Annotated in this window: 52 protein-coding genes (2 of these 52 only partly in view); 14 read left to right on the plus strand and 38 right to left on the minus strand. The window is 68.7% G+C overall.

What is annotated here, in order from left to right; all coding sequences use genetic code 11:
- Both ACWPN7_RS27475 and ACWPN7_RS27480 read left to right on the plus strand, forming a co-directional pair.
- A protein-coding gene (locus tag ACWPN7_RS27475; protein ID WP_459196289.1) for a phosphotransferase crosses the window boundary here: on the plus strand, positions 1-813 show its 3' portion. The gene continues 237 nt to the left of window position 1, outside the view; only the last 813 of its 1,050 coding nucleotides appear in the window; its start codon lies beyond the left edge, outside the window; its stop codon occupies positions 811-813.
- Positions 814-819: 6 nt separating this feature from the next.
- Positions 820-2,136, plus strand: a complete 1,317-nt coding sequence (locus ACWPN7_RS27480; protein WP_459196290.1) for an aspartate aminotransferase family protein — start codon at positions 820-822, stop codon at positions 2,134-2,136.
- A 119-nt stretch (positions 2,137-2,255) separates the two neighbouring features.
- Here the strand turns inward: ACWPN7_RS27480 and ACWPN7_RS27485 are convergent, their stop codons facing one another.
- Positions 2,256-2,876 (minus strand): pentapeptide repeat-containing protein, encoded by a 621-nt coding sequence (locus ACWPN7_RS27485; protein WP_459196291.1) that lies wholly within the window; start codon positions 2,874-2,876, stop codon positions 2,256-2,258.
- A gap of 99 nt (positions 2,877-2,975) precedes the next feature.
- The gene (locus ACWPN7_RS27490) at positions 2,976-4,874 is read right to left on the minus strand and encodes a methanol/ethanol family PQQ-dependent dehydrogenase (RefSeq protein ID WP_407824308.1); all 1,899 of its coding nucleotides are present in this window, start codon (positions 4,872-4,874) and stop codon (positions 2,976-2,978) included.
- 313 nt (positions 4,875-5,187) lie between these two features.
- Between ACWPN7_RS27490 and ACWPN7_RS27495 the strand changes: the two genes are divergently transcribed.
- Complete coding sequence (locus ACWPN7_RS27495) at positions 5,188-6,552, plus strand: ATP-binding protein (RefSeq protein WP_459196292.1); 1,365 nt, start codon at positions 5,188-5,190, stop codon at positions 6,550-6,552.
- Complete coding sequence (locus ACWPN7_RS27500; protein ID WP_459196293.1) at positions 6,549-7,196, plus strand: response regulator; 648 nt, start codon at positions 6,549-6,551, stop codon at positions 7,194-7,196. The genes ACWPN7_RS27495 and ACWPN7_RS27500 overlap by 4 nt, the downstream gene beginning before the upstream one ends.
- Positions 7,197-7,263: 67 nt before the next feature.
- On the opposite strand, the gene ACWPN7_RS27505 is transcribed toward ACWPN7_RS27500, so the two are convergent.
- The 11 genes from ACWPN7_RS27505 to ACWPN7_RS27555 are packed head-to-tail and all read right to left on the minus strand — an operon-like array spanning position 7,264 to position 17,092.
- Positions 7,264-7,962, minus strand: coding sequence for a fumarylacetoacetate hydrolase family protein (locus ACWPN7_RS27505; RefSeq protein WP_459196294.1), 699 nt, complete (start codon positions 7,960-7,962; stop codon positions 7,264-7,266).
- Between the two features lie 28 nt (positions 7,963-7,990).
- Entirely contained in the window at positions 7,991-8,629 is a 639-nt protein-coding gene (maiA, locus tag ACWPN7_RS27510; protein ID WP_200774824.1) for a maleylacetoacetate isomerase, read from the minus strand.
- Positions 8,630-8,640: 11 nt separating this feature from the next.
- Complete coding sequence (gene gtdA, locus ACWPN7_RS27515; protein ID WP_459196295.1) at positions 8,641-9,699, minus strand: gentisate 1,2-dioxygenase; 1,059 nt, start codon at positions 9,697-9,699, stop codon at positions 8,641-8,643.
- Between the two features lie 18 nt (positions 9,700-9,717).
- A complete protein-coding gene (locus ACWPN7_RS27520; RefSeq protein WP_407824310.1) occupies positions 9,718-10,908 on the minus strand; it encodes a 3-hydroxybenzoate 6-monooxygenase in 1,191 nt (396 codons plus the stop codon).
- A 31-nt stretch (positions 10,909-10,939) separates the two neighbouring features.
- Complete coding sequence (locus ACWPN7_RS27525) at positions 10,940-11,722, minus strand: SDR family NAD(P)-dependent oxidoreductase (protein WP_407824311.1); 783 nt, start codon at positions 11,720-11,722, stop codon at positions 10,940-10,942.
- A gap of 40 nt (positions 11,723-11,762) precedes the next feature.
- Positions 11,763-12,968, minus strand: coding sequence for an ABC transporter substrate-binding protein (locus ACWPN7_RS27530; RefSeq protein ID WP_459196296.1), 1,206 nt, complete (start codon positions 12,966-12,968; stop codon positions 11,763-11,765).
- Between the two features lie 53 nt (positions 12,969-13,021).
- The gene (locus ACWPN7_RS27535; protein WP_114860719.1) at positions 13,022-13,720 is read right to left on the minus strand and encodes an ABC transporter ATP-binding protein; all 699 of its coding nucleotides are present in this window, start codon (positions 13,718-13,720) and stop codon (positions 13,022-13,024) included.
- A complete protein-coding gene (locus ACWPN7_RS27540; protein WP_247891631.1) occupies positions 13,717-14,451 on the minus strand; it encodes an ABC transporter ATP-binding protein in 735 nt (244 codons plus the stop codon). The genes ACWPN7_RS27535 and ACWPN7_RS27540 overlap by 4 nt, the downstream gene beginning before the upstream one ends.
- Entirely contained in the window at positions 14,448-15,461 is a 1,014-nt protein-coding gene (locus ACWPN7_RS27545) for a branched-chain amino acid ABC transporter permease (protein ID WP_459196297.1), read from the minus strand. Before ACWPN7_RS27545 ends, ACWPN7_RS27540 begins: the two co-directional genes overlap by 4 nt.
- Positions 15,458-16,318, minus strand: a complete 861-nt coding sequence (locus tag ACWPN7_RS27550; RefSeq protein ID WP_035684231.1) for a branched-chain amino acid ABC transporter permease — start codon at positions 16,316-16,318, stop codon at positions 15,458-15,460. The genes ACWPN7_RS27545 and ACWPN7_RS27550 overlap by 4 nt, the downstream gene beginning before the upstream one ends.
- 24 nt (positions 16,319-16,342) lie before the next feature.
- Positions 16,343-17,092, minus strand: coding sequence for an SDR family NAD(P)-dependent oxidoreductase (locus ACWPN7_RS27555; RefSeq protein WP_459196298.1), 750 nt, complete (start codon positions 17,090-17,092; stop codon positions 16,343-16,345).
- Positions 17,093-17,488: 396 nt separating this feature from the next.
- Here ACWPN7_RS27555 and ACWPN7_RS27560 point away from each other — a divergent pair, with 396 nt between their 5' ends.
- On the plus strand, positions 17,489-18,472 hold the full coding sequence (locus ACWPN7_RS27560) for a 3-hydroxyacyl-CoA dehydrogenase family protein (RefSeq protein ID WP_459196299.1): 984 nt from the start codon (positions 17,489-17,491) through the stop codon (positions 18,470-18,472).
- 44 nt (positions 18,473-18,516) lie between these two features.
- Here the strand turns inward: ACWPN7_RS27560 and ACWPN7_RS27565 are convergent, their stop codons facing one another.
- Both ACWPN7_RS27565 and ACWPN7_RS27570 read right to left on the minus strand, forming a co-directional pair.
- Positions 18,517-20,283 (minus strand): FAD-dependent oxidoreductase, encoded by a 1,767-nt coding sequence (locus ACWPN7_RS27565; protein WP_459196300.1) that lies wholly within the window; start codon positions 20,281-20,283, stop codon positions 18,517-18,519.
- 40 nt (positions 20,284-20,323) lie between these two features.
- Entirely contained in the window at positions 20,324-20,878 is a 555-nt protein-coding gene (locus tag ACWPN7_RS27570; protein WP_079285734.1) for a MarR family winged helix-turn-helix transcriptional regulator, read from the minus strand.
- A gap of 358 nt (positions 20,879-21,236) precedes the next feature.
- Between ACWPN7_RS27570 and ACWPN7_RS27575 the strand changes: the two genes are divergently transcribed.
- A complete protein-coding gene (locus tag ACWPN7_RS27575; protein WP_040137613.1) occupies positions 21,237-22,292 on the plus strand; it encodes a Gfo/Idh/MocA family protein in 1,056 nt (351 codons plus the stop codon).
- A gap of 59 nt (positions 22,293-22,351) precedes the next feature.
- Here the strand turns inward: ACWPN7_RS27575 and ACWPN7_RS27580 are convergent, their stop codons facing one another.
- Positions 22,352-22,711, minus strand: coding sequence for an NIPSNAP family protein (locus ACWPN7_RS27580; RefSeq protein ID WP_103039318.1), 360 nt, complete (start codon positions 22,709-22,711; stop codon positions 22,352-22,354).
- 56 nt (positions 22,712-22,767) lie between these two features.
- A complete protein-coding gene (locus tag ACWPN7_RS27585; protein WP_040137612.1) occupies positions 22,768-23,997 on the minus strand; it encodes an ABC transporter substrate-binding protein in 1,230 nt (409 codons plus the stop codon).
- Between the two features lie 344 nt (positions 23,998-24,341).
- On the opposite strand from ACWPN7_RS27585, the gene ACWPN7_RS27590 reads away from it, so the two are divergent.
- The 4 genes from ACWPN7_RS27590 to ACWPN7_RS27605 all read left to right on the plus strand — a co-directional run bounded on the left by ACWPN7_RS27590 (position 24,342) and on the right by ACWPN7_RS27605 (position 28,877).
- Positions 24,342-24,572, plus strand: coding sequence for a hypothetical protein (locus ACWPN7_RS27590; protein WP_035684237.1), 231 nt, complete (start codon positions 24,342-24,344; stop codon positions 24,570-24,572).
- Between the two features lie 75 nt (positions 24,573-24,647).
- Positions 24,648-26,078: an FAD-dependent oxidoreductase gene (locus ACWPN7_RS27595; RefSeq protein WP_456510752.1), complete on the plus strand. Its 1,431-nt coding sequence runs from the start codon at positions 24,648-24,650 to the stop codon at positions 26,076-26,078.
- Between the two features lie 8 nt (positions 26,079-26,086).
- Positions 26,087-27,253 (plus strand): NADH:flavin oxidoreductase/NADH oxidase, encoded by a 1,167-nt coding sequence (locus ACWPN7_RS27600; protein WP_459196301.1) that lies wholly within the window; start codon positions 26,087-26,089, stop codon positions 27,251-27,253.
- Positions 27,254-27,359: 106 nt separating this feature from the next.
- Positions 27,360-28,877 carry an FAD-dependent oxidoreductase gene (locus tag ACWPN7_RS27605; protein ID WP_103039314.1) on the plus strand — a complete coding sequence of 506 codons (1,518 nt, stop codon included), beginning with the start codon at positions 27,360-27,362 and terminating at the stop codon, positions 28,875-28,877.
- Here the strand turns inward: ACWPN7_RS27605 and ACWPN7_RS27610 are convergent.
- The 10 genes from ACWPN7_RS27610 to ACWPN7_RS27655 all read right to left on the minus strand — a co-directional run bounded on the left by ACWPN7_RS27610 (position 28,861) and on the right by ACWPN7_RS27655 (position 38,643).
- Positions 28,861-28,998 (minus strand): hypothetical protein, encoded by a 138-nt coding sequence (locus ACWPN7_RS27610; RefSeq protein WP_160174875.1) that lies wholly within the window; start codon positions 28,996-28,998, stop codon positions 28,861-28,863. The two genes, ACWPN7_RS27605 and ACWPN7_RS27610, sit on opposite strands and share 17 nt — an antisense overlap.
- Before the next feature lie 255 nt (positions 28,999-29,253).
- The gene (locus tag ACWPN7_RS27615; protein ID WP_459196302.1) at positions 29,254-30,756 is read right to left on the minus strand and encodes a M81 family metallopeptidase; all 1,503 of its coding nucleotides are present in this window, start codon (positions 30,754-30,756) and stop codon (positions 29,254-29,256) included.
- An 80-nt stretch (positions 30,757-30,836) separates the two neighbouring features.
- Entirely contained in the window at positions 30,837-31,622 is a 786-nt protein-coding gene (locus tag ACWPN7_RS27620) for a transporter substrate-binding domain-containing protein (protein WP_137106848.1), read from the minus strand.
- 52 nt (positions 31,623-31,674) lie between these two features.
- Positions 31,675-32,316, minus strand: coding sequence for an amino acid ABC transporter permease (locus tag ACWPN7_RS27625; RefSeq protein WP_459196303.1), 642 nt, complete (start codon positions 32,314-32,316; stop codon positions 31,675-31,677).
- Positions 32,316-33,020 (minus strand): amino acid ABC transporter permease, encoded by a 705-nt coding sequence (locus ACWPN7_RS27630; RefSeq protein WP_349619143.1) that lies wholly within the window; start codon positions 33,018-33,020, stop codon positions 32,316-32,318. The genes ACWPN7_RS27625 and ACWPN7_RS27630 overlap by 1 nt, the downstream gene beginning before the upstream one ends.
- Positions 33,021-33,088: 68 nt before the next feature.
- Positions 33,089-33,820 carry an amino acid ABC transporter ATP-binding protein gene (locus tag ACWPN7_RS27635; RefSeq protein ID WP_149167975.1) on the minus strand — a complete coding sequence of 244 codons (732 nt, stop codon included), beginning with the start codon at positions 33,818-33,820 and terminating at the stop codon, positions 33,089-33,091.
- 325 nt (positions 33,821-34,145) lie between these two features.
- Positions 34,146-35,573, minus strand: coding sequence for an aldehyde dehydrogenase family protein (locus ACWPN7_RS27640; RefSeq protein ID WP_459196304.1), 1,428 nt, complete (start codon positions 35,571-35,573; stop codon positions 34,146-34,148).
- Positions 35,574-35,589: 16 nt separating this feature from the next.
- Positions 35,590-36,837 carry a DegT/DnrJ/EryC1/StrS family aminotransferase gene (locus ACWPN7_RS27645; protein WP_451996686.1) on the minus strand — a complete coding sequence of 416 codons (1,248 nt, stop codon included), beginning with the start codon at positions 36,835-36,837 and terminating at the stop codon, positions 35,590-35,592.
- 65 nt (positions 36,838-36,902) lie between these two features.
- A complete protein-coding gene (locus ACWPN7_RS27650; RefSeq protein WP_459196305.1) occupies positions 36,903-37,712 on the minus strand; it encodes a shikimate dehydrogenase family protein in 810 nt (269 codons plus the stop codon).
- A 1-nt stretch (position 37,713) separates the two neighbouring features.
- Positions 37,714-38,643: a dihydrodipicolinate synthase family protein gene (locus ACWPN7_RS27655; protein WP_459196306.1), complete on the minus strand. Its 930-nt coding sequence runs from the start codon at positions 38,641-38,643 to the stop codon at positions 37,714-37,716.
- A gap of 105 nt (positions 38,644-38,748) precedes the next feature.
- Between ACWPN7_RS27655 and ACWPN7_RS27660 the strand changes: the two genes are divergently transcribed.
- Complete coding sequence (locus tag ACWPN7_RS27660; protein WP_349619139.1) at positions 38,749-40,278, plus strand: UxaA family hydrolase; 1,530 nt, start codon at positions 38,749-38,751, stop codon at positions 40,276-40,278.
- Positions 40,279-40,296: 18 nt separating this feature from the next.
- Positions 40,297-41,271: a GntR family transcriptional regulator gene (locus ACWPN7_RS27665; protein ID WP_349619138.1), complete on the plus strand. Its 975-nt coding sequence runs from the start codon at positions 40,297-40,299 to the stop codon at positions 41,269-41,271.
- A 511-nt stretch (positions 41,272-41,782) separates the two neighbouring features.
- On the opposite strand, the gene ACWPN7_RS27670 is transcribed toward ACWPN7_RS27665, so the two are convergent.
- From ACWPN7_RS27670 to ACWPN7_RS27680, 3 genes are all read right to left on the minus strand, one after another.
- Positions 41,783-42,379: an Ig-like domain-containing protein gene (locus ACWPN7_RS27670; RefSeq protein ID WP_456529286.1), complete on the minus strand. Its 597-nt coding sequence runs from the start codon at positions 42,377-42,379 to the stop codon at positions 41,783-41,785.
- A 642-nt stretch (positions 42,380-43,021) separates the two neighbouring features.
- Positions 43,022-44,905, minus strand: a complete 1,884-nt coding sequence (locus ACWPN7_RS27675; RefSeq protein ID WP_459196307.1) for a tetratricopeptide repeat protein — start codon at positions 44,903-44,905, stop codon at positions 43,022-43,024.
- Between the two features lie 35 nt (positions 44,906-44,940).
- Positions 44,941-45,627, minus strand: coding sequence for a response regulator transcription factor (locus ACWPN7_RS27680; RefSeq protein WP_456529288.1), 687 nt, complete (start codon positions 45,625-45,627; stop codon positions 44,941-44,943).
- 236 nt (positions 45,628-45,863) lie between these two features.
- Here ACWPN7_RS27680 and ACWPN7_RS27685 point away from each other — a divergent pair, with 236 nt between their 5' ends.
- Positions 45,864-46,208, plus strand: coding sequence for a hypothetical protein (locus tag ACWPN7_RS27685; protein WP_459196308.1), 345 nt, complete (start codon positions 45,864-45,866; stop codon positions 46,206-46,208).
- 98 nt (positions 46,209-46,306) lie between these two features.
- Here ACWPN7_RS27685 and ACWPN7_RS27690 read toward each other — a convergent pair whose 3' ends face one another.
- The 8 genes from ACWPN7_RS27690 to ACWPN7_RS27725 all read right to left on the minus strand — a co-directional run bounded on the left by ACWPN7_RS27690 (position 46,307) and on the right by ACWPN7_RS27725 (position 55,290).
- Positions 46,307-46,942: a TetR/AcrR family transcriptional regulator gene (locus ACWPN7_RS27690; protein ID WP_247891725.1), complete on the minus strand. Its 636-nt coding sequence runs from the start codon at positions 46,940-46,942 to the stop codon at positions 46,307-46,309.
- A gap of 29 nt (positions 46,943-46,971) precedes the next feature.
- Positions 46,972-48,390 carry an MmgE/PrpD family protein gene (locus ACWPN7_RS27695; protein WP_459196309.1) on the minus strand — a complete coding sequence of 473 codons (1,419 nt, stop codon included), beginning with the start codon at positions 48,388-48,390 and terminating at the stop codon, positions 46,972-46,974.
- Positions 48,387-49,901 carry an AMP-binding protein gene (locus tag ACWPN7_RS27700; protein WP_459196310.1) on the minus strand — a complete coding sequence of 505 codons (1,515 nt, stop codon included), beginning with the start codon at positions 49,899-49,901 and terminating at the stop codon, positions 48,387-48,389. Before ACWPN7_RS27700 ends, ACWPN7_RS27695 begins: the two co-directional genes overlap by 4 nt.
- 137 nt (positions 49,902-50,038) lie before the next feature.
- Positions 50,039-51,211 (minus strand): acyl-CoA dehydrogenase family protein, encoded by a 1,173-nt coding sequence (locus ACWPN7_RS27705; RefSeq protein ID WP_459196311.1) that lies wholly within the window; start codon positions 51,209-51,211, stop codon positions 50,039-50,041.
- A gap of 33 nt (positions 51,212-51,244) precedes the next feature.
- Positions 51,245-52,480: a dihydrolipoamide acetyltransferase family protein gene (locus ACWPN7_RS27710; RefSeq protein WP_459196312.1), complete on the minus strand. Its 1,236-nt coding sequence runs from the start codon at positions 52,478-52,480 to the stop codon at positions 51,245-51,247.
- 2 nt (positions 52,481-52,482) lie between these two features.
- Positions 52,483-53,271 carry an enoyl-CoA hydratase/isomerase family protein gene (locus tag ACWPN7_RS27715; RefSeq protein ID WP_456529293.1) on the minus strand — a complete coding sequence of 263 codons (789 nt, stop codon included), beginning with the start codon at positions 53,269-53,271 and terminating at the stop codon, positions 52,483-52,485.
- A 24-nt stretch (positions 53,272-53,295) separates the two neighbouring features.
- Positions 53,296-54,270 carry an alpha-ketoacid dehydrogenase subunit beta gene (locus tag ACWPN7_RS27720; RefSeq protein WP_137142451.1) on the minus strand — a complete coding sequence of 325 codons (975 nt, stop codon included), beginning with the start codon at positions 54,268-54,270 and terminating at the stop codon, positions 53,296-53,298.
- 6 nt (positions 54,271-54,276) lie between these two features.
- Entirely contained in the window at positions 54,277-55,290 is a 1,014-nt protein-coding gene (locus ACWPN7_RS27725) for a thiamine pyrophosphate-dependent dehydrogenase E1 component subunit alpha (RefSeq protein WP_200776646.1), read from the minus strand.
- Between the two features lie 475 nt (positions 55,291-55,765).
- On the opposite strand from ACWPN7_RS27725, the gene ACWPN7_RS27730 reads away from it, so the two are divergent.
- Positions 55,766-56,123, plus strand: the beginning of a protein-coding gene (locus tag ACWPN7_RS27730; RefSeq protein ID WP_459196313.1) for an ABC transporter substrate-binding protein. 854 nt of this gene lie beyond the right edge of the window; only the first 358 of its 1,212 coding nucleotides appear in the window; the start codon lies at positions 55,766-55,768; its stop codon lies off the right edge, out of view.

The following is a 56,123-nucleotide window of genomic DNA, read 5'->3' on the forward strand; positions in this document are numbered from 1 at the left end:
CAGCATGTGGCCGACCGTGACCCGGCCTTGCCGGTGCCGCGGGTCGTGCCGACGCTGGACGGGGAAGCCCAGGCGATCGTCCAGATCGATGGCAGCGCCATGGTGCTGCGGCTGCTCACCTATCTCGAAGGAACGCCGCTCCACGCCGCGCCGCCCTCGCCGGGGCTGATGCGGGCGCTGGGAACGACGCTGGCCCGGCTGGACCGGGCGCTGGCCGACTACGAGCATCCCGGCTCGGAGCGCGATCTGCTGTGGGACATCACCCGCACCGCCAGCGTCGCCGACCGGCTGCACTATGTGACGGACGACCGGCGCCGCGGGATGGTCGAGCGCTTCGTTGCCCGCTTCACTGACGAGATCGCGCCCCGGCTGCCCGCCTTGCGCCACCAAGTCATCCACAACGACCTCAACCCCCACAACGCGGTGGTCGATCCGGTCGGGCATGAGGCGGTCACCGGGATCATCGACTTCGGCGACGCGCTGCGGGCGCCGCTGGTCAACGATCTGGCGACGGCGCTCGCCTACCACGTCACCAGCGGCGAGACGCCCTTCGGCTCCGTGGTCGAGATGACCCGCGCCTACAACGCCGTGCTGCCGCTGACGGCGGACGAGGTGGACCTGCTGCCTGATCTGGTGGCGGGCCGCCTCGCCCTGACCATTGGCATCACCGGCTGGCGGGCCGCCGAATACCCCGCCAACGCCGCCTACATCCTGCGCAACGCCGAACGCGCCTTCGCCGGCCTGGACCGGCTGACCGGCGATGAGGCCACCACCGCGCGCCGCCTGCTCCATCTCGCCTGCCAGAAAGTGTGAACCGCCATGACCATGATCAACGCCTACGCGCCCGACTCCGCCGGGTCCCTGCCGGAGCGCGAGCGCGCCCTGATCGCCCGCCGCGAGAAGCTGCTCGGCCCGGCCTACCGGCTGTTCTACGCAGACCCGATCCATGTCGTGCGCGGCGAGGGCTCGTCCCTCTATGACGCCGAAGGCAACCGCTATCTGGACGCCTACAACAACGTCGCCTCGGTCGGGCATTCGCGGCCGGAGGTGGTGGAGGCAATGGCCCGGCAGGCGGCCGTGCTGAACACCCACACTCGCTACCTGACCGACGGCATCCTCGACTTCGCCGAAGCCTTCCTGGCGGAGTTCCCGGCGGAGCTGTCGCACCTGATGCTGACCTGCACCGGCAGCGAGGCCAACGATCTGGCCCTGCGCGTCGCCCGCGTCCACACCGGCGGCACCGGCGTCGTCATCGCGCACAACGCCTACCACGGCGTGACCTCGGCGCTGGCCGAGATGTCGCCCTCGCTGGGCGCCGCGGTGAAGCTGGGCGACCATGTCCGCGTGGTGCCGGCGCCCGACGGCTACCGCATGCCGGAGGCCGAGGTCGGCGCCGCCTTCGCCCGCTCCGTGGAGGCGGCCATCGCCGACCTGCGGGAGAAGGGGATCGCCCCGGCGGCGCTGCTGGTCGACACCATCTTCTCCAGCAGCGGCGTCTTCACCGACCCTGCGGGCTTCCTCGCCCCGGCGGTGGAGGTGATGCGCAAGGCCGGCGGCATCTTCATCGCCGACGAGGTGCAGCCGGGCTTCGGGCGGCTCGGCACGCACATGTGGGGCTTCGCGCGCCACGGGCTGGTGCCCGACATCGTGACGGTCGGCAAGCCGATGGGCAACGGCCACCCGGTGGCCGGCGCGGTGTTCCGGCCGGAGGTGATCGAGGCGTTCGGCAAGAGCCAGCGCTATTTCAACACCTTCGGCGGCAACCCGGTGTCCTGCGCGGTGGCGCTGGCGGTGCTGCGCGTGATCAAGGCGGACCGCCTGCAGGAGAACGCCCTGAGGGTCGGCACCGAGATGATTGACGGCCTGCGCGCGCTTGCCGCCAAGCACGAGGTGATCGGCGACGTGCGCGGCAGCGGGCTGTTCATCGGCGTCGAGATGGTGCGCGACCGCAAGCTGAAGACCCCGGCGTCGGAGGAGACCACCCGCGTGGTGAACGGGATGCGCCAGCGCCGGGTGTTGATCAGCGCGACCGGACAGGAGGGGCACATCCTGAAGATCCGCCCGCCGCTGGTCTTCTCGTCCGAGGACGCCAAGCTGTTCCTCGCCACGCTGGACGACGTGCTGACGGCGCTTTAAGCCGCGCCGCCCCGCTGAGCCCCTTCAGCCGAGCGGTGTCCGCCCGGTAAGGGGCCTCGGCTTCCTCCCTCGGGCGGACGTCGCCCGAACAGGCGAAGCTCCGCCCGCCGGCCTTGCCGTCACCAGTCGGTGGGGCAGGAGCGGCAATCGGTCATCAGCGCGTCCTGGAAGATGGCGAAGCGGATCTTCGCGCCTTCCAGGTTGGCCTGCGACAGGTTGGTCAGGGACAGCTTGGCCTCCTGAAGGTTGGCGCCCTCCAGGTTGGCGCCGGTGAGGTCGGCCTTGTCGGCGCGCAACGCCTCCAGATTGGCGGCGGTCAGGTCGGCCTGCCGCAGGTCGGCGCCGTTGGCGCGGGCGAATTCCAGGTTGGCGCCGCGCAGGCGGGCGCCGGACAGGCGCGTGCCCTGAAGGAAGGCGGTGCGCAGATCGGCGCCGTCGAGGATGGCCCCGCTGAGGTCGGCCCCGCGCAGGTCGGCGTGGCGCAGGTCGGCCCGCATCAGGTTGGCGCCGTGCAGGTCGGCGCCGGCCAGCGACAGGCCGCGCAGGTTGCGGTGGCGCAGGTCGATGCCGGGGCAGACTGCCTTGGCGGTCAGGACGCAGCCGGCGACCTCGGTGACGCGCTCCTCCTCGCCGCCGCCGAGGCTGGCGGTTTCGACCTCGGCCGCCAAGGGGGCGGTGAGGGGTCCGGACAGGGACAGCAGGGCGCACAGGGCGAAGGCGGGCCGGAAGAGGCGGTTCATGGGGGAGAACTCCCATCGCTGCGATGCATGAAGACCGGGGCGGGGAAACGGACCGGTACGCCCGCTTCCTCGCCCCGGCGGGCGGTCACTTGACGGCGGTTACTTGGCGCTGGAGACCTTCACGTCGGCCAGCTTGAACACCCAGAAGGAGCCGCCCTGGGTCACGCGGGTGGTCAGGTCGGCGAGATCGCCGCCCCACAGCGGCACGGCGCCGCCGTAACCGGTGGTGATGCCGACATACTGCACCCCGTCCAGCTCCCAGGTGACCGGGGAGGAGATGATGCCGGAGCCGGTCTGGAACTTCCAAAGCTCCGCTCCCGACTTGGCGTCGAACGCCTTGACGTAGCCGTCGCCGGTCCCGGTGAAGACCAGCCCGCCGGCGGTCGCCAGCGTGCCGGACCACAGCGGCAGCTCCTCCTTGTGCTCCCAGGCGACCTTGCCGGTCGTCGGGTCGATGGCGCGCAGGATACCGACATGGTCCTCGAACATCTTGTGGATGCGGAAGCCCATGCCGAGATAGGCGGAGCCGGGGTTGTAGCCGACATGCTCCGTCCAATAGTCCTCCTTCCAGTGGTTGGCGGCGATGTAGAACAGGCCGGTGTCCTCGCTGTAGGACATCGGGTTCCAGTTCTTGCCGCCGAGGAAGGGCGGAGAGACCTCGACCGCCTTGCCGCGCTTCTCGCCCTCGGCGGGGGGCGGCGGGCGCTGGCCCTCCACCTCGATGGGGCGGCCGGTCTTCAGGTCGATGCCCTTGGCCCAGGTGATGCCGTCGACGAAGGGGAAGGCCGCCAGCACGCTGTTCGGCTTGTTGGCCTCGCCGCCCGCCGTCGCCAGCTTCGTCCGGTCGGTGACGTAGAAGAAGCCGTTGCGGTCGGCGTGGGCGGTCGCCTTCACCGTCTTGCCCGACGCGTCCTTGTAGTCGAACAGCACCAGCTCGTTGTTGCCGGAGAAGTCCCAGGTGTCGTTGGGGGTGTGCTGGTAGAAGCCCTTCAGCTCGCCCGTGGTCGGATCGACGTAGGCCTGGCCGGAGGTGTAGAGGCTGTCGCCGGGCCAGCGCGCCCAGCCGTTCCACGGCGCCGGGTTGCCGGTGCCGATGACGATGGTGTTGGTCTCCACGTCGAAGGTGGCGCTCTGCCAGGGCGCGCCGCCGCCGTGGTTCCACGCCTCGACGAGCTGCCCGTCCTTGTCGCGCGGCCAGGACGGCGCCTTGGCGTTGCCGGTCGGGGTGCTGTCCTTGCCGTCGAGCCGGCCCATGTGGCCCTCGACCAGCGGACGCATCCAGATCTCGTCGCCGGTGTCGGGATCGCGGGCGAACAGGCGGCCGACCACGCCGAACTCGTCGCCCGACGAGCCGTGGATCAGCAGCATGCGCCCGGTTTTCTGGTCCTTCACGACGGTGGGGGCGCCGGTCATGGTGTAGCCGACCTTGTGATCGGCGAACTTCTTGCGCCAGGCGACCTTGCCGGTGTCCTTGTTCAGCGCGACGATGGAGGCGTCGAGCGTGCCGAAGAACACCTTGTCGCCGTAGATCGCCGCCCCGCGGTTGACCACGTCGCAGCAGGGCCGGATGTCGTCCGGCAGGCGGTGGGCGTAGGTCCACAGCCGCTTGCCGGTGCGCGCGTCCAGCGCGAACATCCGTGAGTAGGAGGCGGTGACGTAGATCACCCCGTCATGGACCAGCGCCTGGGTCTCCTGCCCGCGCTGCTTCTCGTCGCCGAAGGAGAAGGACCAGGCGGGGACCAGCCGCGACACGCTGTTGGTGTCGATCTGCTTCAGCGGGCTGAAGCGCTTGCCCTCCACCCCCATGCCGTACATCAGCACGTCGCCGGCCGACTTGGCGTCGTTGGCGATGTCGTCCCAGGTGACATTGGCGGCTTGAGCGCCTCCCCAGGCCGCCGGAGCGGTGGAGGCGAGGAATCCGGCCACCACCGCGGTGATGATTCGGCGCCGGACCCGTCTGGCTTTGGTTTCCGGCGTGGTGTCCAAGGATAAAGTCATGCGTTTCCCCCGTGAAAGGCCGTTTTTTCCGGGGCGGATCGTCCGCCCGATCCGCCCCGGTTCCGGCACCGCGTCTTGCGCCCCCAATGTTCGTCTTGGCGGTTCTTCGGTTCCATTGGACGATACGGGGACGAAACTCTGGCAATGGGCGCGTGACAGCGTCCCGGATGGGGCGGGAAAAAATCCCGGCGCCGCGGCAAAAGGCCCGCCTGCCCGCCGCTTCTTGGTCGAAGGACGCATGGCGGGGAGACCGGTTGTTTCGCTAACATTCCGTCGATGGTCCTATGGGGCGTGTCGGAAGGATCGGACGGCGATGTCGTTGCGAATGCGCATGCTGGCCCTGATCGGGCTGTTCCTGGCGTTGCTGGCCGTGGCCGGCGCGGCTGTGATGATCGCCAACGCGCGCGACGCCGTCCGCGCGGAAATGGCCTCCGCCCTTGATCTCGGCATCGCCATCGGGCGGGCGGAGGCCGGGCGGGGGGCCATTCCCGATGCCGTCGCGGCGCTCGACCGTCTGGGCCTGCGCCACCTGCGCTTCATCGCGGGCGAGGCGCCGCCCGACTCCCTGGGCGAGGGGGATGCCGGCCATGGAGGCGTTCCCGGCTGGTTCGCGGCGCTGGTCGGCGTGGCGCCGCAGGCCCATGCGCTGACCGGGAGCGATGGGCGCGTGCTGTTGACCGTGGTCGCCGAACCGCAGGACGAGGTGGCCGAGGTCTGGGAGGACATGCGGGACCTCGCCCTGGCGATGCTGGTGGCGGGTCTGCTGCTGCTGGGCGCCGCCTGGATGGCGGTGGGCCGGGCGCTCGCCCCGCTCGCCCGCATTGAGGCGGCGGTGCGGCGCCTGCGCGAAGGCGTTTACGAACCCGGACCGCGGGGCGGCCTTGCCGGCGGCGGCGTGCCGGAGTTGGCCCGGCTGGGCACCGGCATCGCCGCCCTGGCCGAGGAGCTGGCTGCGGCCGGTCGGGAGAACCGCCGGCTCGGCCAGAGGCTGATCGAGGCGCAGGACCGCGAGCGCCGGGACATCGCCCGCGAAATCCACGACGAGCTGGGGGCGGCGCTGTTCGCCATCAAGGTGGACGCCGGGCGCATCCTGCGTCTGAGCGAGGAGCCGAAGCCGGAGGCGACCATCAGCGAGCGGGTGGAGGTCGCCGGACGCGCCCGCGCCGTGCTGTCCATGGCCGCGGACGTGCACCGGTTGAGCCGGCGCATCCTGGTCCGCCTGCGCCCGGCCCTGCTCGACCAGTTGCCGCTGGGCGAGGCGCTGTCCGGGCTGATCGACGAGTGGGCTCGGCGGGAGCCGGAGGTGCGCTGGTCGCTGGACGTGGCCGAGGACGGAACGCCGGACGGCATCGACGGGCTGGACGAGGTGCTGCGCCTGACGGTCTTCCGGCTGGCGCAGGAATCGCTGGTCAACGCCCTCCGCCATGCCCGGCCGACCAACGTGTCGGTGACGGTGCGACGCTGGACCGACCGGGTGGAAGTCGTGGTGGCCGACGATGGGCCGGGGTTCAGGGAAGGGCCGGGTGTGGCGGAGCAGGGTGGATTGGGCATCGCCGGGATGGCGGAGCGGGTGAGGGCGCTGGGCGGCACGCTGCGCATCGGATCGGACGGCGGGCAGGGCACCCGCGTGGCCGCCTGCCTTCCCTGTGTCCCGGCCGGGCTGGAAGGCGTGGCGTGACCCCGACCATCCTCCTGGTGGACGATCATCCGGTGGTGCGCGCCGGCTGCCAGAGTCTGCTCGCCGAAGCCGGGCTCGGCCGCGTCGTCGAGGCCGCCGACGTGGCGGCGGCGCTGGCGCTGTGGCGTTCGGAAAGGCCGGACGTGGTCATCCTCGACCTCAACCTGCCGGGTGGGATCGGGGGGAGGGACGGCGGCGGGATGGAGGTTCTGCGCGTGATGCGGGCGGAGAACCCGGCGGTGCCGGTTCTGATCTTCAGCATGCACGAAGATCCCGCCATCGCCGCGCGGGCGCTGAAGGCCGGCGCCAAGGGCTACGTCACCAAGAACGACGCGCCGGAGACGCTGGTGACGGCGGTGCGCAGCGTGCTGGCGGGCCGGGTGCATCTCGACCACGCGCTGGCGCGCGAACTGGCGCTGATGGCGCTGGCCCCGACCGACGACCCGCTGGCGGTGCTGACCCAGCGCGAGCGGGAAATCCTGGCGCTGGTGGGGCGTGGCCTGACCGCGGCGGCCATCGCCGAGGCGCTGGGCATCAGCCAGAAGACCGTCGCCAACGCCTGCACCCAGATCAAGGACAAGCTGGGGGCCGACAGCACACGCGCCCTGATCCGCTTCGCCATCGATCACGGACTGGCGGCCTGAGACGGGCGCTGTCCCGCCGCCCGAAAGGAAAGAGGCGGGACAGCTGACGGAACCCCCTTATCCAGCCTCAGGCAGGGTCGCCGATGGTCAGCGCGATGGTGCCGACTTGAGCAATCGAGCCTTCGATCCGGTTGCCGGGCTTGACCGGGCCGACGCCCTCCGGGGTGCCCGTGTAGATCAGGTCGCCCGGTTGCAGGTGGTAGAGGGTGGACAGGTGGGCGATCAGCTCTGGAATCGACCAGATCAACAGAGTCAGGTCGGAGGACTGCTTCGTCTCGCCATCGACCCGCAATTCGAGCGTGCCGCTCGTCGGGTGGCCACACTCCGTCACCGGAATGATCTCCGACAGCACGGCCGAGTCTTCGAAATCCTTGCCGATGTCCCAAGGCCTCTGCTTGGCGCGGGCGGCGAGCTGCAGGTCGCGCCGGGTCATGTCGAGGCCGCAGGCGTAGCCGTAGACCACCTCCAGCGCCTGTTCCCGCGCGACGCGGAAGGCCGGCTTTCCGATGGCGACGACCAGTTCCATCTCGTAATGGTAGTTCCCGGTGGCCGGCGGGTAGGCGATGGCCGCCCCGCTCGGGACGTAGGTGCCGGGGGATTTGGTGAAGTAGAAGGGCGCCTCGCGGTCGACCGGCACGCCCATCTCGCGGGCATGGGCCTCGTAATTCCGGCCGACGCAGAAGATGCGGTTGATCGGGAAGCGGGCATCGGTGCCGCGGACCGGGGCGGCGGGAAGCGGCGCCGGATCGAAGACATAGCGGGTCAAGTCGGTTCGTCCTTGGATGGGGTTCACGTTACTCGGCGTCGGGCTGGCGGCCGGGCTCCGCGGCCTGGAAGGCGGGCAGGGCGCGCGCCGCCGCGGCGATGCGGCGGATGGTGGGATAGGCGTCGAGCGGGCAGTTCATCCGCTCCGCGTTGAAGACCTGCGGGACGAGGCAGACGTCGGCCAGCGTCGGCTCGTCGCCGAAGCAGAAGGCGCCGGGCTGCGGGCTGGCCGCCAGCATCGCCTCCAACCCGCCGAAGCCCTCCGCCACCCAATGGGCGTACCAGGCGTTGCGCGCCTGTTCGTCCAGGCCGAGATCGTCGCGCAGGTGGTTCAGGACGCGCAGGTTGTTGACCGGGTGGATGTCGCAGGCGATGGCCAGCGCCACCGACCGCACCCAGGCGCGGCCGAACGGGTCGCGCGGCAGCAGGGCCGGGGTGGGATGGGTCTCATCCAGATAGTCGATGATGGCGAGCGACTGGGTCAGCGCCCGGCCGTCCTCGACCAGCGCCGGCACCAGCCCCATCGGGTTGACGGCGAGATAGCCGGGCGAGCGTTGCTCCTTCCGGCGCAGGTGGATGAAGTGCTGCTCCGCCGTCAGTCCCTTCAGGTTGAGCGCGATGCGCAGCCGGTAGGCCGCGGACGACCGGAAATAGCCGTAGACCTCCATCGGCATGCTCCTCAGTCCTTCACCCGGTTGCCGCGGTCTTCGCGCCACAGGCCGAGCTTCTGTTGGGCGATGCGGTCGGAATAGCTGAAGATCACCGCATCCTCGTCGGCGTGATGGGTCACCCATTTCCAGCTCGGCACCACGAACACGTCCTTGGGCCCCCAAGCGAAGGGCTGCCCGTCGATCGTCGTGGTGCCGCGGCCCTCGACCACCGCGAAGATGGTGGCGTCGGTGCTCCGGTAGGCGCTGGTTGCGAAGTCCTTGGGCAGGAGCTGCATGAAGGCCGACATGGTCGGCATCGGCGAGCCGCCGTCCACCGGATTGACGAACCGCATCTTCAGCCCGTGGCACGGGTCCCAGTCCTGCTGGCGGCGCATCGTCTCCAGCGCCTCGCGGGTGCGGTCATAAGGATAATTGAAGATGGGAGAGGAGGGTTGCGTTGCCTCGTAATCCACCGGCAGCATGTTGGCGCCGAATTGCGCCATCGAGTGGCCGACCGAGCGGGTCACCGGCCGCTCGTCCTCCGGCGAGGATTCCGCGAAGGAGGCGTCGTAGAAGGAGACGGTCGGGATGTCGAGCCCGTCGAGCCAGATCATCGGCTCGTCGCTGTGGTTGCCGTGATCGTGCCAGGCGCGCGGCGGGGTGATGACGAAATCGCCGACCTGCATGATGGTGCGCTCGCCGTCCACCGAGGTGTGGGCCCCGGCGCCGTCCAGCACGAAGCGCACCGCCGACTGGCTGTGGCGGTGGGCCGGCGCCACCTCGCCCGGCAGCACCAGCTGAAGCCCGGCATAGAGCGAGGTGGTGATGCGGTTCTGGCCGGGCATGCCGGGATTCTCCAGCATCAGCACGCGGCGCTCCGCCTCCTTGGCGGTGATGAGGGAGCCCGCTTCCAGCAGCAGCTCCTTCATCTCGGCGAAGTGCCACAGATGGGGCACGCAGGCGCTGCGCGGCTCGCGGGTGATGATGGCGCCCATCACCGACCACAGCGGGTTCAGGTTGCGTTTGCTGATCTTGTCGTAATAGGCCTGCCGCTCGGGCGTGTCGGCGGGCGGTCCGGAGATGGACATGTCCTCTGTTCCTTTCTGTCAGATGGCATCGCCGAGGCCGGTCACACCATAGAGCCACGCGACACGGTCGTAATGCTGCTCGCGGCTCGAATTGCCGAGAACGGCGTTGCGCAGCGCCGCTTGGCCGCCCGCCGGGTGGTAGACGTACTCGCCCATCAGGCGGGAATTGAGCTGGACCCGGCCGGTGCGGGCGAAGCGGTCGCGGTTGTAGGCGGCGAAGGCGGCGTCCAGCTTGCCGTCCGTCTCCGCCATGTGGTGCGACAGGTTGACCGCGTCCTCCAGCGCCATGCAGGCGCCCTGCGCCAGATATTGCAGCATCGGGTGGGCGGCGTCGCCCAGCAGAACGACACGGCCGTCCATCCAGTCGGGCGTCGGATCGCGGTCGCACAGCACCCAGAGCTTCCAGTTCTCGCCGCGCTCGATGATCTGCTTGGGCCGGTCGGCGATGTGGCTGAAGCCCTCGTACACCACCTCCTTGGTCACCGGCACGCCGGCCACCGCCTCGGCGGCGTCGTTGTGGCAGGTGACGACGAGGTTGAAGACCTTGCCGCCCTTCAGCGGGTAATGGACGATGTGGCATTTCGGGCCGGCCCACAGCGTCGCCGCGTTCCAGCGCAGATCCTCCGGCATCTGCTCGGTCGGGATGACCGAACGGAAGGTGGTGTGTCCCGACACGCGCGGCTGGGCGTCGCCGACCACCTGCGCCCGCACCTTGGAGCGCAGCCCGTCGGCGCCGACCAGCGCCGAGCCGGTCAGCCGCCCGCCGTCGCCGAGCGTCACGGTGACCGACTCGCCGTCCTGTTCGTAGCGCTCCACTGACGAACGGGTGCGCAGCTCGATCAGGTCGCTGGTCCGGCAGGCGTCGAGCAGCACCATGTGCAGGTCGGCGCGATGGACGACGGCGTAGGGATTCTTGAAGCGCCGGCGGAACGGCTCGTCGAGCGGGATGGCGGCGATGCGCTCGTCGCGGACGGCGTCCATCAGCACCAGATGGTCGATGTAGACGGCCTTGGCCCGGGCGGCGTCGCCGACGCCGAGATAATCGAAGGCGTGGAAGGCGTTCGGGCCGATCTGGATGCCGGCGCCGATCTCCCCCAGCGCGGGGGCCTGTTCGAGCACGATCGAGCGGAAGCCCTTGCGGGCCAGCCCCAGCGCGGCGGCCAAACCGCCGATGCCGCCTCCGGCGATCAGGATGGGACGGTCAGGCATGTGTGTGTTCCTCTGCGTGATCTCTGGTCTTTCACAGCGTGGCGAGCAGCCCGCCGTCCACGGGGATGACCTGTCCGTTGATGAAGCCGCTGGCCGGGCCGGCGAGGAAGACCGCCACCCCGGCGATGTCGTCGGGCGTTCCCCAGCGGCGGGCCGGCACATCGCTCTCGATGTAGCTCTGGAAAGCCGCGTTCTCCTGCATCGCCACGGTGAAGCCGGTGGCGACGAAGCCGGGGGCGATGGCGTTGCAGGAGATGCCGAGCGGCCCGTATTCCACCGCCAGCGCCCGCGTCATGGCGGCCAGCCCGCCCTTGGCGGTGGCGTAGGGGCTGATGGTGCCGCGCGCGCCGAAGGCCGCGACCGACGCCATCAGCACGATGCGCCCGCTGCGCCGCTCCACCATCGACGGCAGCACCGCCTGGCAGAGGTTGAAGGCGCCGTCGACATGGGTCTGCCACAGCGACGCCCACTCCTCCGTCCGGTAATCCAGGAACGGCTTGCGGATCTGGTTGCCGGCGTTGCTGAACAGGCTGTCGACGCGGCCCCAGCGGTCGAGCACCGCGGCGACGCCGGCCCGCACCGCCGCGGGTTCGGTGACGCTGAAGGGCACGGCCATCGCCTCCAGCCCGTCGTCGCGCAGGCTCGCGGCGGCCTGCTCCGCGCGGTCCGCGTCGAGGTCGTTGACGGCGACGCGGGCACCGGCCTGCGCGGCGGCGCGGGCGGCGGCGAAGCCGATGCCGCCGGCCCCGCCGGTGACGAGGAAGACGGAGCCGCCGAGCCCGAAGCGGTTTTCCAGAAAGGCCTGAGCGGACATGCGCCGGCTCCTGTCGGTGGAGAGGGGAGGGAAGGAGGGATCAGAGCTTCTGCAGCTTGCAGGCGCCCGACGGGGCCGGGGTCGCCTGCTCGGCCGGGAAGGACATCGTCACCACCGGGCGCAGCTTGCCGTCCGTCTCGGCGACATGGCCGAAATAGTTGGGCAGGATCAGCTGGTTGTCCTCGGGCCGGAAGGCGACCCGGCCGAGGATGGTGTCGAAGCTGCCGCCACTCATCGCGCGGGCAATGTCGATCGGCTTGACGCTCTTGGCCTTCTCGACCGCCTGGAAGATGACCTGCATGCCGAGATAGGTCTCGCCCTCGAAGTTGGAGGGCTGGTCGCCGTTGTAGTGCTTGGCCCAGGCGGCGACGAAGCTCTTGTTCTCCGGCGTGTCGAGGGTCGCGCTGTAGTTGATGATGCCGTGGATGCCCTTGGCGGTTTCGCCCATCGCCTGCACCGTGTTGTCGGTGACGAAGCTGACCCCGGCGGTGAAGACGCTGTCGAGCAGGCCGAACTGGCGGGCCTGGGTGGCGAAGCTGACGGCGTCGCGCCCGGCCAGCGCCACCCACAGCCCTTCGGCGCCCGACGCCTTGATCTGCTGGATGTAGGCGGCGTAATCGGTGGCGCCGAGCGGCGGGTAGAGTTCGGCGACGACCGACTTGCCGTTGGCGGTGGCGGCCTCCTTGAAGCCGGCGCCGGAACCGCGGCCCCAGGCGCCGTCCATGCCGATGATCGCCCATTTCTGTTCCTTGCGGCCGGCAAGCCAGGGATTGACCACCGCCGCGTCCTGCGCGTCCTGGTGGTTGACCCGGAAGGCGCGGCGGACACAGGAATCGCCGGTGATCTTGTCGCTCTTGGTCACGGTGGCGACATAGAGCGCGTCCCAGCGGTCGAGCATCGGCGCGATGGCCAGTGCCTCGCCGGACGCGATGACCCCGGTCAGCACCTTGTAGCCTTCCAGCGCCAGCCGTTCGGACTGCTTGCGGGCAAGGTCGGGCTTGGCCTCGGTGTCGAGGATCTTGGCCTCGACCTTGTGGCCGGCCACGCCGCCCCGGGCGTTGGCCTCGGCGATGGCGAACTCGACGGCACGCTTGGCCTGGTTGCCGAGGTCGGCGTAGGTGCCGGACATGGCGGTCGGCACGCCGATCTTCAGCATGTCCTGGGCATATGCCGTGCCGGAAAGGGCGAGGGCGAGCATGCTGGCGGCGCCGAGGGCGCGAAGCTTGAGGCTGTTCGTCCTGGTCACTGTTTCCTCCATGGTTTTGTTTTTCTTCCGTCTCCCGCTTCGGGAGAGGGCATTCAGACCGCGATGTGCTTCTTCAGGCTTTCCTTGGTCAGGCCGGCCATGGCGCCCTGTTCCGCCACCTCGCCCTTGGACAGCACGTAGTAGCGTTCGGCCACCCGGCGGACGAGGCTGTAGTTCTGCTCGATGATCAGCAGGCCCGTGCCGCCGTCGGCGACGTGGCGCAGGTTGTCGGCCAGCTCGTCGACGATCACCGGGGCCAGCCCCTCGCTCGGTTCGTCGAGCACCAGCAGATGCGGGTTGGCCATCAGGGCGCGGCCGATCGCCAGCATCTGCTGCTGCCCGCCCGACAGCGCCGTCCCCGGCGTGTCGGCCCGCTCCTTGAGGATCGGGAACATTGCGAAGACCCGCTCGACGGTCCAGGCGCCCTTGCGACGGACGGCGGCGCCCAGGATCAGGTTCTCGCGAACCGTCAGGTTGGGGATGATGCAGCGTCCCTGCGGCACGACCGAGATTCCGGCGCGCGCGGCCGTGAAGTGGCGGATGTCTCCCACCGCCTTGCCGGCCAGCCGGATTTCCCCCTGCATGCGCCGGGCGATGCCGAGGAAGGCGTTGACGATGGTCGTCTTGCCGACCCCGTTGCGGCCCAGCACGGCGACCCGTTCGCCGGCGTCGATGCGCAAATCCAGGTCGTGCAGGATGCGGGCGCCGCCATAGCCGGCGACGACGTTGCTGAACGCCAGAAGCTCGCTCATGCCGCACTCCCGAGATAGGCGGTGACGACCTCGGGCGAGCGCCGGATCTCATCCGGCGTGCCTTCGGCCAGGACGCGGCCCAGTTGCAGGACGGTGATGCGGTCGCAGATGGAGAAGACCACCTCCATGTCGTGCTCGACGATCAGGACGGTGACCTTCCAGCGCTGCGCCAGATCGCGCAGCAGGGTGGCGAGCCCCAGCGATTCCCGCATCGACAGCCCGGCCGCCGGCTCGTCGAGCAGCAGCACGCGCGGCCGTCCGATCAGCGCCAGCGCCAGGTCGAGCCGGCGCTGTTCGCCATAGGCGATGTCGCGCGCCCGCGCATCGCCCAGACCGGTCAGCCCCAGCTCGTCCATCACCTCGTGGACGTTGGGCTTCTCGGCCTGCCGGGCGGCGATGTCGAGCTGCTCGCGCACCGACAGCTCGGGGAAGATGTTGGTCTTCTGGAAGGAGCGGGCCATGCCGTGGCGGCGGCGCTCCTGCACGCCCATCGCGCCGATGTCGCGGCCGTCCATCCTCACCTGTCCGGACCAGACCGCGGCCCGGCCGGACAGCACGTCGATCAGCGTCGACTTGCCGGCCCCGTTCGGGCCGATCAGGCCGCGGATTTCGCCGTGGGGAACCGCGATGTCCACCTTGTTCACCGCGAGGAATCCGCCATAGGGACGGGTCAGGGCCGTTCCCTCGATGGCGTAGGCGCCGTTCATCGATCCGTTCATCGGCCCGCTCATGCCCGGCCTCCCGTCCTGCGCAGGCGCCCGGCCAGTTCCGCCAGGGTGCCGGCGATGCCGGCCGGCATCAGCACGGTGACGACGATCACGGTGACGCCGATCATCGCCGGCCAATGCTCGGTCAGGTTCCCGGCCAGATCCTTGAGGAAGAAGAAGATCACCGCGCCCAGCGCCGGCCCCCACAGGAGCCGCGAGCCGCCGATGACCGCCATGATCAGCGCCGAGCCGGACAGGCTCCAGTGCAGCACCTCGGGCGAGACGAAGCCGTTGTAGAGCGCGAAGAGAAGCCCGGCCAGCGCCGCCACGAAGGCGGAAATGGCATAGGTCGCGGCGCGCGGCAGCACCGTGCGATAGCCGATGAAGCGGGCGCGCTCCTCGTTCTCGCGGATCGCCTCGGTCAGCCGGCCGAAGGGGCTGCGCACGGTGACGTAGAGGCCGAAGATCACCAGCGCCAGCAGGCTCCAGCACAGGACGAACATCGTCTCGGGCTGCTGCACGGCGGAGATCGGCAGGCCGAACAGGGTGTCGGGCAACGGGACGGCGAAGCCGTCGTCGCCGTTGGTCAGACCTTGCGCCTTCATCGAGAATTCGTGGAAGGCCTGCCCCACCGCCAGAGTCAGCATCGAGAAGGCGACGCCGGGAACCCGCACGATCACCAGCCCGAGCAGGAAGGCCGTCAGCGTCGGCACGGCGAGCGCCAGCACCAGCGCCAGCTCCGCCGGCAGCACCTCGTGGCGCAGCAGCAGGCCGAAGCAGTAGGCCGACACCCCGTACCAGGCGGCGTGGCCGAAGCTGACGACGCCGTTCTGGCGGATCAGGAAACCGACGCCGACCGCCAGCATCCCGCCGATCACCGCCTGGGTCAGCAGCGTCAGCACGAGCACCGAGGCGACCACGCCCGGAAGGCCGAAGCCGGCGGCCAGCGCCACGGCGAGCAGCAGCCAGGACCGATGCGACAGGCGGGGGGCGACCACGCGGGCGCCGGTGAGGTTCATGGTTGCGCGGCTCATACGTGGCTCCCTGCGAATCCGGTCGGCCGCCACACCAGGACCGCGACCATCAGGAGGAAGGGCACCATCGTCGCCGCCCAGGGGACGTAGATGATGCCGAGATTGTGGATCTGGCCGATGGCGAGCGCCGCAATCAGCGCGCCGGAGAAGCTGCCGAGCCCGCCGACCACCACGACGATGAAGGACTCGATCAGGATCGACCCGCCCATCGACGGCGACAGCGCCAGCAGCGGGGCGGCGATGGTGCCCGACAGCCCGGCCAGCCCGGTGCCGACGGCGACGACCAGCGCGCTGACCCGATCGGTGTTCACCCCCTGCACCGCCGTCGTCACCGGATCGATGCTGGAGGCGCGGACGAACAGGCCGACGCGGCTGAAGCGCAGCCACAGGGCGAGCCCGACGCCGACCGCCGCCGCGACGGCGATCACCATCAGCCGGTAGGCCGGGAAGGGCTGGCCCAGGATGTCGACGCTGCCCGCCAGCATCTCCGGCAGCGGCAGGGTGTGGGTGTCCTTGCCCCAGACGGAGTGGGCGAGATCCTCCAGGATCAGCAGCAGCCCGAAGGTGACCAGCACCGTGGCGATCGGGTCCTGGCGGCGCAGCGGCCGGAACACCGACACGTCGAGCAGGACGCCGGCCACCGCCAACACCACGGCGGCGCCCAGGACGCCCGCCCAGAAGCCGGCGACGGTGGCGATGCTGAAGCCGACATAGGCGCCGATCATGAACAGGCTGCCATGGGCGAAGTTCACCACCCGCCGCAGCCCGAAGATCAGCACCAGCCCGACCGACACGATGAAGAGCAGGCCCCCGTAGACGAGGCCGTTGAGAACTTGGATCAGCAATGCGTTCGCCATCTTGGGGAACCCCTCCGATGCCGGTCAGCGCAGATAGGCGCCGCCGTTGATGTCGAGCACGACCCCGCTGAGGAAGGAGGCGGCGGGCGAACAGAGGAAGGCGATCGGCCAAGCGATCTCGTCCGCCGAGGCCACGCGCGGCACCAACTGCGCCGCCACCGCCGGGAAGGGCTGGCCGGCGATCATCGCCGTCGCCGTGGCGCTGGGGGCGACCGCGTTGACGCCGACGTCGGGCGCCGCGCGGCGGGCCAGCCAGCGGGTGAAGGCGTGGACGCCGCCCTTGGAGACGACGTAATGCGCGCCCGTGGTCGACATGGTGCCGCCGGTCCAGCCGGCGACCGATCCGACCAGCACGATCCGTGCGCCGCCGCGCGTCCGCATGCCGGGCAGGAAGGCGCGGGCGAACTGCATCGGGGCCAGCAGATTGACGTGGATGATCTCGTGGAAGGAGTCCTCCCACTCCAGCGAGTCCCAATCATCGAAGGCGATGGCCCCGGCGTTCAGCACCAGCCCGTCGACGCCGCCGACGGCGTCGGCCAGCGCGTCGATGGCGGCACGGTCGCGGACGTCGCAGACATGGGCGGTGGCTCCGGCACCGACCGGCGCCAGCTCCTCCGCCAGGGCCGAGCAGTCGCGGATGTCGGTCAGCACCAGTTCGGCGCCCAGCTGTGCGCAGGCCCTTGCCGTGGCCGAGCCGATGCCGCCGGCCGCCCCGGTGATGAGCACGCGCTTGCCCTTCAACGCGAACGGAGTCGAACCGCATGGAAACGTCATGGCGTCCCTTTCCCTCTGTTTTCTCGCGGAGCTTCGCGCAAGGGGCAGGGCAGGCATCAGGCATCCGGCCTGTCGCCGCGCCTGTGGGCCTTGCCCGCCGGGGGATTCGTCGTCCCCGGCCGTGCCTTGGCTGTCCGCTTGTTTTCTGAAAGACCGCTTCTTCTGGAAGATCGCTTTTGAAAGACCGTCCGCTGGACGACCGCCGATTCCTTCGGCGATGCACCGGCCGACGCGTCTCGCGGGCCAATTCATAAGTATGCTGTCAGAAAGCTAACTGTCAGTATGTATACTGTCAATCAGTTTTTCCGAAGATCGGAACCGCGGATTGTCAATGCGACGGATCGACGCCGGGGGGTTTAGGATCGCGCCATTCCCCACATAAGGCAGGAGGCCTCCATGCACCGCGCGTTCAGCCACGACGCCGCGTCGATCGGCATCGTCGGGGCGGGCACCATCGGAAGCGGTTGGGCCGCGCTTTTCCTCGCCACCGGGCGGCGTGTGACGGTGGTCGATTCCGACCCGCAGGCGATGGCCCGTCTGCGACCCGCTATCGAGGCGGTGGCCGGCGATCTGGTGGCGCTCGGCGTCGGCGATCCGCGCTCCCATTGGGACCGGTTGACCGCGGCCGGCGGCGACTGGAGTTCGCTGGCCGGCGTCGATCTGGTCCAGGAGAACGGGCCGGAATCCCTGGCCGCCAAGCGCGCGATCCACGCCGCCGTCGAGGCGGTGGTGCGGCCCGAGACCCTGATCGCGTCGAGCACCTCCGGCCTGATGCCGAGCGATCTGCAGGAGGGGGCCCGCCATCCCGACCGGATCCTGATCGGCCATCCCTTCAACCCGCCGCACTTGCTGCCGCTGGTCGAGCTGGTGCCGGGCCGGCAGACGGCGCCCGAGGCGGTGGTGGCGGCGGAAGCGGTCTATCGCGCCGTCGGCAAGGTGCCGGTGGTGCTGCGCCGGGAAATCGCCGGCCATCTGGCGACCCGCCTCGTGGCGGCGCTGTGGCGCGAGGCGGTCTATTTGGTGGAGCAGGGGGTCTGCGATCTCGACGACATCGACCGCGCCATCGCCGCCGGGCCGGGACCGCGCTGGGCGGTGCTGGGGCAGGGGCTGTCCTACCATCTGGGGGGCGGGGCCGGCGGATTGGCCCGCTTCCTGGAGGTGTTTGACGCGCCGATCCGCTCCTGGTGGGACGATCTCGGCACCCCGGTCTTCGATGCCGCCAGCAAGCGGGCGCTGGTCGCCGGGGCCGAGGCTCTGGAGGCGTCGGTGGGCGGGCGCGACGCGCTGATCCGCCAGCGCAACGAGGCGCTGCTGGCCGTGTTGCGCGCGCCGGGTCCGCTCTCGGCCCGGCTTCCGGGCGGAGAGCGGGCACCGGACTGATACCTGCTCTGCGGTGATGCGCTACGGGACAGGTGTGGGCGGCGTCAGCGCGCCGCCGCCCGCTCCTCCCGACCGGCCATGGCTTTGCCGGCGGCATCGCTCTTGCCCGCCGCGTGCATGGCCACCCGGTAGGCGAAGACCAGAGCCGGACCGAGCGTCGTCCCCGGACCGGGATAGGTGCCGGCCATGATCGAGGCCATGTCGTTGCCGCAGGCGTACAGCCCCTGGATCGGGTCGCCGGACTCGCCGAGCACCTGACCGTCGGCATCCGTCGCCAGCCCGGCGCTGCAGGCGATCTCCGCCGGCCAGACCGCGACGGCGACGAAGGGAGCCGCCTCGATCGGCTTGAGGCACGGGTTCGGCTTGTTCTCGGGATCGCCGTTGAAGCGGTTCAGCTCGCTGTCGCCCTTGCCGAAATCGAGGTCGCTGCCGGTCCGCGCGAAGCCGTTGTGCCGGCGCACGCTGTCCGCCAGCCCGGCCGGATCGACGCCGATCTTGCGAGCAAGCTCCTCCAGCGTCGGGGCGGTGGTCAGATAGCCGCTCTTCTCGTGCGGCGCCAGATTTCGGGTGCCGGGATGCACCACACCGAGACCGTACTTGGCGACGAAGGCGGAGTCGCAGATCAGCCAGGCCGGCATGGTCGGCACCAGCTTGTGCGAGTCGAACATCGCCTCGACGAAGTCGTGGTAGGACGCGCCCTCGTTCACGAAACGCCGGCCGGCGGCGTTCACCGCGATCAGGCCGGGCTTGGCGCGGTCGAGCGCCAGATGGGGGAACAGGCCCCTCCAGTTCCCCGCCCGGCGCGTCACCGACACCGGCGTCCAGAAGGCGCCGCCGCGATGCTGGTCGCCGTCGATCCTCGCGCCGGCCGCCTGGGCCAGGGTCAGCCCGTCGCCGGTGTCGGTCTCGCAGGCCAGCGAATGGACCGGAACCGGCTGCGGCATGAAAGCCTGGCGGAACTCGCGGTTGTGGGCGAAGCCGCCGGTCGCCAGCACCACCCCCTTGCGCGTCCGCACCCGCAGCGTCCGGCCGCCGCTGTCCACCACGGCGCCGATCACGCGACCGTCTTGGCGGCCATCCTCCCGCACAAGCTCGCGGATGGCGGTGTCGAGCCGGATGGGCACCTTGCGCTTGCGCAGGCTGTAGAACAGGCGGGCCACCAGCGCGTTGCCCATGGTGATGCGCGTGCCGCGCGGATATTTCAGCCGGTCCGACAGGTAGCGCAGGAACAGCTTGGCCGAATAGGTGAAGTTGGCCGCCGATTTGAAGCGGCCGATCAGGCGGGGGATGTCGTCCTTGCCGACCATCATGCCGCCGAAGATCATGAACTCGCCGATGGGCGGCCGGACCAGCCGGAAATCCTCGCCGAGCAGGCGGCCGTCGAACGGCTTCGGCACGATCGCCCGTCCGGTCACCGCCGCCCCCGCCATGTTCTGCTGATAGTCCGGGTGGCGTCCGCAGGGCAGGAACTGAACGTCGGTGCGGGTGTCGTAATAGTCGATCGCCGCCGGCCCGGTCTCCAGATAGACGCTGCGCAGGTCGCGGCCCTTGGTGCCGCCGACCAGCCGGTCCATGTAGATCTCCGCCTGCTCCGGGCTGTCGTCGTAGCCGGCCCGCCGGCTCTGCGTGTTGCCGGGTATCCAGAGAGTCCCGGCGGAGGTGGAGGCGGTGCCGCCGATCTGCCCGGACTTCTCGCAGACCATCACCTCCAGCCCTTCCAGGGCGCCGACCAATGCGGCGGCCATGCCGCCCGGCCCGGCGCCGGCCACCAGAAGATCGACCTCGGCGTCCCACGCGGTAACTTGTGCCATTCCTTGTGTTCTCCGTTTCCTCCCGCGCGGTCGAAGGTTCTTATCGTCGCTTGACCTTTCGACCGGCTGCGGCCTTGCCGCGTTTCGTGTTTCCATCGGTGACGGCGGGTGGTGCGCCGGTGTCCTCGGCCGTCTCGCGGTCGACGACCAGCCGCAGCGACGATGGCAGGGTGTCGTTGTGCAGGTTGACCAGCTGCGTCAGGAGCTGGATGAACGTCTTGCGGTCGGCCGGCCGCAGGGGTTCCAGGATGCGTTCCTGCACCCGCTCGACCGCCGCGGTGACGGTGACCAGCATGTCCCGGCCGGCCGGCGACAGGTACAGAAGCTTGATCCGCTTGTCCCCCTCGCTCGGGCGGCGATAGATGAGGTCCTTGGCCTCCAGCCGCTCGATGACGCCGCCCAGCGTCGAGCGGTCGAAGGCGATCAGCCCCGACAGCCGGGTGGCGTCCACCCCCGGATTCTCGTCGATGGCGACCAGGGCCGCATATTGCACCGAGGTCAGATCGTGGACCGTGCACTCTTCGGTGAAGAGGGCTGTCGAAATCTGCTGTGCCCGCCGGAGAAGATGTCCGGGCTTGGCGTAAAGTTCATCCATGGCCATGCGCGCACCTGTCGATCCTGTTCATGTTGCGGTGATACTCCCATACGGAAGCCGTTGGCAGCACAACCCGCATGACCTGTGCCCCGTGTTTCTTCGCCACACCGTCCATGCCCCGCGGTGGTTGGCCTAGTGGCCGGTTTGGCGGCCAGTTTGGTGGTCGGCGGGCGCCCCGTCCCTTGGGTGCGGAACCGTTCGTCCCTCCCACGATATTGACAGGATGCAATCAGTATGTAAGCTGATATTACGTATGCTGTCAATATCGCGATGCCCGCATCCGGCGTCTCCGCTGGACCAATGGGGCCGGAGCATCGCCGCTCCGCCCGCCATCGGGCTCCCAATCGAGGATACGCGCATGTCCCCCCTTCGCATCGCCGTCGCCGGTGCCGGCGTCATCGGCAAGACTCACATCGACGCCATGTCCGACCCCCGGCAGGACGCGCATCCATGCCGGCTGGCCGCCATCGTCGATCCGGGCGAGGGTGCCCGCGCGCTCGCCGAGCGGCACGGCGTGCCGCACCATGCCGACATCGGGGCGCTGCTGGAGTCCGGTGAATTGCCGGACGGCGTCATCGTCGCCACCCCGAACGCCACCCACACGCCGATCGGCATCGCCTGCATCGAGCGCGGCATCCCGGTGCTGGTGGAAAAGCCGATCGCCGACACGGTGGAGGCGGCACGGCGGCTGACGGATGCCGCCGAGCGTGCCGGCGTGCCGCTGCTGGTCGGCCATCACCGTCGCCACAACCCGATCCTGCGGATGGCGCGTGAGGTGATCGGGCGCGGCGATCTCGGCGCGTTGGTGACGGCGACGATCCTCTACACCTTCCTCAAGCCCGACGGCTATTTCGACGCCGTCTGGCGGCGGGAGGAGGGCGGCGGCCCGATCCTGATCAACCTGATCCACGAGATCGACACCCTGCGCTTCCTGTGCGGCGACATCGAGAGCCTGCAGGCCTCAAGCTCCAACCGGACCCGCGGCTTCGCGGTGGAGGACACCGCGGCGGTGCTGCTGCGGCTGCGCAGCGGGGCGCTGGCGACCGTCAGCCTGTCCGACGCCGCCGCGACCCCCTGGAGCTGGGACATGACCACCGGCGAAAGCCCGCAATTCGCCCGCCAGCATGTCCCCACCCATTTCTTCTCGGGCACCCATGGCTCGTTGACGGTGCCGACCCTCGAACTCTGGCGCTACGAGGGCGGGCGCGGCTGGCTCGATCCCTTCACCCGGACGGCGCTGCCGCTCAAGCCCGGCAATCCCTACGCCCTGCAACTGGACCATTTCGCCCGGGTGATCCGTTGCGAGGAGGCACCGCTGGCCAGCGGCTCCGACGCCACCGAGACCCTGCGCGCGACCCTGGCGGTGAAGGAGGCCGCGGCCACCGGCCAGCCGGTCCGGCTGCTGGATGCCTGATGAGAATGGGGCTGCGCGTCGTCGCGCAGCCCTTCCGATTCCTGTCGGCCGTTCCCGGATCAGGCCAACGCGGTGTCCGGCTGCCCGGTCGTGATCGGCAGTTCACGGATGGGGGAGAAGGAGGTCGGATACAGGATCCGGTTCTCCATGGTCATGATCATCGGCCGGATCTTGGCCAGACAGCCCTGCCATTGCGCGTTTCCAGCCAGCCGCGCCCGCCTTGCCCGCCGGTCCTCCAGGTCGGCATAGGCCCAGAGATGGACGAGCTGGTTCTGGGTGCCGAACTCGGTCACGAAATAGCCGAGGAAGCCGCCCAGGATCGGCTTCTGCGCCGGCAACCCTTCCGTCTCGTAGATGCGCAGATACTCGGCGAGGCTGACGCTGGTGTGCAGGACATACGTGCGTTCTTCGACGACCACTGGAGACTCCCTGTCGATGCTGTGCCGTTGTCGGGGATGGCCGGCCGGTTCCGGCGTCATTGCTTGGCGACGAGGCTGCAGGCCAAGTCGGGCGCCTTCCAGGCCTCTTCCGTCGGAATGGTCGAGACCAGCTTGTAATAGTCCCAGCGCCCCTTCGATTCCTGCGGAGCCTTGACCTGGAACAGATACATCGGGTGCAGCTTGCGCCCGTCGATGCGGACCGAGCCCTGGCCGTAGGCGTCGTCGTCGGTCGGCAGCTCCTTCATCCGGGCGACGACCGCGCGGCCGTCGGCGTCGCTGCCCAGCGACTTGACCGCCTTCAGGTAATGCGTCACCTGCGAATAGACCGAGGCTTGGTAGGCGGTCGGCATCTTGCCGTGGCGTTCGAAGAAGCGCTTGGAGAAGGCGCGCGTCCTGTCGTTCAGGTCCCAGTAGAACGGAACGCTGAGCAGGGTTCCCTGTGCCGCATCCAGCCCGAGCGCATCGATGTCGGTCAGATACACGGTCAGGCCGGCGAATCTCTGGCCGCCGTCGAGGATGCCGAACTCCCGGCCCTGCTTCACCGTGCTGGTGAAGTCGGCGGTGGCGTTGGCCAGTCCGATCACCTTCGCGCCCGATGCCTGCGCCTGCAGCAGGTAGGAGGCGAAGTCGGCCGAATTCAGCGGTGCCCGCACCGAACCGACCACCGTGCCGCCGGACTGCTTCACGATCTCTCCGGCCTGCTTCTCCATGTCGTGGCCGAAGGCGTAGTCGGAGGTGATGAAGAACCAGGAGGTTCCTCCCTGCTTGACGACCGCCCGCGCCGTGGCGTTGGCCAGCGCGTAATTGTCGAACGCCCAGTGCACATGGTTGGGCGAGCAGGAATCGCCGGTCAGCCGGTTGGTGTTGGAGCCGGACACGATGGCGACCTTGTTCTTGTCGCGGGCGATCTCGACCACCGCCAGCGCGACCGAAGAATTGGCGATCTCCGCAACCATGTCGACGCCCTGGACGTCGTACCATTGCCGCGCGATGGCGGCGCCGATGTCGGGCTTGTTCTGGTTGTCGGCGGCGATCACCTCGATCGGCGTGTCGCCGATGCGGCCGCCGAAATCCTCGACCGCCATGCGGGCGGCCGTCACCGATCCCTGGCCCATGATGTCGGCATAGAGGCCGGACTGATCGTTGAGGACGCCGATGCGGACGACGTTGCCGGTAAAGGCGGCCGATGCGGTTCCGCTGGCCGGTGGACCCAGGGTCAGGCCCAGGGCCAAGCCCAGCGCCAGTGCCGGAGCGCGCGTGTTCATGATGTCCCTCCCACGGATTGCTTGTTTTTTGATGGCGGTGGGCGTGAGGCCGGACGGTTCCGCCGGCCCGGTCGAACCGGGTCGGATCAGGAACGCACGCCGCCTGATCGCACACCACTCAACAACCGCCGCATATTGACAGTATGCGTATAATCAGTGTACATCACGATTGCGTGCTGTCAATAATCAGCTGTACGGCGTTTCCTGCCGCTCCATCGGCCCGGCCGGAATGGGGACCGGCTCGGGAGCCGGACAGGGAGCCCCGACCGGTGGGTCCGGCTTCCGGCCCGCAGCCGCAGGCCCAACGCCTCCGCACCACCCCCGCAAACTTGGGATCAGAGACCATGTCGCCAGAACAGAACTATCCGGCGGTTCGCTTCGTCGTCCAATACGGCTTTTGGCTGGCCGTCGTCGCTGGGCTGGCCCCGCTCTTCGTGGCGGCGGTGGCTCTGCTGTCCGGCTGGGGCGGTGGCGCCGCGCTGGTCCTGGCGCTGAGCGCTCCGCTGCTGTTCCTGGTGATGAAGGCGTTCGCGGAGCTGGTCGCCATCATCTCCGACATGCTGCTGCCGAAGTAAGCGCCGGGCGGCAGGATCACACGCAACCGACGGGCAAAACGCCCGCGACGCACATTCCGGGAGGGAAGAGACCGCATGAAAACCGATCTGGTCGTCATCGGCGCCGGCATTGCCGGGCTGGTCACCGCGAACCGCGCCGCCGAGCTCGGACTGGGCGTCGTCGTCTTGGAAAAGGGCAGCGACGACCGCTACCTTTGCAACTCCCGCTACACGGGCGGCGCTTTCCACATCGGCATGCGCAGCCTGAACCGCCCGGTGGAGGAGGTGAAGGACACCATCCGCAGCGAAACGGACGGCTTCGTCGACGAAGCCCTGGTGACGATGCTGGCGACCGAGGCGCCGCGCGCCGTCGACTGGCTGCGCCGCCAGGGGATACGCTTCATGAAGGCGGGCCCGCGCGACTGGCAGGATACCGTGCTGGCCCCACCGGCCCTGCCGCAGCCGGGATTGAACTGGGAGGGGCGGGGCGGCGACACTCTGCTTCGCACGTTGGGCGGCGCGTTGGAGAAGCGCGGCGGCAGCATCCACCGCGGGGTGCGCGCCCGCGACCTGATGATGGAGGGGGGCCGCTGCGTCGGGCTGCGGGCCGAACGCAACGGCGAGACGCTGACGGTCGAGGCCCGGGCCGTGGTCATCGCCGACGGCGGCTTCCAGGGCGACCCGGACCTCGTGCGCGCCCATGTCTCGCCGGTTCCCGAGGCGGTGCGCCAGCGCGGCGCCGGCACCGGCGGCGGCGACGGGTTGCGGATGGCCGCCGCCGCCGGGGCGGCGCTGCGCGGCACGCCCTATGTCTACGGCCACATCCTGTGCCAGGACGCGTTGACCAACGACAAGCTGTGGCCCTATCCGTGGCTCGACGAACTCGTCATGGCCGGGCTGGTGGTGGACAGGACCGGGGCCCGGTTCGTCGACGAAGGCCGGGGCGGCGTCTATGTCACCAACCGGATCGCCAAGCTCGACGACCCGCTGGGGGCGACGGTGATCTTCGACCGCCCGATCTGGGACGGGCCGGGGACCGAATCGATCATCCCGGCCAACCCGCATCTGCCCCGCGTCGGCGGAACCATCATCGAGGCCGACACGCTGGAGGGGCTGGCGGAAAAGCTCGACATCCCGGCCGACCGGCTGGTGGCGACGGTCGCCGCCCACAACGCGGCGGTGGATGGCGGCGACACCGCTGGCCTGACGCCGCCGCGCAGCACCAGCCGCGCGCGTCCTTTCCCGATCCGCAAGGCGCCGTTCCAGGCGATCCGCCTGGTTGCCGGCATGACCTACACCATGGGCGGCATCGCCATCGACGACCACAGCCGGGTCAGGCGCGAGGACGGCACGCCGATCGGCGGCCTGTTCGCCGCCGGGGCGACGACCGGCGGGCTGGAGGGCGGCGACGCCATCGGCTATGTCGGCGGCCTGACCAAATCATCGGTCACCGGGCTGCGCGCGGCCGAGGCCGCCGCCGCCGAGCTTGGGGACAAGAGGCCCGACGGCAGCGGGGCGGGGCGGTGAGGCCGGAGATGGAGAGGCCGTCCACCGGCGAAACCCCGGCCGCGTTGCCGCTGCTGTTCAGGCCGGTCGCCCTGCGCGGGACGACGCTGCGCAACCCCATCGTCATCTCGCCGATGTGCCAGTATTCGGCGGTGGACGGCGAGGCCGGCGACTGGCACCGGGTGCATCTCGGCCGCTTTGCCATGGGCGGCGCCGGCATGGTGATGGTCGAGGCGACGGCAGTGACCGAGCAGGGGCGGATCACGCCCGGCGATCTCGGCCTGTGGGACGACCGGCAGATTCCCGGTCTGCGCGGCATCGCCGGAACGCTGAAGGCGCTCGGCGCGGTTCCCGGCATCCAACTCGGCCATGCCGGGCGCAAGGCGGCCACACAGCGGCCCTGGCAGGGGCATGGCCCGCTCGCCGCCGCCGACGCAGCGCGCGGGGAACCGCCCTGGCCGGTGATCGCTCCGAGTCCGCTGCCCGTCGCCGATGGCTGGCCGGTGCCGGCGGAGCTGGACCGCGCCGGTCTCGGCGCTCTCGTCGAGGCTTGGCGGACCGCGGCGGCGCGGGCGCTGGAGGCGGGGTTCGAGGCGGTGGAGTTGCATTGCGCCCACGGCTACCTGCTGCATCAGTTCCTCTCGCCGCTCAGCAACCGGCGGACCGACGGCTATGGCGGCGATCCGGCAGGGCGCTGCCGCTTCCCGCTGGAGGTGGCGATGGCGGTGCGGGCGGTCTGGCCGTCCGACCGGCCGATGTTCGTCCGCATCTCGGCGACCGACTGGATCGAGGGCGGCTGGACGATCGAGGACAGCGTGGCCTTCAGCCGTGACCTGCGGGACCTCGGGATCGACGTGATCGACTGCTCCTCCGGCGGCATGACCGGGGTTTCGGCCACCGCGGCGGCGGTGCCGCGCCATCCCGGCTTCCAGGTGCCGTTCGCCGGGCGGATTCGGCGTGAGGCCGGGATCGCGACCATGGCGGTCGGCCTGATCCTCGACGGCCGGCAGGCGGAAGCGATCCTGCGCGATGGGGAGGCCGACCTCGTCGCCATCGGGCGGGAGGCGTTGGCCGATCCCAACTGGCCGCTGCACGCCCGGCAGCAGCTGTGCGACGGACGCTTCGATGGCTGGCCGGAACAGTCCGGCTGGTGGCTGGCCCGCCGGGCGCGGACGCTCGACCGCAAGCAGGACTGACGCCAGCGGAACTGACGACGCCGGTATCAGACAACGACAGGCGGCGGACCGGCGTGCTCCTCGTGGCGCGGCGCCGGAGGCCTGCCCACTGGAAAAAGGGACCGAAATGAACGCGGATGTTGTTCGCGAAGAGACGGACATCGTGGTGGTGGGCGGCGGCGGCTCCGGCCTGACCGCCGCCATTTTCGCCCGCCGGGAAGGCGCGCAGGTCATTCTGCTGGAGAAGCACACGGAGCTGCGCGGCAGCACCGGCCTGTCGATCGGGTCGATCACCGCCACCGGCACCCCCCATCAGCGCCAGGCGGGCATCGTCGACGATCCGCAGGCCCATTTCGAGGATATGGGGAAATTCGCCGTCAAGCTCGCCGGCGAGCGGGCGGCGGCGGCCGACAACGAGGAACTGCGGCGCATCCTGGTGGAGAATGTTCCGGCCAGCGTGGAATGGCTGATGTCGCTGGGGGTGACCTTCTACGGTCCGATGCCGGAACCGCCGCACCGGCAGCCGCGCATGCACAACGTGCTGCCCAACTCACGGGCCTACATCTATTTCGTGGCGCGCGAGGCGCGCCGCGTCGGCGTCGACGCGCGGGTCAACGCGACGGTGGAGCGGCTGCTGGTGGAGGATGGCCGCGTGGTCGGCGTGGCGGCCCGGATCGACGGGCGGCCGCACGAATTGCGCGCCCGCCGCGCGGTCGTTCTGGCGACCGGCGATTACTCGTCCAGCCCGGACTGGAAGCGGCGCTTCAACCCGGCGGTCGCCGAGGTGGACGGCGTGAACACGACGAATGTCGGCGACGGACACCGGTTCGGCGAGGAACTCGGCGCCGAGGTGAAGTTCGGGGAGGTCGTCTACGGCCCGAACCTGCGCTTCATGCCGCCGGCCAAGCCCAGCGCCCTCCTGCGGCTGCCGCCGCACCGGCTGCTGACCGGCGCCATGCGTCTGGCCCTGGAAAGGCTGCCGACCTGGAGCCTGCGCCCCTTCATCCTGTCCTTCGTGACCACCTATCTCAGCCCTGAGCCCTCGCTGTTCCGCGAGGGGGCGATCCTGGTCAACAAACGCGGCGAGCGCTTCACCGACGAACTGGACCGCCCGAATTACGCCCTGGCCGAACAGCCCGACAAGGTGGGCTATATCGTCTTCGACGACGAGGTGGCGCGCCGGTTCGGCAAATGGCCGCACTTCATTTCGACCGCCCCCGGCGTCGCCTACGCCTACCTCCAGGACTACAAGCGGACACGGCCGGACCTCTACCATCGCGGCCGGTCGATCGAGGAGCTGGCGGCTTCCATGGGGGTGCCCGCTGCGGCACTCGGCAAGGCGGTCCGCGCGCACAATGCCGCTCCCGGCGAGCGGCCTCCCATCGGCAAGGGGCCGTTCCATGCGCTGGGACCGGTCAAAAGCTGGATCATCCTGACCGACGGCGGCCTGACGGTGAACCGCCACCATCAGGTGACGCGCGGTGATGGGCAGGCGATTCCGGGCCTCTACGCCGTCGGGTCGGTCGGGCAGGGCGGTCTGCTGCTGGAAGGGCACGGCCATCATCTGGCCTGGGCCTTCACGTCCGGCAGACTCGCCGGCATTCATGCGGCGCGCAATGATTCCGGGATCACGACGCGGCGGTGATTTCGCCTTGCACGTTGTGCGGGCGATCCGGTTGCCGAAGGTGCCGGCACGCGTCCATTGAGTGCGCCGGGTCGGTGCCGAACCGGATGCCGTCGTCAATGGACGTGGTGATCCCGATCATGTCGGGGCGGCACCGTCCACCGCGAACATAAACGCCCAGGATGGTCCGACGACTTTGCCCGATCCATCCTCGGCCAAACGCGATGACCCTGCGGCTTGCTGGCAACCGGTGACAAGCCAAGCGGAACCTCGCTGCTCCCGGCCATGACGGGCGTGAACTCCGTCGATCCGTGGTGAGACTGCTTCGACACCAGAATCATACACGACTTCAGCGACATGACTTCACGCCCGCCACTCCGGCTCCCGCTCCGGTGAATCACCCGGGATAGCGGGACGGGCGTCTGCCGTCGTACAGCCGGGGCGTGAAACTCCAGTCGATCCTGTCGAGAGGATGGAATGGGCGGGCTTTGCTGAATGGGAATTGATGCGGCCTGAACGCGGTGAGTCCCGGGGTATCGACCGTTATCGTCCGGGCGATGCCCGCGAATGAGAGCTTGTAATGGTTGGCGGCTCTTGCGACGACCACCTGCTGACCGGCCAGCGGAATGCCAACCGCCTCGTAGAAGGCGGGATCGTGCACGTTGGGCGCCAAGTCCGTGACGATCACCGTCACCGCACCACTCTTCAGCACTGCGGCGTTCCCGAAGTCGGCCTCCGTTCCGGCCATGTACGGCCCGATGTTGGTGAAGCGGGCCCGGCACAGCCGGGCGACGGTCCAATCCGCCTCGAGCGGATCGACCGAATGGGTGAACCCACCACCGACAGGCATCCGCAGGACCGCGTTCTCGCCGGCCTCCCGGGCACGGGCCACAGCCTGCGGGTCGTAGACCGGAACGGCGACCTTCAGGTCCGGAAAATCTCGGAGGGCGATCCGCGCGATCTCTGGAGAGTCGCCGGGACCTGCGCCCATGACACGGTCGCCTTGGTCGCCCAAGGCGAGAAGCTGTCCGGAGGTCTGCGCGATCGTCAGCGCCTCGTTCACGGACATGAGCTGTTCCTGGAATTGGTCGCGCGCGTCCCAAAGCCGCTCGCTCAGGTCCTTGCAGGCGGCGACCGCGCTGCCGCCTCCCATGTCATAGACGAGGACGGCCTGCCCGTAGCCGGGAACGTCGAGGAACGGGTGTACGTTGAAGATCGAGAGGTCGGTGACATCTGGCCGCGACCGCCATTCGTCCGCGACCGCGTGGATCCCGAGGAGGGGACCGGACCAAGTCTCGTCGTTGCCTCTCGTAAGAAAGGGGATAAGGGAATAGACGGCACGCGGGGCCGTGCCCGTATCAAGCAAGCCGTCGAGCAGGCGCATCGCACGTGCTCCCGTCTCTTCGATGTCCGCGTGCGGCGTGGTCCGGAAACTCGTCATGACGGTCGCGTGCTCGACCATCTCGGGCGTGAGGTAGGCATGGAGGTCAAGCGCGACCGAAATCATCATGTCAGGGCCGACGGCGTCGCGCAGCCGACCCAGGAGATAGCCCTCGGAGTCGAGGGTCTTCTCGGCCAGCGTCGCGCCGTGAAGGTCAAGGCAGATCGCGTCGAAGCCTCCCTGCCTCGCGGCGTCGACGAATTGATCGGCGATGCGCTCGAAAGCCTCCTGCTCGATTGCCCCGCCCGGCCTTGTCCGCGCGCTTATGGCGGGAACGCAGCGGTACCCGAGTGCTTCGGCGGTCTTGACGATGCCGCTCAAGGCCGTGGATGTCGCCCGGGCCTCGTCGAGGAGTTGCGGCCCACGCAGGACAATGAAGTCCTCTTCGCGCGTCCGGATGGGGTTGAACGAGTGCCCTTCGTGCCAAATCTGGCCAACGAGGATGGAGCGTTGCGTCATCGTCATTTCCGATCTGCGGGCCGGGAGACCTCAAGGGCCATGCGGCCCTTACCCCCTGGCATTCTGCGTTCTAAGGTTCTTCAGAAGGACTGCAGGTTTTCCAGGCCGGCCCCGATCCACTTCTTGCTCATCTCGTCCAACTGGCCGCTGAGGCGGTAGGTGTAGATGAACGTGTTCATCATGTGCAGGAACTCCATGTCGCCCTTGCGGATGCCGATCGAGTAGGGGCTCAGTCCGAGCAGGAGCTTGCGCTCGTACTTTTTCTCGTCGCGCTTGACGATCTTGTCACCGATCAGCGTGCCGGTCGCGATGAAGGAAACCTGCCCGCTCAACAGGGCCGTCGCCGCCGTGGCGTCGTCCTCGTACCGCCGGATCACGGTGTCCTGCGGGAGCACACGGGTCACCGTGTTGTCCTGGATCGAACCGCGGACTACGGCCACCGACTTCCCCGAGAGGTCCGCGGCCGACGCGGCTGCCTGGCCCTTGTCGCCGAAGAGCCAGATCTGGTTGGCCCCGTAAGGAATGGTGAAGTTCACCGTCTTGGCCCGCTCAGGCGTGACGCCGAAGGTCGAGATGACGATGTCCGCCCGCTTGCTTTCCAGAAAGGCGATCCGGTTCGGACCGGTTACGGGCACAAGCTCGAGCTTGACGCCAAGGTCCTTGGCGATCAGCTTCGCCATATCCACGTCGTAGCCTTCCGGTTGCATGTTCGCGTCGAGCATGCCGTAGGGGGGAACCGAGGTGTCTACGGCAATAAGGACCTTTCCGCGGGACTGGATGGCTTCCAGCGTCTGGGCTGCAGCCAGGGAGGCGCTTCCGGCGAGGGTCGTGGCGGCGACCATGAGCGACAGCAGCATGCGTTTCATTGTTCATTCCCTCTGGTTTTGATGTTTGGTTCAGCCGTTCCGGCGCGTGGAATCAGTAGGCCGTCCTCTTCTCGAGGTAGCGGCTCAGCAATGACAGCGGATAGCAGAGGCAGAAGTAGATCGCGGCGACGGCCAGGAAGACCTCGAACGCCTGGAAGGTCGCGTTGTTGACCAGCTGTCCGGCGCGGGTCAGTTCCACCAATCCGACAATCGAGGCCAGCGACGTGTTCTTCACGAGTTGGACGATGAAGCCCACGCTTGAAGGCGTCGCGAGACGTATGGCCTGGGGAACGATCACGTAGACCATCTGCTGGCCCCACGACAGCGAAAGGGATTCAGACGCTTCCCACTGCGCCGTCGGTATGGACTGGATGGCGCTGCGCCAGATCTCGCCGAGATAGACCGCCGCGAAGTAGCTCAGCGCGACACAGGCGGCGATGAAGGGGCTGACGACGACCCCCGCGAAGGACAGGCCGAAGTAGGCCAGGAAAAGGAGCACCAGGGGAGGGACTCCCTGACCCACGGCGACGATCGCCGAGGCGAGGGCCGCCACGGGCCGCGAGGTGCTCAGCCGCATGAGGCAAACGCCGATGCCGATCACGCCGCCGAGGATGAGCGAGACAAGCGACAGCCAGAGCGTGTACTGGGTGGCGTCGAGGAGGAACAAGAGATCGTTGTAGGAAAACTCCCGCATTATCGGACTCCTCTGCGCGCGCGCCTCTGCGATCTGCGAAGGACCCGCTGCTCGGGGAAAAGCACGTATGCCATGCGCGAGAGGAGGGTCTTGAGCACGATGGACAGGGCCAGGTACATGACGGCGAGAACGATGTAGACCTCGAAGCTGCGGAACGTGCTGGACTGGATCTGGTTGGCGAATGCGGTGAGTTCCTCGGCCGAAATCTGGGAGACGATGCTCGAAGCGAGCATGATCAGCACGAACTGGCCACTGAGCGGCACCCAGATGTTCCTCAGCGCCTGCGGCAGGATCACATGGACGAATGTCTGGAACTTCGAGAGGGCCAGGCTTTCCGCCGCCTGGTGCTGAGCGGGCTGGATGGACTGGAAGCCGGCGCGGAAGATCTCGGCGGAATAGGCGCCGCAGTTGACCACGAGGGCCAGGAGCGCCGCCGAAAGCGGGTCGAGGCGGAAGCCTACGCTCGAGAAGCCGAAATAGACGATGAAGGCCTGCACGAGAAGCGGAGTGTTCCGGATCGCTTCTACGTACGTCGCTCCCACGGTGCGCAGGGCAAGATTTCCGCGCTGCCTGCACAGGCCGACCGCGATGCCGATGAGGCTCCCGGCGGCACACGCCGCGACGGTCAGGAGGATGGTGGCGAGCGCACCGTGGAGAAGCATGCCGATGTTCTGCGAGAGCCACCCGAATTGCAATGATTGCATGGAAGAGCCTGTTTCTTGCCGGCGGCGCGGTTGACCGAGCCAGGTAGGGGCGGGTCGGTCGGCCCGCGCTAGAGGCCGGTTCCGATGAACTGCCTCAGCTCGGGGGTGGAGGCCCGGGAAAGGAGGTCGCGGGGGCCGCGCTCCCAGACTTTGCCCAAATGCATGAAGACGATCTCGGAGGCGACCGAACTCGCGAAGGACATCTCGTGCGTGACCAGCAGCATGGTCATTCCGTCGGAGGCGAGCTTTTCGATGGTCTTGAGCACTTCGCCCGTGAGTTCGGGATCGAGTGCCGACGTGACCTCGTCGAAGAGCATCAGGCGGGGCCGCATCGCGAGGGACCTCGCGATCGCGACGCGCTGCTGCTGTCCGCCGGAGAGCTGGCTGGGATAGGAGTCCAGCTTGTCCGAAAGCCCGACTTGCGACAGCACCTCCGCTGCGAGGTCGCGCGCCTCGGCGGCGCCGACCTTCTTCACCTTGCGCGGGGCGAGCATCACATTCTGTGCGACGGTCAGGTGGGGGAAGAGGTTGTACCCCTGGAAGACGATGCCGACCTCACGGCGCAGCGCACGGAGATCCACCTCGGGTTCATGGAGGCCGTGTCCGCAGACCGTGAGCGTGCCGGCGTTGATCTGCTCGAGACCATTCACGCACCGGAGCGCCGTGCTCTTTCCCGAGCCGCTGCGTCCGATCAGCGCCATCACTTCGCCCGCGTTCAGATGAAGGTCGATGCCCTTGAGGACTTCGAGTGATCCGAAGCTTTTCCTTACGCCTTTGAAATCAACGATTGTCGCGGCCATCAAGTGTTCGATCCTCTATGCTGTTGAAGCCGCAGGCTGATGGCAGCCGGTCACACACACCATATCATTTTGAGTTTTGCCGGCAATAATCTTTTTTATCGATCGAGCTACAGAAAATCGACGAGCTTACACGGCTAGATAAGGGTCTTGCGTGCATAAAAATAATGCATTTTGCCTACAAAGTGGCGGAAGCTGTTGGGGGCCTCCGCCGTTTCTCCGCTGCTCCCGGAGCTGTTTGCGAAGTCCCGCCAAACACACCATATAGAATAGAAACCGCAAAACCCCGCTGCATGATGTATGCCGGCCGCCTTCTCCAAACAGGCTCCTAGGCGAGAGTGTAGCCTGTCTTGACGGTGGTGAAAAACTCTGCCGCGTATCGGCCCTGTTCCCTTGGACCGAAGGACGAGGCCTTCCTGCCGCCGAACGGCACGTGGAAGTCAACTCCCGCGGTGGGAAGATTCACCATGACCATGCCGGCCTCGGCGTTTCGCTTGAAGTGTGTCGCGTGCTTGAGGCTCTGCGTGGCGATGCCGGCCGAAAGTCCGAAGGGCGTGTCGTTGGCGACGGACAGCGCTTCGTCGTAATCCTTGACCCGGATCACCGCTGCCACCGGTCCGAAGATCTCCTCGCGGGAGATGCGCATGTCGTTGGTCGCTTCGGTGAAGAGAGCCGGCTCCAGGTAATATCCTTTGGTCTCCCGCTCCAGGCGCCTGCCGCCGAAGTGCAGGCGGGCACCTTCGCTCTGCCCGATCCCGATGTAATCCAGATCCTGCTGGAACTGCCCCTCGTCGACCACGGGGCCGATGTGGGTTCCCGGCTTGAGCGCGTTGTCCACGACGAGAGAAGCCAGTCGCTCGGACATCGCCGCGACGAAGCGGTCGTGGATGCCTTCGGTGACGATCAGGCGTGAGGATGCGGTGCAGCGCTGCCCGGTCGAGAAGAACGCGGAATTCACCGCGGCTTCGACGGCCACCCCGAGGTCGGCGTCGTCGAGCACGACCATCGGATTCTTGCCGCCCATTTCCAACTGGAAGCGGCGGTTGTGTTCGACGGATGCCGCCGCGATCTTTTTTCCGGTTGGGGTCGAACCCGTGAAGGTGATGGCGGCGATGTCAGGACTGTCGATGATCGCCTGGCCGACCAGCGACCCGCGCCCCATGACGAGGTTGAGGACGCCTGCCGGGAGGCCGGCGCGTTGCAGGATGTCGACGATTGCCCAGGAACTGGCCGGGACCAGGTCCGCCGGCTTGAAGACGACCGTGTTCCCATAGCAGAGCGCCGGGGCGATCTTCCACGCCGGGATCGCGATCGGAAAGTTCCACGGCGTTATGATGCCGATCACGCCGAGAGGCTCGCGGGTGACTTCGACGGCGATCCCCGGGCGGACGGAGGGAACGGTTTCGCCTGCGAGCCTGAGCGCCTCGCCCGCGAAGAAGTCGAATATCTGCGACGCCCTCACGACCTCGCCGACGGCTTCCGGCAGCGTCTTGCCTTCTTCGCGGGCGAGCAGGGCGCCCAGCTCGTCCTTGCGTGCCAATATTTCGTCCGCCGCCTTGCGCAGGACGGCGTGGCGGACGAGCGGCCCCGAGCGGGACCATGCGGGGAAGGCGGCCTTGGCTGCCGAAATCGCGTCAAGCACGTCCTCGCGCGTTGCCTTCGCAAACACGCCGATGACGTCATCCGTATCGGACGGGCTGATGTTCTCCCGTCCCTCCGATCCAACCCACTCACCGGCGATGCAGTTCTTGAACATGGCATATCCTCAGGGATCAGGCGCGGTCGTAAGCGGTCATGACTTTTTCGATCGCGGCCGCGATCTGCTCGACATGGCGGTCTTCGAACCGGTCGGTCCACCACATGCACACCGTCTCCCGGCAGGCCGCTTCCGCTTCCGGACACAGCTCGGATGCGAAATCGTCCCTGCGTGCGCCCTTGAGGGTGAACGGCCAGCCGGAGTTGCCGAATGTCCTGTGCTCACGGATGAGCGGATAGCGGTAAAGCGGAATCGGCCCGGGATAGCCGATGAACCCGTCGATGCCTTCGGCGGTCAGGGCCTTCATCATCTCCGGCACAGAGACCGTCAGCGCCGCAGGATCGACGCGGAAGCTGTAGAAGAAATAGACGCCGACGGTCCCCTCCGCCGGAAGCACGGGCGTGACCGGGACGCCGGCAAGACGTTCGGTCAGGCGGTCGGCCGACGTGATGCGCGCGTCCACGAACCGCTTGAGCTTGCCCAACTGGCCGAGGCCGACGGCGGCCTGCAGTTCGGTCATGTGGTAGTTGGTCGCGAGGAACAGGTGGTCGCGGCCGCCACGCTCCCGCGGCCAACCCTTGTCGGAGCAGTGGCGCAGATTGCGTCCGAAGCGACCGTCACCGTTGGTGATCACCATGCCACCGTCGCCGGTCGTCATGTGCTTCGACTGCTGAAAGCTGAAGCACCCGACGTCGCCGATCGTTCCGCAGAGACGATCCTTGTAGTAGGCGAGGTGCGCCTGTGCGCAGTCCTCGATCACGGACAGGCCATGCTTGCGCGCAATCGCCATGATCGCGTCCATGTCGGCTGGGTGGCCGTAGACGTGGGTGACGATGATCGCTTTCGTGCGCGGGGTTATGTTCCGCTCGATCGAGGCGGGATCGATGTTCTGCGTCTTCGGGTCGACGTCGGCGAAGACCGGGATGGCAAGCTGGTACAGGATCGGGATGACCGTACCGACGTCGGTGATCGGCGACAGAATAATCTCGTCGGCGGGATCGGGATTGAGATAGGTGACGGCGACATGCAGCGCGGCGGTTCCGTTGGCCACGGCCACGGCGGTCTCGACTCCGTACATCTCCGCCCAGCGGCGCTCGAACTCGGACGTCTTCGGTCCGGTCAGGAAAGACAGCCGGCCTGTTTCCATCACCTCCCGCAGATGGCGCGTCTCTTCCTCGCCGAACGTCCTGCCGGACGCGTCGCGGAAGCTTGGCAGCGTGCCTTCAATCGCCCGGGGGCCGTTGTTGATCGCAAGTTCTTTCATGACAGTTCCCGAGGTTGTTGATTGGCCGGATGAAACCGATCCGGTCCGATAGGCTGGGCGTGCGCTCAAAGCCCCATGAAATCGGCCATGAGCTGAAGCTGGTGATCGAGCATGTGGCGGCCGAGATGGACGCGGCAGCCCGCTTCCTGCGCCGCGATGAGCAGCGGGGTCATTTCGGGTTCCATGATGACTTCGGCGACGACCATGTCGGCGTGGAGCGTCGAGGGATCGATCGGCAGCGGATCTCCGGTTTTCATGCCGAGCGTCGTACCGTTGACGACGAGGTCATGGCCGCCCGCGTCGCCGGAGCCAAGCGAAACGGACAGACCGGGCCTGAAGGCCTGGAGACGGTCCCGCAGGTCCTCGATCTTGGGCCTGCTGCGGTTGGACAGGGTGATGTGCGCGACGCCCGCCTCCGCGAGCGCGAAGGCGACGGCGCTTGCCGCGCCGCCTGCGCCGGCCAGGAAGACCCGCCGTCCCCAAGGATCGACGGCCGCTGCGCGCAGTCCCGCGACGAATCCGATCCCGTCGAGCTGGCCGCCGATCAGCCGGCCGTCGGGCTCGAACCGCAGGATGTTGACGGCGCCCACCGCGGCGGCCTGCGGCGTGACCTCGTCGCAGAACGCCATGATCGACTGCTTGTGAGGCACGGTGACGATCGAGCCATCGAGGCTCTTTACCTTCCTCAGCGCCTTCACCACCGCCGGAAGGTCGGTGGGAGCGACGTTGAACGGGACCATGACCGCGTCGCGACCGCGCTCTGCTGCGATCCTGTTGATCGCCGGCGGGGCCTTCACGTGTTCGGTCGGATGGGCCAGGATGCCAAGGACCCGTGTCCTGCCGGTGATGATCCGGCCTTCGCTGTTGTCTGCCATCTTATCTGCCCCACCGGATTGCCAACGGATTCGCCGCGCGCGCGAGTTCCAGCAGGCCCGCCTTCGTTTGCGGCTCGATCTGCGCAAGGGGATGGCGGACCGAGTCGGATGCGATGACGCCTCCTTCCTTCATGACGGTCTTGGCGGCGCGCAGGCCACACTGGCGGTTCTCGTAGTTCACGAGGGGCAGGACCTTCTCGTAAGCGTCCATCGCGCCCTGACGGTTCCCTTGGCGATGCCTGTCGTAGACCGGACGCAGGAGGTCGGGCAGCAGGGCGCTCGACATCACGCCGGTCGCGCCGGCGTCCAGGTCGGCCATCATCGTGATCGCTTCTTCCCCGTCGAAGGGGCCTTCGATGGTGTCCCCTCCGGCCTCGATCAGCTTCCGCAGCTTGGAGGCGGTGCCGGGCACCTCGATCTTGAAGTGGCGCACGAGGGGCAGGGTCCGGGCCAACCGCGCTAGGAACTCGATGGAAAGGGTGATGCCGCTGATCGGCGCGTCCTGGATCATGACGGGGATGCCCGCGGCTTCGGCCACGCGCGCGATATGCTCGTAAATCGCGGTCTCGTCGATCTTCGTCACCACGGAACCCGCCCCGTGATAGGGCGGCATGACCATGATGAGCTCGGCGCCGTGCTCCGCGGCATGGCGGGCGCGGTCCGAAGCCACCCGGGTGCTGAAATGGCTGCAGGTGACCATCACCGGAACACGTCCGGCGACCCGTTCGAGGCAGAGTTCGGTCAGCTGCTTGCGCTCGCCGTCCGACACCAGGAACTGTTCCGAATAGTTGGCGAGGATGCAGATTCCGTCGACCTGCTGGTCGATCATGCAGTCGAGCACGCGGCGCTGTCCTTCAAGGTCCAACGTGCCGTCCTCGTGAAACGGCGTCGGCGCGACTGGATACAGCCCCGAATATGTTCTCGCACTCATACTGACGCATCCTCCTCGAAAAGCTGGCGACGCAAAAGAGCGTTCTTGACTTCCTGAGCGCTATCATAAATGATTTTTGCGCACAATATGCAATATGGGTTTCAGATGAGCGACACCAGCCAGCAACGCGCCGCCATTCGTCTGCACGATGCGGACAACGTCATCGTGGCAACCCGTCGCCTCGAAAGCGGAACCGATCTCGGCGAGACCGTCACGCTGGAGCCCGTTCCCAGCGGCCACAAGGTCGCGACGGCAGCCATCGCTCCCGGTGAGCCGGTGATCAAGTACGGGCAGGTGATCGGCGTCGCCTCCCGCTCCATCGCGCCCGGACAGCACGTCCACCTCTCGAATGTGTCGATGCTGGAGAGCAACGTCTCCCATGATTTCGCGGTCGACGGGCGCCCGACACCGCTTCTGCCGGCCGAACGCCGCAGGACCTTTGAAGGCTACGTGCGCGAGAACGGCCTCGTTGGGACGCGCAACTACATCGGCATCATCACGTCCGTGAACTGCTCCGCCACCGTGTCGCGCGCCATCGCCAACCACTACAAGGCTGTCGGCTTCGGGGGGCGGACCAACATCGATGGCGTGGTGGCGCTGACCCACGGGACGGGCTGTGCGATTCCCACGGATACGGAAGGCTATCTCTACCTGCGCCGGGTCCTGAACGGGTATGCGCGCAACCCGAACTTCGCCGCCGTACTGCTCATCGGCCTCGGATGCGAGACGAACCAGATCAGCCACCTCGTCGACGCGTACGAGCTGCAGGACGTGCCGCGGCTGCGCACGATGACGATCCAGCAGGTCGGGGGGACGCGCAAAACGATCGAGGAAGGCATCCGGATCATCGATGGCATGCTGGACGAGATCGACGCCATCAAGCGCCAGACCGTGCCGCTCTCCGGTCTGAAGCTGGCGCTGCAGTGCGGCGGGTCCGACGGCTATTCGGGCATCACCGCAAATCCTGCGCTCGGCTACGCCTCCGACCTGATCGTCAAGCACGGCGGCACGGCGGTGCTCGGTGAAACACCCGAGATCTACGGCGCCGAGCACCTTCTCACCCGCCGCGCCGCGACGCCCGAGGTTGCCGGAAAGCTCATGGACCGCATCGACTGGTGGCGCGACTACACGGCCAGGAACGGTGCCGAACTGAACAACAATCCCTCCCATGGGAACAAGGAGGGAGGGCTGACCACCATCCTCGAGAAATCTCTCGGCGCGGTCGCGAAAGGCGGTTCGATGCCTCTGCAGGCGGTCTATGAATATGCCGAGATCATCGACACGCCGGGATTCGTCTTCATGGACACGCCCGGCTACGACCCGGTCGCGGTGACCGGCCAGGTGGCAGGCGGGTGCAACATGATCGTCTTCACCACCGGTCGCGGATCCGTCTCGGGATTCAAGCCTGCGCCGTGCATCAAGGTGGCGACCAACAACGCGCTCTACGAGAGAATGAGCGAGGACATGGACCTCAACTGCGGTGGCATCATCGACGGGAGCGACAGCATTTCCGAAGCCGGGGAGCGCATATTCGAGCTGATCATCGCCGTCGCATCCGGACAGAAGAGCTTGAGCGAGACGTTTGACTATGGTGACAATGAGTTCGTGCCTTGGCAGCTAGGGGCGGTTACATGACGCGTGAAGGGGTCGGGCATGTCGCATAGAACGCTCGCCAAGGAGGCGATCGCGGACATTTTGAGAAAGGCCGTGCTCGAGAAGTCGCTGCCCGAAGGCGCGGTCCTTTTGGAGGGGCCGATCGCGACGCTGTTCAATTCCAGCCGGACCCCGGTCAAGCAGGCGCTCGCCGCGCTGGAGGCCGAAGGGCTCGTCCGGCGTTTCAGCGGTCGTGGCCTGCTGGCGGGCACGGAGGGAGAGCCGCTCCGGGTCAGGCTCACGCCCGAAATGCTCAATCTCAGCCCGGAGGGGCGCGAGTACCCGAAAACCTTCGCCTGGGAGAAGTTCTACTACGACTTCGAGAAAACGGTGATTCTGCATGCGGTCTACGGAACCGCGCACATCAACGAACTGGCCCTTTCCCGCCACTACCGCGTAAGCCGGACGGTGGCGGGAGACATCCTGAACCGCGGCGCCGAAATGGGCATCGTCAGCCGGGACGAGAAGTCCAGGTGGTTCGTCAATCCACTGGACGAGCGGCGCTTCCGGGACCTTTATGAGGTCCGCGGGCTGCTCGAACCCGCGGCGCTGCGGACCGCCGTGGACGAGGCCCCCACCGAGTTCGTGGAGGGGCTGCGGTCCCGCATCCTCGCCGCAGGCAAGGACTTTCCGGAAATCGAAGGCGCGCGACTGGACGAACTGGAGAAGGACCTTCACATCGATCTCCTCGGCTGGACGCGCAACGTCGAAATCATGGAGGGCCTGAGGCGCACCCACTGCGTGCTGGTGGCGGGCAAGCATATTCAGCAGGCGATCCGGGGCTTGGCGGGTATCGACGCCTTCATGGGTGAACATCTGGAGATCGTGGATGCGGTCCTCCAGCGTGATCCTCAGCTCGCGATGGCCCGCCTGTCGGCGCATCTGCTCGCCTCCAGCCGGAAAGCGGCGGAGCGTATTGAGGCTTTCCGCAACGTGAGCGAAATGAAGGCGGTCAGCTACCTCGTCGGCCAGTAGCGTGTTGGCGCGCTGATCCCGCTGAAATCGCATCCCACTGGATGCCGGAGAGTGCTCTTTCGCAAGGCCTCGGCCGGATTCCTGCGCGTTCGGCGCGGGCATCGGGACTGGACGCGGCTCGTTTCCAGAGCGGAGGGGGCGAGCCGTGACAGCCGCCCTCTGGAGACCAAAGACAGGAAGGAACCTGACGCCTCGCCGCCCAAACCCGCGTCGGTGCTCGCCGAGGCGGGAGACCGTGAAGGAGAAGGCGCTCGGCGGACCTCATGCTTCGGGCTGCGAAACTCCGCGGAAAGCTGCCGGGCATGGGCGGGGATCGGCGTTGCATCGGAAGATAACGGCGGCAAAGGCCGAAAGCGTAAGTGATCATTGCATGCATTGCTCAATTATGTCACTGCGAGAGGTGCCAACGCGAGGGAAAATCCGACTGCCGCCGCGGGCACGACCTTGATGAGCTGCCTTTCACCACTGGGTCGCCCGACTACGAAAAACCTCCACGGTGTCGGACCGCCGCTCAGCCGAACCAGGCGGCGACGTTGCCGGTCTGGCCGAGGATGGTGATGCGGTTGCCCCCGCCGACGTCGAGCGTGGTGTTGCCGCCCTCCACCCGCGCCGAGCGGATCACCGCGCCAAGCTCGATGCCGGCCTCGTAGAAGGCCAGACGGTCCACCCCCACCTCGAAGTCCATCACCACCGACCCGCCGGAGTTGCGCCCGAAGGCGAAGACGTCCGCGCCCTCGCCGCCCCACAGCGTGTCCGCTCCGCCGTCGGCGAACAGCACGTCGTTGCCGGCCCCGCCGTGCAGCACGTCGTTGCCGGCGGCGTCGGTGGCGGTGGCCGCGACGGGGTTGGCGCCGTTGGGGTCGAGGCTGAGCGAGCCGGCGGTCGGGGTGGCGGTGGCGAGATTGAGGCTCCAGGCGCCGGTCCCCGAGGCGGTGGTGGTGTAGGTGGCGCCGCTCACCGTGACGGTGACCGTGGCGTTGGCCTCGGCGGTGCCGGTGAGGGTGGGGGTGGTGCTGTTGGTGAGCGCGGTGGTGACGGTCGGGGCGTCGGGCAGGGTGGTGTCGATGGTCAGCGTTTGGGTGCCCGGCGCGGAGACGTTGCCCGCCACGTCGGTGGCGGTGGCCGAGACGGCGGTGGTCCCGTTGGCGTTGAGGCTCAGCGTGCCGGAGGTCGGCGTCGCCGTGGCGAGGTTGACGCTCCAGCTGCCGTTGGTGGCGGCGACGCCTGCAGGTAGACGACCATGCTGCCGCTGTTCCCGATCACGACGTCGAGGTCGCCGTCGATGTCCGCGAAGACCGGCCGGACTTCGCCGCCAATGTTCGTAAGGCCGAAGGGATTGGTGCCGGCCAGCACGTAGCTGGGGGCGGTTGCCGTGCCCACGTTTCGGAAGATGTGCGAGGGCTCTCCGAGCGGCGGAGGCCCCGGTCCGTGTTCAAAGTCTGGAGTGGTTTGGCGCTGGGAACGGGTCCGTTCCGCTTATGCCGCCGGTTTTCGGCGCAACAAGAGTGCGGGTTTCAAAGTAAATCTGGACGGACTGCGGTATGGGTGCTTTAAAAAAGCCGGCTTCATTTCACTTATTCTCTGATATTTGTAGATAATTAGGCCAAATTCACGACTTTCGGCTGCATGGCGCACACCAAAAGTGGCGATTTTGGACGATAGTGAAGAAGCCGCACCAATCACATGGACAAAAGGTGACGCGGATCTGACCGGTTTCTGACCGGCTCGGCGGCTCCGCCGGCCCATGCCCTCAAACGGCGGGCGCGCCGGGAAGCCGGTGATCCGCCACGATGCGGAGGCGGGTGGCGAGCCGGGCGATAACCGCCTCCCAATCGCCGGGGCGTTCCTGACGGAACAGGCGCATGGTCGGGTACCAGGGCGTGTCGTCGCGGCCGATCAGCCAGCGCCAGCAGGCGTCGAAGCGCGACAGCATCCAGACCGGTTTGCCCAGACCGCCGACGAGATGGCACACCGACGTGTCGACCGAGATGACGAGATCGAACTGCGTGATGAGGGCGGCGGTGTCGGCGAAGTCCGTGACCTCGTCCATCCAGTCGATCAGGTCCATGCCGGGCGGCGGCGTCCCGGCCTGGGCCGCCGGAGCGCCTTTCTGGAGGCTGATCCAGGCGATTCCCGGCACGGAGGCCAGCGGAGCGAGCGCCGCCAGCGGCAAGCTGCGCCGCCCGTCCACCGCGTTGGCGCTGAGGTGCGCGGCGTGCGAATCCCCGGCCCAGACCAGCCCGACCTTCAGTCGGCGCTGTCCGGCCCGGTGTCCTTTGGTCCGGTGTTCTCCCGCCAGGCGCTCCCGCCAGCGCGCCTCGTCAGCCGGCGCCGCGCGCAGATAGGGGGTGGCCGGGATGGTGTCCAGCGTCGTCCCGAACAGACGCGGCAGGCTCAACAGCGGGACCACGGCATCGCAGGGCGGTGGCGGTTCGTCTGACCGGTGGACCGCGGACACGCCGGGCATCAGGGAGACCAGACGGACCAGCGACGGCTGCACCTGCGCCTCCACCCGCGCGCCGCGCGCCGCCAGCAGCGGGGCGTAGCGGATGAAGTGCAGCGTGTCCCCCTGTCCCTGCTCCGCGGTCAGCAGGATGCGGCGGCCGGCCGGGTCGGTGCCGTCCCAGAGCGGAGCGTGATCCGGCGTCCTGGCGCCGCCCATGCGCCAGCGCGCCTCGTAGAGCCGCCAGCCGCGCGCCAGATCGCCCATCGCCAGCAGGTTCAGCGACAGATTGAAGCGGCCCACCGCCCCGCCCGGGTCCAGCCGCGCGGCACGCCGGTTGTAATGGGCGGCGATCTCCGGGTGCTGCAGCGCGTGCAGGCCGAGCGCCAGATTGATCCAGGGCGTGGCCTCCCCCGGCGCCAGAAGCACGGCGCAACGGCCATGGGCGATCGCCGCGTCGAAGTCGCCCAGCATGGTGGCGACCACGCTGCGCATGGCGTAGGCGTTGGCGCTCTGCGGATCGATCCGGTGCAGCCGCCGGATCAGGCGCAGCACCTCCGGAAAACGGCTGAGGCGGAAGGCGGCGCCGGACAGCGCGCCGATCGCCTCCGGGGACGCCGGATCGAGCGCCAGGGCGCGCTGCAGAATGCCGACTCCCTCCTCCCGAGCCCGCGCATCGCCGCGCACCCGGTCCCCGTCCGTCAGGGACGTGCCGAAGGCGACCAGCGCCTCCGGGCGGGCCGGGGTCAGCCGGACGGAGCGGAGCATCGCCCGCAGCCGGACCTCGTCGAGCGATTCGGTGCCGGCCAGCCGGGCGAGACAGTCCCAGCCGGCAGGAAAGGCCGGGTCCACCGCCAGCGCCCGCAAGGCCAGACGCAGGGCCGCCCGCGGACGGCGCTGTCCGGCGAAGAGGACCGACCGCGCGCAGAGCGCCTGGGGATAATCCGGGCGCAGCGTCAGGGCCCGGGCGTTGACCGCCGCCGCCGCGCCGTCCTGGCCGAGCGTGCGCAGCCCCTCGCCCAGATTCATGTAGCCGGCGGCGCGGTCGGGCGCCTGGACGATGGCGCGCCGGTGACGGCGGACCAGGGACAGCGCCCATCGTCCAGCCGCCCATCGCTCATCCGCGCGTCGTTCATCCATCGATGGGACGGGGATGCCGGTCTTCGAGTCGGCCGTGTGGTTCGCCGGCATGGTCTGGTCCATCGCTGGAGGAGGGAGGGGAGCGCTCAGTTCGGGTCGAGGACGATGCCGTCGCGCAACGCGTACCCCACCCGCGGGATGGTGGTCACGGCGAGAGGAATGCCGGCGGAAACCTCGACGGTGCGGCGCAGGCGGCGGATCGCGGAGTCCAGGATCTGCCGGTCGCTGAATTCCGGATTGTGCCCGAGCGCGGCCAGGAGCCTGGTTTGCTGGTCGGCGAGACGGACGACCTGCAGGTCCGGACCGACCAGCAGGTGCGAGCGCTGCTTCAGCAGCCAGACCGGTGTGGCGGCGCTCTCGGGCGCCGTGGTTTCCGCGCTCCTTCCGACGGCTTCCCGGCGGCGACGGCCCTTGGCGGCCAGCCCGCGGATCGCCGCGATCAGCTCGTGCGTGTCCACGGGCTTGACGAAATAGATGTCGGCCCCCGCCTCGTACCCCGCCACCCGGTCGCTGGTGGTGCCGCGCGCGGTCAGCAGGATGGCCCCGACGCCCAGCGCGGTGACGTGGCCCAGCACCTCCAGCCCGCTTTCGTCCGGCAGGTTGATGTCGATCACCGCAACGTCCGGTCGCAGGGACAAAGAACCCTTGTAGAAACTGAGCGCATCCGCAAAAGCACGGACCTGAAAGCCGGCCCCGTCGAGACAATCGGCGAGTGCGTCCCGGAAATCTTCGTCGTCTTCCAGGAGGAAAACCGAAACGTCATCGGGATTCATAACCGTCCTTTACGCGACCAGCACCTTGTGGAAGAAAGTGCAGAGGAAAGACGATACCGTCTCTACGGCATCGCTCGCGGAAGGGGCAATAGGAATCAAAGCGAGGCGCGGGGCAACAACCGCCCGGGAGCGCCGTGCCCGAGCGCACGGAGCGTCCCGATGCGGCGCAATCCCGATGCTGCCCAGTTTCGATAGGGCGTGGCGGGCAGCACGGCAGGCGGTGGAGGGGCGGGCCCATGCATCTGGACGGCAACACACTTTTCGCCATGACCGGAGGGATGATCTTCCTGTCCGCTCTGGTGGCCACGCTTCTCTACAAGCTCAACACCTCGGTGCCCGGCCCGCGGGGCTGGGCGTGGGGCAACATCCTGGTTGGCGTCTTCTTTTTGCTGCGGATGCTCCCCGCCCCGGCGCCGGAGTGGCTGAGCATCGCCGCTGCCGATCCTGTTGGTGTTTCCGGACAGCCTGACGGTCGCCTTTCTGAATCAGCGGGCGGCCGACCTCCTTGGCCCCAGCCGCGGCACGGCCATCGGCGCCCGGCTGCCCGATCTGATCGATTTGGGCGAGGCGGGAGAGCGTGACGCCATGCTCCTGGCCCAGGCCCTCCCGCCGGGGAAATCGTGGGAGACCGAGACGTTGGCCCGGCTGCCCGACAGCCGGTTCCGTTGCGGCGCATCCCCTACCGGACCTCCGGCTCTTTGCTGAGAAGGCCCTTGGCGAGAAGCTGGAGGTACATCTGAACGGCCTCTTCCGGCAGATTGACGACACCGTTCTCGTCGGTGTAGCGCAAGGCGAGATAGCCCCGCGTGGCGATCAGCATGTAAACCAGCGGCTCCAGCGCCTCGTCGCCGAGGTTGGCGATCTCGCCGTTCTTGCGGGCGTTCCGCAGGAAGCGCATGTAGCCGCCGGTGATGTTGTGGAAGTGCTGGCGGTGGGCCTTGGGTGCGAAAATCTCCGCCTCGTTGAGGATGCGCAGGAAGTAGGGCATGCGCTTGAGGAAGGAGAAGAAGGCGCGGAACGACTGTTCCTCCTTTTCCAGAAAGGTCCTGGCGCCGCTGGCCTGCTGGCGGATGTGGGCCAGCATCTTGGCGCCCAGCACCGGAAGCAGCTCGTCGAAGATTTCCTGCCGCGAGGCGAAGTAGTTGTAGAAGGTGCCCTGCGCCAGGTTCGCCCGCTGGGTGATGCGGGTGATCGACGCGTCGATGTAGCCATATTCCCCCACCACCTCGGCAGCGGCCTGGAACAGGGCGTCGCGGACTTCCTCCGACCGCTGCACCCGCGTCTTCTTTCCCGCCGTTCGCCCCATCGCCACCATCGCCTGCAATCTCCCTCTCCGTCCCGGATTTAGCCGTTCCCCACGCCTTTGACGAGAGAAACCGACGCCTGATGCGGGTGATCGGGAAGCCGCCCGAACGCCTCCAGCACGTCGTCGATTGCCGCGCCGGGCAGGGCGCGGGCGAAGCGCTCGATCCGGTCGTAGGCATCGGCGGGCACCCCGGTTTCGTCGCCGATGCGGCGGACCAGCGCGCTCACCGCCTCCCAGGGCAGGGAGAAGTCGTCGGTCGTCATGTCCTGGCGGCGGGTCAGCGCCGTGCCGTCCTCCAACACCACCTCGATGGCGCAGCACAGCCGCCGCACGCCCTCGTCGGGGACGAGAGCGACCCGTTCGACCAGGGCGTTGACCGCGTCGTCGTCGTAGCGGGTCATCGTCTCCATGGTCGGCACGCCGCGCAGCAGGGTCAGCGCGATGCAGAAGGGGATGCTCATCAGTGTGCCGGAGATGCTGGCGAAGGGTCCCTTCGAATCCATGCCGGCGTAGCCGGTTTCGAACGGGTTCATGCGCACGGTCACCGAGCGAATGGCCCGCCCCGCCACCTCCTCGCGCAGGGCGAGCGCCGCGGTGACCGGGGTCTGGTTGAAGGCGCAGACCGGGTAGGGCTTGAAGGTGACGCGGTGGATCGACCAGTCTCGGCCCAGCCGCGCCGCCAGCTCTGCGGCATCGCAGCCGGTGCGGGCGAAGGCGCGGACGAAGCCGGTGCGGCCTTCGAAGGCGCGGGAGGCGGAGACGGAGCCCGCCGCCGCCAGCCGCGCCGCCGTCAGGCCGTTCACCGCGGCGACGCCGACCTGATAGCGCCACTCGTCGGTGCCGTCGTCGAAGGATTGCAGGATGCCGCCGGTGAAGGACGCGGCGTTGGCGAGCGCTGCCGCGATGCGCTCCTCCGGCAGGCCGAGCAGGTAGGCCGCCCCGGCGGCGGCGGCCAGCGTGCCGTAGAGCGGCGAGGCGCGCAGGCCGGCGGGTGTGGTCAGCGGCGAGAAGGCGTTCTCCAGCAGCCCGCCCGCCTCGTAACCGGCGACCAGGGCCGGCAGCAGCCGTTCCACCGGGCCGTCCCCGGCCTCGACCAGCGCGGTCAGCAGCGGGATCAGCACGGCGCCGATGTGGGCGGCGCCGCAGGTGTCCTCCTGCGCCCGGCCATGGAACAGCGCGGAACCGGCGAGTGCAGCGCCGGGGACGCTGGTCCGCCGCCCATCCCCTAGCATGGTGACGCCGCCGGAATGTTCCCCATGCAGGGCCAGCGCCGCCGCCCGCGCCACCGGGGCGTAGGGGGTGCCGTGGCCGCCGAGCGCGATTCCGTAACCGTTCAGCAGACAGACCCGCGCCTTCTCCACCACGTCGGGCGGCAGGCTGTCCAGGGTCAGGCCGGCGACGAAGCGGGCGATGGCCGTCGCCAGGGTGTCGGGAGCGGTCAGGTCGGGAGCGGTCAAGGGGTGTCCTCCGAATGGGCGGGGGCCAGTTCGTCGCGCAGCACGCGCTTCAGCACCTTGCCGGACGGGTTGCGCGGCAGCGCCTCGCGCAGCAGCAGGCGCTTGGGGATCTTGAAACCGGCGAGGTGCCGGCGGCAGTGCTGCTCCAGCGTCTCGGCGTCGAGGCTCTCGCCTTCCTTCAGCACCACGACCGCCGCCGGCACCTCGCCCCAGCGCTCGTCGGGGACGGCGATGACGGCGACCTCGACGACCTGGGGCAGCAGGAAGACGACCCGTTCGATCTCCGAGGAGGCGATGTTCTCGCCGCCGCTGATGATCATGTCCTTCTTGCGGTCGGTCAGGAACAGGAAGCCGTCGGCGTCGAGATAGCCGACGTCGCCGGTGCGGAACCAGTCGCCGTAGAAGCTGCGCGCCGTCTTTTCCGGGTCCTTCCAGTAACCCTTGGTGACCTTCGGCCCGCGCAGGCAGATCTCGCCGATGTCCCCGGCGGGCAGGGAGGTGCCGGCATCGTCGCGGATGTCGATCTCCACATGGGCGAGCGCCCGGCCCGTCGAGCCGATCTTCTCGATCTCGCGCCCGGCCTCCATCAGCGTGTCGCCCGAACAGCTCTCCGTCAGGCCGTAGCCGTCGATGTAGCGGGCGTTGGCGAACAGGCCGGTGAAGTCGCGGATGCGCTGTTCCGGCGTGCGCTCGCCGCCGCCGATCGCCCATTTCAGGCTGGAGACGTCGTAGCACCCGCGCTCCGGATGGGACAGGATGCGCCCGACCATCACCGGGGCGAACCAGGCGCCGGTCAGTTGCTCGCGCTCGATGGCGGCGAGCGCCGTGTCGGGATCGAAGTCGCGCAGCAGGCAGATCGTTCCGCCCAGCCACAGCACCGCGAGGCCCGGCAGGTCGAAGGCGCCGACATGGTACAGCGGCCCGACCGCCAGCAGCCGGTCCTCCGCCGTCAGCCCCAGCGCCGTCACATGGTCCATGCATTTCCAATAGAAGTTCTCGTAGGAATGCATGACCCCCTTGGGGTGGTCGGTGGTGCCCGACGTGTACATCAGCCGGAACAGGTCCTGGGTCCCGCGCACCCGCATCGGCGGGACCGGTCCCTCGGTCCCCGCCAGCGCCCGCCCGTCCGCCTGCGCCGCCGCGTCGACCAGAACGGCGCGCGGGTCGTCCTTCACCGCCGCGGCCAGCTCGGTGTCGGCGAAGACCAGCACCGCCCCGGCGTTGCCGGTGATGAAGGCGACCTCGGGGGCGGCCAGCCGGTAGTTGATCGGCAGGAACACCGCGCCGAGATGGCTGGCGGCGAAGGCGATCTCCAGGAAGGCGGCGCTGTTCTTCATCACCACCGCCACCACGTCGCCCTCGCGCACGCCGCGCCGGTGGAGGAAGGCGGCCATGCGCCCGATGCGGTCGAGGAAGTCGGCGTAGCTGATGCGCTGGTCGCCATAGACCAGCGCCAGCCGGTCCGGCGTGCGCAGCGCGTGGAACCGGATGAAGGCGCTCAGATTGACCACGGGTGTCCCCTCCCTCGGGATGTGCGGCCGGCTTATCCGCCGGCTTCGCTGTCTATACGACCTCACGTGCCGGTCGGGCTTCAGCCGCATGGGCGGCCGGGACCGCGGTCCCGGTCCGAAGCGGATCGTAATCCGCTTCAGTAGGATTTCGGCATGCCGAGATCGTGCATGGCGATGAAGTTCAGCACCATCTCTTCCGACACCGGGGCGAAGCGGAACAGCCTTGCGTCGCGCCACAGCCGCTCGACATGGTATTCCTTGGCGTAGCCCATGCCGCCCATCGCCTGCATCGACCGCTCGATGGCGTGGGACGCCGCCTGCGCCGCGATCAGCTTGGCGATGTTGGCCTCGCTGCCGTAGGGCAGGCCCGTGTCGCACAGGGACGCCGCCTTCAGATTCATCAGCCGTGCGCATTGCAGCTCGGCGTGGGCCTGGGCGAGCGGGAACTGGACGCCCTGATAGGCGGCCACCGGCTTGTCGCCGAAGACCTTGCGGTCCTTGGCGTAGTCCACCGCCAGCCGGATGGCGAGGCTGCCGGCGCCGACCAGTCCGGCGGTGGTGACGATGCGCTCGGTGTTCAGCACGTCGAGAAGCTGGTGCCAGCCGCCGTCGAGCGTGCCGATCAGCTCGTCCGGCTCGATCCGCACGTCGTCGAAATAGACGGTGCTGGAGGCCAGCGTGTTGGTGCCGACCTTCTCGATCGGCTGGTGGCTGAGCCCTTCGCGGTCGACGTCGATCAGGAACAGGCTGATGCCGGCGGTGCGGCGGCCGGCCTCCTCCAGCCGGGTGGTGCGGGCGACCACCAGCATCTTCTGCGCGTCGGGCACGCCGGTGATCCAGATCTTCTGGCCCTTCAGCCGCCAGCCCTGCCCGTCGGCGTGGGCAAAGGTGCGGATCTCCAGGCTGTTGGAGCCGGCGTTGGGCTCGGTCAGCGCCATGCAGAAGTTCAGCTTGCCCTGGATCAGGGCGGGCAGCATGGCGTCCTTCTGCGCCTTGCTGCCGAACTTCGCCAGCGCCACGCCGCCGAAGATCGGGTTGATCATGAAGAGCTGGGCCAGCGTCGCGCCGCCGCCGGCCGCCGCCAGCGCCTCCACCACCAGCGCCATGTCGAGCATGCCGAGGCCGGAGCCGCCATACTCCTCCGGCAGGGAGACACCGCCGAGGCCGGATTCGCAGATGCCGGCCCAGGCTTCGGTCGGGAAACTCTTCTTCGCGTCCTGCTCGCGCCAATAATCGGGACCGAACTCGGCGCCGACGCGCGACGCCGTCTCGATCATCAGACGCTGTTCTTCGGAAAGCTGGAAGTCCATGGGGAATCGTTCCTTGGGTCAGGCGGCTTTGGTTCAGGGTGCGCGAAGCAGGCGCAACGGCCGCTCCAGCCCGGCAATGATGCGGTTGAGGAAAGCCAGGGCGGTCACGCCGTCGAACAGCCGGTGGTCCGCCGACAGGACGAGGCCGAGTTCGCGCTTCAGCACCGGCGCGCCCGCGTCGTCGGGACGGAAGACGGAACGGACGCTGCCGACGCCGAGGATGCTCGACTGGCCGGGGTTGATGATCGAGGTCATGTAGGTGACGTTGTGCATGCCGGCGTTCGACACGGTGACGGCGCCGCCCTGGAAGTCCTCCTCCGTCAGGCGGCCGTCACGGGCGCGGCGGGTCAGCGACGCGGCCTCCGCCGCCAGCCGGTCGAGCGGCAGGGTCGCCGCCCCGCGCAGCACCGGGGCGACCAGCCCGCGCGGCGTGTCCACCGCCATGCCGATGTCGCCGCGGCCCAGGGCGAGGATCGCGCCGCCGGGAGGCTCGTCATCCCACACCCGGTCCATCTCCGGCATGGCGGCGAGCGCCCGACCGACCGCGGCCAGCACCAGATGGGTCATCGAAATGCGCGGCAGCCCGGATTCGGTGTCGGCGTTCAGCCGGTCGCGCAGGGCCGCGAGCTCCGTCACCTCGGCCTCGGCGGCGAGGTAGAAGTGCGGCACGTCGCGCTTGGCGGCGGTCAGGCGGCGGGCGACGGTCGCCTGCAGGGTGGTGGGCTTCGACCGTTCCCCGGCGGAAGCCTCGACCTTTGGCACCTGGGGTGCAGGCTGAGGCGCTGGCCGCGTTTGAGCCGCCGCCTCGACATCGGCCACCTTGATGCGGCCACGCGGGCCGCTGCCGGTCACCATCCCGAGATCGACGCCCAAACCCTCGGCGCGGCGGCGGGCAAGCGGCGTCGACAGGATGCGCTCCCCGTTGGCGCGGACCGGGGCGGGCAGGGGGCGGGTGTTGGCAGCGACGGGTGTCGGGGCGGGTTTCGCGGCGGGGGCCTCCGCCGGTTCCGGAGCGGGGGCGGCGCCCGCGCCATCGGCGGACCAGCGGGCGATCGGGGTGCCGACGGCCACCGTCTCCCCGGCCGGGATGGTCGTCTCGATCAGCACGCCGTCGCTGTCGGCCTCGACCTCCGAGGCGATCTTGTCCGTTTCGACGACGAGCAGCACGTCGCCGCTGCGGAAGGACTGGCCGGGTGACACCCGCCATTCGGCGAGCACCCCCTCGGTCATCGTCAGCCCCAGCTTGGGCATCACCAGTTCGCGGACCATGGTCATTGCCCCGTGAAGGCGGCCTTGCGCTTCTCCAGGAAGGCGCGGCAGCCCTCGTGCGCGTCTTGGCTGTCCAGCACCAGCCCGATCATCGCCTGCTCGTAGGCCAGCGAGGCGCCGAGCGGCATTTCCGCGCCATGGCGCAGCGTGCGCTTGGTCAGTTTCAGGATCAGCGGTGACTTGGCGGCGATCTTCTGGGCGGTGGCCATCGCCTCGGCCATCAGATCGGCCTTGGGGACGGCGCGGTTGACCAGCCCCCAGGCGACGGCCTCCGCAGCGGTGAACTGGTCGCCGGTGAAGACCAGCTCGCGCGCCCGGCAGGCCGGGATCTGGCGCAGGATGCGCTGGGTGCCGCCGGCGCCGGGGAACAGGCCGAGATTGATTTCCGGCAGGCCGAACTTCGCGCTGTCGGCGGCGATGCGGATGTCGAGCGACAGCACCAACTCGGTCCCGCCGCCGAGCGCCCAGCCGTTGACGGCGGCGATGGTCGGCTTGTCGCAGGTCTCGAACCGGCGGAACACCCGGTGCACGACCTCCGCGAAGTCGAGATAGTGGGCGAGGCCCTGGCGGCTGTCGAGGTCGGCGATGTCGCCGCCGGCCACGAAGGCGCGCTCGCCCGCCCCGGTGACGACGATGACGTGCACGCCGTCGTCGGTCTCAAGCTCGCCCAGCGCCCGTTCCAGCTCCAGCAGGGTCGGCACGTCGAGCGCGTTGAGGGTCGCCGGGCGGTTGATGGTGATCAGGCCCACGGCGCCGTCGCGGCTGGTGAGGATGGGGCGTTCGTCCGTCATGATGCTGGTCCTCCCGTGGGGCGTTCAGGCGAGCGTGCTCTTGACCGCCGCGACGATCCGGTCGGCGTCGGGCAGATAGGCCGCTTCGAGGGTCTTGGCGAAGGCGATGGGCATGAAGGGCGCGCCGACCCGCAGCACCGGGGCGTCGAGGTCGTCGAAGGCGTCCGACGCGATGCGCGCGGCGATCTCCGCCCCGACGCCGAAGGCCTGCACCGCCTCGTGCGCGATCACCACCCGGTGGGTCTTGGCGACGGAGGCGAAGACGGCCTCCTCGTCCCAGGGCTGAATCCAGCGCAGATCGACGATTTCCGCCTCGATGCCCTCGGCGGCCAGCCGGTCGGCGGCGGCGCGGGCGGCGTAGAGGGTGGCGCCGTAGGTGACGATGGTGGCGTCGCGGCCCGCCCGGTCGATGCGCGCCTTGCCGACCTCGCGCGGGGCGGTCACGTCGATGTCGCCCTGGAGCGCGTAGAGCGCCTTGTTCTCGACGACGACGACGGGGTCCGGCGCCTCGATGGCGGCGCGCAGCAGGCTGTAGGCGTCGGCGACGGTGGCCGGGCAGACGACGCGCAGGCCGGGGATGTGGGCGAACCACGCCTCCAGGCACTGCGAATGCTGCGGCCCGGCGTTCAGCCCGCCGCCGTGCGGCGTGCGCAGAACCATCGGCACGCTGCACTGCCCGCCGAACATGAAGCGGGCCTTGGCGGCCTGGTTGACCACGGCGTCCATGGCGAGCGTCACGAAATCCATGAACATGATTTCGACCACCGGCTTCATGCCGGTCAGCGCGGCCCCGACGGCGGCGCCGACCAGGGAGGCCTCGGAGATCGGCGTGTCGCGCACCCGCTCCGGCCCGTGGGCGTCGAGCAGGCCGCGGGTCGCCTTGAACGGTCCCCCGGCGGCGGCCACGTCCTCGCCCATCAGCATCACGGCGGGGTCGGCGGCCATCGCGTCGTTGAGGGCCTGGGCGACGGCGTTCACATAGCGCAAAGGCTTCGGCATCGGCGGTCAGGCCCCGGCGGTGAGGGTGGTCGGCGTGTAGACGTCGCGGAAGGCGGCGTCCACGTCGGGCAGGGCGTCGGCGCGGGCGGCCTCCAGGGCGTCGCGGATTTCGGCGTCCACGGCATCGACGAGGGCGGCGAGCGCCGATTCCTCGACACCGGCGGCGAGCAGCGCCTCGGCGGAGCGGCGCAGCGGGTCGTTCTGCGGCAGGCCGGCGATCTCGTCGGCGTTGCGGTAGCGCTGCGGATCGCCCTCGAAATGGCCGTGCCAGCGGGTGGTCAGGCATTCCAGGATGCGCGGGCCGCCGCCGCGGGCGGCCTCCACCACCTCCGCGGCGGCCTCGGCGACGGCGGCCACGTCGTTGCCGTCCACCCGGCGGTGCGGCACGCCGAAGGCCGCACCCAGCTTGTCCAGGGTCGCGGCGAACTGGGTGGAGGTCGGCGAGAATTCCGACCAGCCGTTGTTCTCGCAGACGAAGACCATCGGCAGCTTCCACAGCGCCGCCATGTTCAGGCATTCGTGCAGGGCGCCTTCGGCCATGGCGCCGTCGCCGAAGAAGGCGACCGCCACGCCGCCGGTGCGCCGCGTCTGGTGGGCGAGCGCGCTTCCGGTGGCGAGCGGCAGCCCGGCCCCGACGATGCCGTTGGCCCCCAGCACGCCCAGCGACAGGTCGGCGACGTGCATGGAGCCGCCGCGCCCGCCGCAGATGCCGCCGGCCCGCCCCATGATCTCCTTGAAGAACAGGTCGAGCCTCACGCCGCGGGCCAGCACGTGGCCGTGGCCGCGGTGGGTGGTGGCGAAGCTGTCCCGCGGCCCCAGCGCGCCGACGACCCCGGCGGCGACCGCCTCCTGCCCGACGCTGAGATGGATGAAGCCGGGGATCTCACCGTCGGCGAACAGCCGGGACAGGGTGGTTTCGGTCGCCCGGATCGTCTGCATGGTGCGGTGGAGCGCCAGCCGCCGGTCGGTTGGGATTGGGTTGGCCGGAATCGGATCTGCCTGAGCGGCGGATGACGGCATGGATGCCTCCCTTCGCGTTTCTTCCGCGCCCCGCCGGTGTGTGTGGGAAAGCGCGGTGCGGAGTCGATGCTCCGTTGGTCGACCAAACAATGAATGATGATTCATGTTTCAGTCAAGCGGTCTGTTTGCCCCCACGCTGGCTCCTTCCTGCTGGGTGGAGCTATCACAAGCTCCCTCTCCCCTCTGGGGAGAGGGTTAGGGTGAGGGGGATGCGCTTTTGCCGGACATATCGCCATGCGCAACCCCCTCACCGGCCCTTCGGGCCACCCTCTCCCCAGAGGGGAGAGGGCTATGAGGGTCAGATGCGATTACCTGGCGGGGAGGTTTGGTGCGGGTTCTGTCTTAAGCGCATCCCACTCAAATACACCGTTGCGCTGACAGTTGGCGCGCGTTACATTCTCGATGAAAAATGAATCATGGTTCATTCAAAAAGGCTGGGTCGCAGGCCCCGCCGCATAAGGGAGGGAAAAGCGCCATGCACCGTCGTTCCGTCATTCGCTTGCTCGGGGCCGCCGTCACGCTGACCTCGGCGCTCGCCCTGTCCGCCGGTTCCGCCGCCGCGCAGGACACCATCAAGATCGGCATGACCTCGGCCCTCACCGGCCCCTACAACGAGTATGGCGAGGGTGGGCGGCGCGGCGTCGAACTCGCCATCGAGAAGTGGAACGCCAAGGGCGGCATCAACGGCAAGAAGGTCGAGCTGGCGATGCTGCTCGACGACCAGCTCGTGCCCGACCGTGCGGTGCAGAACATGCGGCGGCTGCTCGACAACAAGGAGCTGGTCGCCATCATCGGCCCGGCGGGCAGCGGCCCGACGCTGGCGGTGATCGAGA

The sequence above is a fragment of the Azospirillum sp. UENF 312511 genome (assembly GCF_058780635.1).

Bases quoted from the DNA above. Each gene is read 5' to 3' on its own strand.
- ACWPN7_RS27480 (WP_459196290.1), top strand. From the start codon at position 820: ATGACCATGATCAACGCCTACGCGCCCGACTCCGCCGGGTCCCTGCCG.
- ACWPN7_RS27485 (WP_459196291.1), bottom strand. From the start codon at position 2,876: ATGAACCGCCTCTTCCGGCCCGCCTTCGCCCTGTGCGCCCTGCTGTCC.
- ACWPN7_RS27490 (WP_407824308.1), bottom strand. From the start codon at position 4,874: ATGACTTTATCCTTGGACACCACGCCGGAAACCAAAGCCAGACGGGTC.
- ACWPN7_RS27495 (WP_459196292.1), top strand. From the start codon at position 5,188: ATGTCGTTGCGAATGCGCATGCTGGCCCTGATCGGGCTGTTCCTGGCG.
- maiA (WP_200774824.1), bottom strand. From the start codon at position 8,629: ATGGAGGTCTACGGCTATTTCCGGTCGTCCGCGGCCTACCGGCTGCGC.
- gtdA (WP_459196295.1), bottom strand. From the start codon at position 9,699: ATGTCCATCTCCGGACCGCCCGCCGACACGCCCGAGCGGCAGGCCTAT.
- ACWPN7_RS27520 (WP_407824310.1), bottom strand. From the start codon at position 10,908: ATGCCTGACCGTCCCATCCTGATCGCCGGAGGCGGCATCGGCGGTTTG.
- ACWPN7_RS27525 (WP_407824311.1), bottom strand. From the start codon at position 11,722: ATGTCCGCTCAGGCCTTTCTGGAAAACCGCTTCGGGCTCGGCGGCTCC.
- ACWPN7_RS27535 (WP_114860719.1), bottom strand. From the start codon at position 13,720: ATGAGCGAGCTTCTGGCGTTCAGCAACGTCGTCGCCGGCTATGGCGGC.
- ACWPN7_RS27540 (WP_247891631.1), bottom strand. From the start codon at position 14,451: ATGAGCGGGCCGATGAACGGATCGATGAACGGCGCCTACGCCATCGAG.
- ACWPN7_RS27545 (WP_459196297.1), bottom strand. From the start codon at position 15,461: ATGAGCCGCGCAACCATGAACCTCACCGGCGCCCGCGTGGTCGCCCCC.
- ACWPN7_RS27550 (WP_035684231.1), bottom strand. From the start codon at position 16,318: ATGGCGAACGCATTGCTGATCCAAGTTCTCAACGGCCTCGTCTACGGG.
- ACWPN7_RS27555 (WP_459196298.1), bottom strand. From the start codon at position 17,092: ATGACGTTTCCATGCGGTTCGACTCCGTTCGCGTTGAAGGGCAAGCGC.
- ACWPN7_RS27560 (WP_459196299.1), top strand. From the start codon at position 17,489: ATGCACCGCGCGTTCAGCCACGACGCCGCGTCGATCGGCATCGTCGGG.
- ACWPN7_RS27565 (WP_459196300.1), bottom strand. From the start codon at position 20,283: ATGGCACAAGTTACCGCGTGGGACGCCGAGGTCGATCTTCTGGTGGCC.
- ACWPN7_RS27570 (WP_079285734.1), bottom strand. From the start codon at position 20,878: ATGGATGAACTTTACGCCAAGCCCGGACATCTTCTCCGGCGGGCACAG.
- ACWPN7_RS27575 (WP_040137613.1), top strand. From the start codon at position 21,237: ATGTCCCCCCTTCGCATCGCCGTCGCCGGTGCCGGCGTCATCGGCAAG.
- ACWPN7_RS27585 (WP_040137612.1), bottom strand. From the start codon at position 23,997: ATGAACACGCGCGCTCCGGCACTGGCGCTGGGCTTGGCCCTGGGCCTG.
- ACWPN7_RS27590 (WP_035684237.1), top strand. From the start codon at position 24,342: ATGTCGCCAGAACAGAACTATCCGGCGGTTCGCTTCGTCGTCCAATAC.
- ACWPN7_RS27595 (WP_456510752.1), top strand. From the start codon at position 24,648: ATGAAAACCGATCTGGTCGTCATCGGCGCCGGCATTGCCGGGCTGGTC.
- ACWPN7_RS27600 (WP_459196301.1), top strand. From the start codon at position 26,087: ATGGAGAGGCCGTCCACCGGCGAAACCCCGGCCGCGTTGCCGCTGCTG.
- ACWPN7_RS27605 (WP_103039314.1), top strand. From the start codon at position 27,360: ATGAACGCGGATGTTGTTCGCGAAGAGACGGACATCGTGGTGGTGGGC.
- ACWPN7_RS27610 (WP_160174875.1), bottom strand. From the start codon at position 28,998: ATGATCGGGATCACCACGTCCATTGACGACGGCATCCGGTTCGGCACC.
- ACWPN7_RS27615 (WP_459196302.1), bottom strand. From the start codon at position 30,756: ATGACGCAACGCTCCATCCTCGTTGGCCAGATTTGGCACGAAGGGCAC.
- ACWPN7_RS27620 (WP_137106848.1), bottom strand. From the start codon at position 31,622: ATGAAACGCATGCTGCTGTCGCTCATGGTCGCCGCCACGACCCTCGCC.
- ACWPN7_RS27625 (WP_459196303.1), bottom strand. From the start codon at position 32,316: ATGCGGGAGTTTTCCTACAACGATCTCTTGTTCCTCCTCGACGCCACC.
- ACWPN7_RS27630 (WP_349619143.1), bottom strand. From the start codon at position 33,020: ATGCAATCATTGCAATTCGGGTGGCTCTCGCAGAACATCGGCATGCTT.
- ACWPN7_RS27635 (WP_149167975.1), bottom strand. From the start codon at position 33,820: ATGGCCGCGACAATCGTTGATTTCAAAGGCGTAAGGAAAAGCTTCGGA.
- ACWPN7_RS27640 (WP_459196304.1), bottom strand. From the start codon at position 35,573: ATGTTCAAGAACTGCATCGCCGGTGAGTGGGTTGGATCGGAGGGACGG.
- ACWPN7_RS27645 (WP_451996686.1), bottom strand. From the start codon at position 36,837: ATGAAAGAACTTGCGATCAACAACGGCCCCCGGGCGATTGAAGGCACG.
- ACWPN7_RS27650 (WP_459196305.1), bottom strand. From the start codon at position 37,712: ATGGCAGACAACAGCGAAGGCCGGATCATCACCGGCAGGACACGGGTC.
- ACWPN7_RS27655 (WP_459196306.1), bottom strand. From the start codon at position 38,643: ATGAGTGCGAGAACATATTCGGGGCTGTATCCAGTCGCGCCGACGCCG.
- ACWPN7_RS27660 (WP_349619139.1), top strand. From the start codon at position 38,749: ATGAGCGACACCAGCCAGCAACGCGCCGCCATTCGTCTGCACGATGCG.
- ACWPN7_RS27665 (WP_349619138.1), top strand. From the start codon at position 40,297: ATGTCGCATAGAACGCTCGCCAAGGAGGCGATCGCGGACATTTTGAGA.
- ACWPN7_RS27675 (WP_459196307.1), bottom strand. From the start codon at position 44,905: ATGCCGGCGAACCACACGGCCGACTCGAAGACCGGCATCCCCGTCCCA.
- ACWPN7_RS27680 (WP_456529288.1), bottom strand. From the start codon at position 45,627: ATGAATCCCGATGACGTTTCGGTTTTCCTCCTGGAAGACGACGAAGAT.
- ACWPN7_RS27685 (WP_459196308.1), top strand. From the start codon at position 45,864: ATGCATCTGGACGGCAACACACTTTTCGCCATGACCGGAGGGATGATC.
- ACWPN7_RS27690 (WP_247891725.1), bottom strand. From the start codon at position 46,942: ATGGTGGCGATGGGGCGAACGGCGGGAAAGAAGACGCGGGTGCAGCGG.
- ACWPN7_RS27705 (WP_459196311.1), bottom strand. From the start codon at position 51,211: ATGGACTTCCAGCTTTCCGAAGAACAGCGTCTGATGATCGAGACGGCG.
- ACWPN7_RS27710 (WP_459196312.1), bottom strand. From the start codon at position 52,480: ATGGTCCGCGAACTGGTGATGCCCAAGCTGGGGCTGACGATGACCGAG.
- ACWPN7_RS27715 (WP_456529293.1), bottom strand. From the start codon at position 53,271: ATGACGGACGAACGCCCCATCCTCACCAGCCGCGACGGCGCCGTGGGC.
- ACWPN7_RS27720 (WP_137142451.1), bottom strand. From the start codon at position 54,270: ATGCCGAAGCCTTTGCGCTATGTGAACGCCGTCGCCCAGGCCCTCAAC.
- ACWPN7_RS27725 (WP_200776646.1), bottom strand. From the start codon at position 55,290: ATGCCGTCATCCGCCGCTCAGGCAGATCCGATTCCGGCCAACCCAATC.